Source organism: Staphylococcus felis (assembly GCF_003012915.1).
Taxonomy (GTDB): domain Bacteria; phylum Bacillota; class Bacilli; order Staphylococcales; family Staphylococcaceae; genus Staphylococcus; species Staphylococcus felis.
Map to the genome: position 1 here is coordinate 2,191,514 of NZ_CP027770.1, position 57,671 is coordinate 2,249,184.

The 57,671-nt window shown below is 33.7% G+C and carries 56 protein-coding genes, 8 tRNA genes, 2 pseudogenes and 2 riboswitches (2 of these 68 running past the window's edge); of the genes and pseudogenes, 14 read left to right on the forward strand and 52 right to left on the reverse strand.

The features are described 5' to 3' along the window. The 6 genes from murC to C7J90_RS10260 all read right to left on the reverse strand — a co-directional run. A protein-coding gene (gene murC / locus C7J90_RS10235; RefSeq protein WP_103208286.1) for a UDP-N-acetylmuramate--L-alanine ligase crosses the window boundary here: on the reverse strand, positions 1–281 show its start. 1,033 nt of this gene lie to the left of the window's left edge; only the first 281 of its 1,314 coding nucleotides appear in the window; it begins with the start codon at positions 279–281; the stop codon falls past the left edge of the window. Positions 282–303: 22 nt separating this feature from the next. After that, entirely contained in the window at positions 304–3,495 is a 3,192-nt protein-coding gene (locus C7J90_RS10240) for a DNA translocase FtsK (RefSeq protein ID WP_103208288.1), read from the reverse strand. 17 nt (positions 3,496–3,512) lie between these two features. After that, positions 3,513–4,112, reverse strand: coding sequence for a YtpR family tRNA-binding protein (gene ytpR / locus C7J90_RS10245; protein WP_103208290.1), 600 nt, complete (start codon positions 4,110–4,112; stop codon positions 3,513–3,515). A 9-nt stretch (positions 4,113–4,121) separates the two neighbouring features. Next, entirely contained in the window at positions 4,122–4,988 is an 867-nt protein-coding gene (locus C7J90_RS10250) for a DUF1444 domain-containing protein (protein WP_103208292.1), read from the reverse strand. Positions 4,989–5,077: 89 nt separating this feature from the next. Continuing rightward, on the reverse strand, positions 5,078–5,389 hold the full coding sequence (locus C7J90_RS10255; protein ID WP_103208294.1) for a thioredoxin family protein: 312 nt from the start codon (positions 5,387–5,389) through the stop codon (positions 5,078–5,080). A 16-nt stretch (positions 5,390–5,405) separates the two neighbouring features. Then, positions 5,406–6,473, reverse strand: a complete 1,068-nt coding sequence (locus tag C7J90_RS10260) for a M42 family metallopeptidase (RefSeq protein WP_103208296.1) — start codon at positions 6,471–6,473, stop codon at positions 5,406–5,408. 93 nt (positions 6,474–6,566) lie between these two features. On the opposite strand from C7J90_RS10260, the gene C7J90_RS10265 reads away from it, so the two are divergent. Next, positions 6,567–6,884, forward strand: a complete 318-nt coding sequence (locus C7J90_RS10265) for a hypothetical protein (RefSeq protein WP_103208297.1) — start codon at positions 6,567–6,569, stop codon at positions 6,882–6,884. 291 nt (positions 6,885–7,175) lie between these two features. Here the strand turns inward: C7J90_RS10265 and C7J90_RS10270 are convergent, their stop codons facing one another. From C7J90_RS10270 to C7J90_RS10305, 8 genes are all read right to left on the reverse strand, one after another. Beyond that, positions 7,176–8,030 (reverse strand): YtnP family quorum-quenching lactonase, encoded by an 855-nt coding sequence (locus C7J90_RS10270; protein WP_103208299.1) that lies wholly within the window; start codon positions 8,028–8,030, stop codon positions 7,176–7,178. A gap of 148 nt (positions 8,031–8,178) precedes the next feature. Beyond that, positions 8,179–8,817 (reverse strand): tRNA (guanosine(46)-N7)-methyltransferase TrmB, encoded by a 639-nt coding sequence (gene trmB / locus C7J90_RS10275; protein ID WP_103208301.1) that lies wholly within the window; start codon positions 8,815–8,817, stop codon positions 8,179–8,181. A 13-nt stretch (positions 8,818–8,830) separates the two neighbouring features. Continuing rightward, positions 8,831–9,622 carry a phosphotransferase family protein gene (locus C7J90_RS10280; RefSeq protein ID WP_103208303.1) on the reverse strand — a complete coding sequence of 264 codons (792 nt, stop codon included), beginning with the start codon at positions 9,620–9,622 and terminating at the stop codon, positions 8,831–8,833. Positions 9,623–9,837: 215 nt separating this feature from the next. Further along, on the reverse strand, positions 9,838–10,689 hold the full coding sequence (gene dat, locus C7J90_RS10285; protein ID WP_103208349.1) for a D-amino-acid transaminase: 852 nt from the start codon (positions 10,687–10,689) through the stop codon (positions 9,838–9,840). Between the two features lie 3 nt (positions 10,690–10,692). Next, positions 10,693–12,102, reverse strand: a complete 1,410-nt coding sequence (gene pepV / locus C7J90_RS10290) for a dipeptidase PepV (protein ID WP_103208305.1) — start codon at positions 12,100–12,102, stop codon at positions 10,693–10,695. 284 nt (positions 12,103–12,386) lie between these two features. After that, positions 12,387–12,767 carry a YtxH domain-containing protein gene (locus tag C7J90_RS10295; RefSeq protein ID WP_103208307.1) on the reverse strand — a complete coding sequence of 127 codons (381 nt, stop codon included), beginning with the start codon at positions 12,765–12,767 and terminating at the stop codon, positions 12,387–12,389. A gap of 84 nt (positions 12,768–12,851) precedes the next feature. Beyond that, positions 12,852–13,544 carry a pseudouridine synthase gene (locus C7J90_RS10300; protein ID WP_103208308.1) on the reverse strand — a complete coding sequence of 231 codons (693 nt, stop codon included), beginning with the start codon at positions 13,542–13,544 and terminating at the stop codon, positions 12,852–12,854. Further along, entirely contained in the window at positions 13,544–15,178 is a 1,635-nt protein-coding gene (locus C7J90_RS10305; protein ID WP_103208310.1) for a putative polysaccharide biosynthesis protein, read from the reverse strand. Before C7J90_RS10305 ends, C7J90_RS10300 begins: the two co-directional genes overlap by 1 nt. A gap of 113 nt (positions 15,179–15,291) precedes the next feature. Between C7J90_RS10305 and C7J90_RS10310 the strand changes: the two genes are divergently transcribed. Next, positions 15,292–16,545, forward strand: coding sequence for a BaiN/RdsA family NAD(P)/FAD-dependent oxidoreductase (locus C7J90_RS10310; protein WP_103208312.1), 1,254 nt, complete (start codon positions 15,292–15,294; stop codon positions 16,543–16,545). A gap of 146 nt (positions 16,546–16,691) precedes the next feature. Here C7J90_RS10310 and C7J90_RS10315 read toward each other — a convergent pair whose 3' ends face one another. Further along, entirely contained in the window at positions 16,692–17,003 is a 312-nt protein-coding gene (locus tag C7J90_RS10315; RefSeq protein ID WP_103208313.1) for a rhodanese-like domain-containing protein, read from the reverse strand. 14 nt (positions 17,004–17,017) lie between these two features. After that, on the reverse strand, positions 17,018–19,432 hold the full coding sequence (leuS, locus tag C7J90_RS10320; protein ID WP_174688369.1) for a leucine--tRNA ligase: 2,415 nt from the start codon (positions 19,430–19,432) through the stop codon (positions 17,018–17,020). Between the two features lie 427 nt (positions 19,433–19,859). Here leuS and mnmL point away from each other — a divergent pair, with 427 nt between their 5' ends. Both mnmL and mnmM read left to right on the forward strand, forming a co-directional pair. Next, positions 19,860–20,813 carry a tRNA modification radical SAM protein MnmL/YtqA gene (gene mnmL / locus C7J90_RS10325; protein WP_103208316.1) on the forward strand — a complete coding sequence of 318 codons (954 nt, stop codon included), beginning with the start codon at positions 19,860–19,862 and terminating at the stop codon, positions 20,811–20,813. After that, positions 20,810–21,370, forward strand: a complete 561-nt coding sequence (gene mnmM, locus C7J90_RS10330; RefSeq protein ID WP_103208318.1) for a tRNA 5-(aminomethyl)-2-thiouridylate-methyltransferase MnmM — start codon at positions 20,810–20,812, stop codon at positions 21,368–21,370. The genes mnmL and mnmM overlap by 4 nt, the downstream gene beginning before the upstream one ends. A 98-nt stretch (positions 21,371–21,468) precedes the next feature. Here mnmM and C7J90_RS10335 read toward each other — a convergent pair whose 3' ends face one another. The 4 genes from C7J90_RS10335 to C7J90_RS10350 form a co-directional block, all read right to left on the reverse strand. Further along, the gene (locus tag C7J90_RS10335) at positions 21,469–21,879 is read right to left on the reverse strand and encodes a transcriptional regulator, SarA/Rot family (RefSeq protein WP_103208320.1); all 411 of its coding nucleotides are present in this window, start codon (positions 21,877–21,879) and stop codon (positions 21,469–21,471) included. A 111-nt stretch (positions 21,880–21,990) separates the two neighbouring features. Beyond that, positions 21,991–22,941, reverse strand: a complete 951-nt coding sequence (locus C7J90_RS10340) for an L-lactate dehydrogenase (RefSeq protein ID WP_103208321.1) — start codon at positions 22,939–22,941, stop codon at positions 21,991–21,993. A 578-nt stretch (positions 22,942–23,519) separates the two neighbouring features. Then, positions 23,520–24,338 carry an alpha/beta hydrolase gene (locus C7J90_RS10345; RefSeq protein WP_103208323.1) on the reverse strand — a complete coding sequence of 273 codons (819 nt, stop codon included), beginning with the start codon at positions 24,336–24,338 and terminating at the stop codon, positions 23,520–23,522. A 209-nt stretch (positions 24,339–24,547) separates the two neighbouring features. Beyond that, positions 24,548–24,880: a hypothetical protein gene (locus C7J90_RS10350; RefSeq protein ID WP_103208325.1), complete on the reverse strand. Its 333-nt coding sequence runs from the start codon at positions 24,878–24,880 to the stop codon at positions 24,548–24,550. Between the two features lie 447 nt (positions 24,881–25,327). Between C7J90_RS10350 and C7J90_RS10355 the strand changes: the two genes are divergently transcribed. Further along, complete coding sequence (locus C7J90_RS10355; RefSeq protein WP_103208327.1) at positions 25,328–26,311, forward strand: proline dehydrogenase family protein; 984 nt, start codon at positions 25,328–25,330, stop codon at positions 26,309–26,311. Between the two features lie 105 nt (positions 26,312–26,416). On the opposite strand, the gene ribH is transcribed toward C7J90_RS10355, so the two are convergent. The 7 genes from ribH to C7J90_RS10390 all read right to left on the reverse strand — a co-directional run bounded on the left by ribH (position 26,417) and on the right by C7J90_RS10390 (position 33,471). Next, positions 26,417–26,878 (reverse strand): 6,7-dimethyl-8-ribityllumazine synthase, encoded by a 462-nt coding sequence (gene ribH, locus C7J90_RS10360; RefSeq protein ID WP_103208328.1) that lies wholly within the window; start codon positions 26,876–26,878, stop codon positions 26,417–26,419. Between the two features lie 28 nt (positions 26,879–26,906). Continuing rightward, the gene (ribB, locus tag C7J90_RS10365; RefSeq protein WP_103208330.1) at positions 26,907–28,088 is read right to left on the reverse strand and encodes a 3,4-dihydroxy-2-butanone-4-phosphate synthase; all 1,182 of its coding nucleotides are present in this window, start codon (positions 28,086–28,088) and stop codon (positions 26,907–26,909) included. A gap of 13 nt (positions 28,089–28,101) precedes the next feature. After that, positions 28,102–28,731 carry a riboflavin synthase gene (locus C7J90_RS10370; protein ID WP_103208332.1) on the reverse strand — a complete coding sequence of 210 codons (630 nt, stop codon included), beginning with the start codon at positions 28,729–28,731 and terminating at the stop codon, positions 28,102–28,104. 4 nt (positions 28,732–28,735) lie between these two features. Next, the gene (gene ribD, locus C7J90_RS10375; RefSeq protein ID WP_103208334.1) at positions 28,736–29,779 is read right to left on the reverse strand and encodes a bifunctional diaminohydroxyphosphoribosylaminopyrimidine deaminase/5-amino-6-(5-phosphoribosylamino)uracil reductase RibD; all 1,044 of its coding nucleotides are present in this window, start codon (positions 29,777–29,779) and stop codon (positions 28,736–28,738) included. Positions 29,780–29,930: 151 nt separating this feature from the next. Beyond that, positions 29,931–30,064, reverse strand: a riboswitch (FMN riboswitch). Positions 30,065–30,225: 161 nt separating this feature from the next. Continuing rightward, entirely contained in the window at positions 30,226–31,788 is a 1,563-nt protein-coding gene (locus C7J90_RS10380) for an FAD/NAD(P)-binding protein (RefSeq protein WP_103208335.1), read from the reverse strand. Between the two features lie 443 nt (positions 31,789–32,231). Next, positions 32,232–33,095: a peptidoglycan release complex glucosaminidase SagB gene (gene sagB, locus C7J90_RS10385; protein ID WP_103208337.1), complete on the reverse strand. Its 864-nt coding sequence runs from the start codon at positions 33,093–33,095 to the stop codon at positions 32,232–32,234. Between the two features lie 151 nt (positions 33,096–33,246). Next, a complete protein-coding gene (locus C7J90_RS10390) occupies positions 33,247–33,471 on the reverse strand; it encodes a hypothetical protein (protein WP_103208339.1) in 225 nt (74 codons plus the stop codon). A gap of 193 nt (positions 33,472–33,664) precedes the next feature. Here C7J90_RS10390 and C7J90_RS10395 point away from each other — a divergent pair, with 193 nt between their 5' ends. Together C7J90_RS10395 and C7J90_RS10400 are read left to right on the forward strand one after the other, a co-directional pair. Continuing rightward, entirely contained in the window at positions 33,665–34,132 is a 468-nt protein-coding gene (locus C7J90_RS10395) for a sigma-70 RNA polymerase sigma factor region 4 domain-containing protein (protein ID WP_106465142.1), read from the forward strand. Positions 34,133–34,148: 16 nt separating this feature from the next. Continuing rightward, complete coding sequence (locus C7J90_RS10400) at positions 34,149–34,589, forward strand: competence protein ComK (RefSeq protein WP_103208342.1); 441 nt, start codon at positions 34,149–34,151, stop codon at positions 34,587–34,589. Here C7J90_RS10400 and C7J90_RS10405 read toward each other — a convergent pair. The 3 genes from C7J90_RS10405 to C7J90_RS10415 form a co-directional block, all read right to left on the reverse strand. Continuing rightward, a complete protein-coding gene (locus tag C7J90_RS10405; protein WP_103208343.1) occupies positions 34,586–35,035 on the reverse strand; it encodes a hypothetical protein in 450 nt (149 codons plus the stop codon). The two genes, C7J90_RS10400 and C7J90_RS10405, sit on opposite strands and share 4 nt — an antisense overlap. 180 nt (positions 35,036–35,215) lie before the next feature. Continuing rightward, positions 35,216–38,137: a fibronectin-binding protein FnbA gene (locus tag C7J90_RS10410; RefSeq protein WP_158701923.1), complete on the reverse strand. Its 2,922-nt coding sequence runs from the start codon at positions 38,135–38,137 to the stop codon at positions 35,216–35,218. Positions 38,138–38,448: 311 nt separating this feature from the next. After that, positions 38,449–39,159: a transaldolase gene (locus C7J90_RS10415; protein WP_103208352.1), complete on the reverse strand. Its 711-nt coding sequence runs from the start codon at positions 39,157–39,159 to the stop codon at positions 38,449–38,451. Positions 39,160–39,493: 334 nt separating this feature from the next. Here C7J90_RS10415 and C7J90_RS10420 point away from each other — a divergent pair, with 334 nt between their 5' ends. The 3 genes from C7J90_RS10420 to crcB (C7J90_RS10430) all read left to right on the forward strand — a co-directional run bounded on the left by C7J90_RS10420 (position 39,494) and on the right by crcB (C7J90_RS10430) (position 40,598). Beyond that, on the forward strand, positions 39,494–39,796 hold the full coding sequence (locus C7J90_RS10420) for a hypothetical protein (protein WP_106465143.1): 303 nt from the start codon (positions 39,494–39,496) through the stop codon (positions 39,794–39,796). Between the two features lie 87 nt (positions 39,797–39,883). Continuing rightward, the gene (crcB, locus tag C7J90_RS10425; protein WP_103209750.1) at positions 39,884–40,243 is read left to right on the forward strand and encodes a fluoride efflux transporter CrcB; all 360 of its coding nucleotides are present in this window, start codon (positions 39,884–39,886) and stop codon (positions 40,241–40,243) included. 1 nt (position 40,244) lies between these two features. After that, on the forward strand, positions 40,245–40,598 hold the full coding sequence (crcB, locus tag C7J90_RS10430) for a fluoride efflux transporter CrcB (RefSeq protein ID WP_232618837.1): 354 nt from the start codon (positions 40,245–40,247) through the stop codon (positions 40,596–40,598). A gap of 60 nt (positions 40,599–40,658) precedes the next feature. Here crcB (C7J90_RS10430) and C7J90_RS10435 read toward each other — a convergent pair whose 3' ends face one another. The 3 genes from C7J90_RS10435 to metK form a co-directional block, all read right to left on the reverse strand. After that, complete coding sequence (locus C7J90_RS10435; RefSeq protein ID WP_103209754.1) at positions 40,659–41,492, reverse strand: aldo/keto reductase; 834 nt, start codon at positions 41,490–41,492, stop codon at positions 40,659–40,661. Between the two features lie 436 nt (positions 41,493–41,928). After that, complete coding sequence (locus tag C7J90_RS10440; RefSeq protein ID WP_103209756.1) at positions 41,929–42,840, reverse strand: nuclease-related domain-containing protein; 912 nt, start codon at positions 42,838–42,840, stop codon at positions 41,929–41,931. Between the two features lie 91 nt (positions 42,841–42,931). Beyond that, positions 42,932–44,131 (reverse strand): methionine adenosyltransferase, encoded by a 1,200-nt coding sequence (gene metK / locus C7J90_RS10445; protein ID WP_103209757.1) that lies wholly within the window; start codon positions 44,129–44,131, stop codon positions 42,932–42,934. 107 nt (positions 44,132–44,238) lie between these two features. Continuing rightward, positions 44,239–44,348, reverse strand: a riboswitch (SAM riboswitch). 223 nt (positions 44,349–44,571) lie between these two features. Between metK and pckA the strand changes: the two genes are divergently transcribed. Then, positions 44,572–46,152, forward strand: a complete 1,581-nt coding sequence (gene pckA, locus C7J90_RS10450; protein WP_103209759.1) for a phosphoenolpyruvate carboxykinase (ATP) — start codon at positions 44,572–44,574, stop codon at positions 46,150–46,152. Between the two features lie 201 nt (positions 46,153–46,353). Here the strand turns inward: pckA and C7J90_RS10455 are convergent, their stop codons facing one another. Beyond that, entirely contained in the window at positions 46,354–47,136 is a 783-nt protein-coding gene (locus C7J90_RS10455) for an alpha/beta hydrolase family protein (protein WP_232618835.1), read from the reverse strand. Beyond that, positions 47,120–47,587 (reverse strand): RNA deprotection pyrophosphohydrolase, encoded by a 468-nt coding sequence (gene ytkD / locus C7J90_RS10460; protein WP_103209761.1) that lies wholly within the window; start codon positions 47,585–47,587, stop codon positions 47,120–47,122. Before ytkD ends, C7J90_RS10455 begins: the two co-directional genes overlap by 17 nt. 60 nt (positions 47,588–47,647) lie before the next feature. On the opposite strand from ytkD, the gene yidD reads away from it, so the two are divergent. Then, positions 47,648–47,881: a membrane protein insertion efficiency factor YidD gene (yidD, locus tag C7J90_RS10465; RefSeq protein WP_103209763.1), complete on the forward strand. Its 234-nt coding sequence runs from the start codon at positions 47,648–47,650 to the stop codon at positions 47,879–47,881. 170 nt (positions 47,882–48,051) lie between these two features. Here yidD and menC read toward each other — a convergent pair whose 3' ends face one another. The 4 genes and pseudogenes from menC to C7J90_RS10480 form a co-directional block, all read right to left on the reverse strand. Then, positions 48,052–49,056, reverse strand: coding sequence for an o-succinylbenzoate synthase (menC, locus tag C7J90_RS10470; protein ID WP_103209765.1), 1,005 nt, complete (start codon positions 49,054–49,056; stop codon positions 48,052–48,054). Beyond that, on the reverse strand, positions 49,053–50,450 hold the full coding sequence (menE, locus tag C7J90_RS10475) for an o-succinylbenzoate--CoA ligase (protein ID WP_103209766.1): 1,398 nt from the start codon (positions 50,448–50,450) through the stop codon (positions 49,053–49,055). Before menE ends, menC begins: the two co-directional genes overlap by 4 nt. Before the next feature lie 230 nt (positions 50,451–50,680). Beyond that, a pseudogene (locus C7J90_RS12200) lies at positions 50,681–51,248 on the reverse strand (transposase); the annotation flags it as partial. Positions 51,249–51,311: 63 nt separating this feature from the next. Continuing rightward, entirely contained in the window at positions 51,312–51,608 is a 297-nt protein-coding gene (locus tag C7J90_RS10480; protein WP_103209768.1) for a hypothetical protein, read from the reverse strand. A 341-nt stretch (positions 51,609–51,949) separates the two neighbouring features. Here C7J90_RS10480 and C7J90_RS12205 point away from each other — a divergent pair, with 341 nt between their 5' ends. Both C7J90_RS12205 and C7J90_RS10490 read left to right on the forward strand, forming a co-directional pair. Beyond that, positions 51,950–52,135, forward strand: a complete 186-nt coding sequence (locus C7J90_RS12205) for an Arm DNA-binding domain-containing protein (protein ID WP_232618833.1) — start codon at positions 51,950–51,952, stop codon at positions 52,133–52,135. Between the two features lie 234 nt (positions 52,136–52,369). Further along, positions 52,370–52,618 (forward strand): hypothetical protein, encoded by a 249-nt coding sequence (locus C7J90_RS10490; RefSeq protein WP_103209769.1) that lies wholly within the window; start codon positions 52,370–52,372, stop codon positions 52,616–52,618. 24 nt (positions 52,619–52,642) lie between these two features. Here the strand turns inward: C7J90_RS10490 and C7J90_RS10495 are convergent, their stop codons facing one another. The 13 genes and pseudogenes from C7J90_RS10495 to hemH form a co-directional block, all read right to left on the reverse strand. Beyond that, positions 52,643–53,182 carry a hypothetical protein gene (locus C7J90_RS10495; RefSeq protein WP_232618831.1) on the reverse strand — a complete coding sequence of 180 codons (540 nt, stop codon included), beginning with the start codon at positions 53,180–53,182 and terminating at the stop codon, positions 52,643–52,645. A gap of 218 nt (positions 53,183–53,400) precedes the next feature. Next, positions 53,401–53,685, reverse strand: a pseudogene (locus C7J90_RS12275) (SH3 domain-containing protein). 284 nt (positions 53,686–53,969) lie between these two features. Continuing rightward, a tRNA-Ser gene (locus tag C7J90_RS10510) sits at positions 53,970–54,058 on the reverse strand. Positions 54,059–54,103: 45 nt separating this feature from the next. Then, a tRNA-Glu gene (locus tag C7J90_RS10515) sits at positions 54,104–54,175 on the reverse strand. Between the two features lies 1 nt (position 54,176). Further along, positions 54,177–54,251 (reverse strand) — tRNA-Asn (locus C7J90_RS10520). Positions 54,252–54,263: 12 nt separating this feature from the next. Then, positions 54,264–54,337, reverse strand: a tRNA-Gly gene (locus C7J90_RS10525). Positions 54,338–54,353: 16 nt separating this feature from the next. Continuing rightward, a tRNA-His gene (locus C7J90_RS10530) sits at positions 54,354–54,426 on the reverse strand. A 13-nt stretch (positions 54,427–54,439) separates the two neighbouring features. Beyond that, positions 54,440–54,512 (reverse strand) — tRNA-Phe (locus C7J90_RS10535). A 9-nt stretch (positions 54,513–54,521) separates the two neighbouring features. Then, positions 54,522–54,598: transfer RNA gene (locus C7J90_RS10540), tRNA-Asp, on the reverse strand. Between the two features lie 8 nt (positions 54,599–54,606). Further along, positions 54,607–54,680, reverse strand: a tRNA-Met gene (locus C7J90_RS10545). Positions 54,681–55,312: 632 nt separating this feature from the next. Further along, positions 55,313–55,867 (reverse strand): RBBP9/YdeN family alpha/beta hydrolase, encoded by a 555-nt coding sequence (locus C7J90_RS10550; protein WP_103209482.1) that lies wholly within the window; start codon positions 55,865–55,867, stop codon positions 55,313–55,315. Between the two features lie 138 nt (positions 55,868–56,005). Then, a complete protein-coding gene (gene hemY / locus C7J90_RS12100) occupies positions 56,006–57,409 on the reverse strand; it encodes a protoporphyrinogen oxidase (RefSeq protein WP_103209480.1) in 1,404 nt (467 codons plus the stop codon). Between the two features lie 6 nt (positions 57,410–57,415). Further along, positions 57,416–57,671, reverse strand: partial view of a ferrochelatase gene (gene hemH / locus C7J90_RS12105; protein ID WP_103209484.1) — the end only. 677 nt of this gene lie beyond the right edge of the window; 256 of the gene's 933 nt are visible here — the last part of the coding sequence; its start codon lies beyond the right edge, outside the window; it ends in the stop codon at positions 57,416–57,418.

The window sequence follows — 57,671 nt, forward strand, 5'->3', positions numbered from 1 at the left end:
AAAAAGTCATGATAACGTATTACCTTTAAGCCCATCTCATGTGCTCTAGCAATCTCTTCATGAGTGTCTTTAAATGCATTACCTTGAATCACTGTTAATCCCTCTTTAATGTTTTCAGCATCAAAAGGAAGGATGGAAATCCCTTTATTTCTAAGTGCAATTTCAGTAAAAATATGTTGATCGATATCTGAACCTTGCACATCATATCCTAAATCATAAATAATCTGAGCTAAAGAACTCATCCCCGACCCTTTAATGCCGACAAAATGGTATTTAGTCATGACTGTATCGCCCTTTCATCAATTATATTTCTTTCAAATCAGATTCAGTTAAATAGACATCTCTCGGTTTTGAGCCATTTGCACCAGAAATGTATCCTAATTGCTCTAATTGATCGATAATCCTAGCCGCTCTATTATAGCCAATTTGGAAATGTCTTTGAATCAATGATGTAGATACGCTCTTTTCTCTGACCATAAAGGCACATACTTCATCAAACAATTCATCTTTAACTGGCTCTTCAGTTTTCTTTAATAATTCGCTCTCATGAAACAGATATTCAGGTTCTCGTTGGGATTTGATAAATTCTACCACTTTATCAATCTCATCATCAGACACAAAAGTCCCCTGTACACGAATAGGTTTATTCATGCCATTACCAAGATATAACATGTCACCATAACCTAATAATCTTTCTGCTCCACCACTATCAAGTATTGTTCTTGAATCCACACTTGATGATACCATAAATGCAATCCGTGTAGGAATGTTTGCTTTAATTAAACCTGTTATGACATTAACAGATGGTCTTTGAGTTGCTACAAGCATATGAATACCACATGCTCGTGCTTTTTGAGCAATTCGTGATATCGACTGTTCGACTTCTTGTGGAGCCATCATCATTAAATCAGCAAGTTCGTCAATGACAATCACTATCTTTGGAATGCGTTCATCGTAATTGACTTTTTTATTATATGCTGTAATGTTTCTAACATGCTTTTGTGCAAATAATTTATAACGTTTTTCCATTTCATCTACAGCCCACTTTAAACTTTGTGTGGCAGCTTTTACATCTGTAATAACAGGTGCAACTAAGTGTGGGAGACCGTTATAAGGTGCAAGTTCAACCATTTTAGGATCAATTAATAACAATTTAAGTTCCTCTGGATGATTACGGTATAATAATGAGATTAAAATACTATTAATTGAAACTGATTTACCAGAACCAGTGGCTCCTGCAATTAGAGCATGCGGTGTTTTGGCAATATCCATTAATAGAGGTTCGTTGTTAATCCGACTTCCCATAGCGACAGTTAATTTAGAATCCGCATTCTTAAATAAACGATTTTCAATAATTGACCTTAAATTCACTTTAGTTGATGATTGATTAGGCACTTCAATACCTACTAAACTCGTTCCAGGTATAGGCGCTTCTATTCGAATATCCTTAGCTGCTAAAGCCATTTTAATATCATCTTGCAATGCCGTTATTCTAGATACTTTAACGCCCTTTTCAACTGATAACTCAAAACGGGTTACACTTGGCCCTTCAATTACATTTACTACCTCTGCTGGGACGTTAAAGTAATAAAACGATTCGTTTAATTCGTCTTTTTTGGACTGAATCCAAGCCTCGTCTGTCTCTTGAATGACAGTTTCATCCAGTAATTCAATACTAGGCAATTTAATGTTTGGACCTCGACGGATTAAAGTAGATTTTTCCTTCAAGTGCTCAGTTCTATCTGATTCCATCAGTTCAGGGTTACTTACTATTTCAGAAGACTTTTGCATGCTGCTTTGAGATTCAATTGAGCTATCACTAGGCTTTAAATCTGGCTCATTAATCTGTTGCACATCCACAATGTCACTCTGTTCGTTTGATACGTTGTCCCTTTTAGACTGTAACCGCTTATTCTGTCCATCTCGCCACCTTTTCTTATCAGAAGGTGTCATGACAACATTAAAAGGTTTACTTCCCTTTCGAATCGGTGTGTGCTTCAAATCACCTTGCAAACCTTTTTTCTGATTCAAAGTCGTTGTTTCACTTTGAATCGTTTCCTCTTGATCACTTTCGTTTTGTTCAGATACTTCTGGTTTGAGTTCTGGTTCATGTGTAGACGCTTTATTTTCGGATTGCTTTAAATTGTCATTTGAGCTTAATGGTTGATGGCTTGTTTCAGGCCGTAACTGTGGTTCAGAAATATCCTCTTTTTTATCCTTTTCTTGCTGATCAAGCTCAACAGTACTTTCTTCTAATTGTATATGCTTTGGCATTTCATCTGACTGTTGAGGTTGAATTGCATTTGAGTCTGATGATACTTCCTCTAATTTTGCTACACCATCATTTTTTGTCACATCGTCATGATTGAATGCTTGTTGGTGCTCACTTACACTATGGTTGGCCACCACATTCCTTTCATCATCAGAATCCGTACGGTCTTTTAAGTCTGCTGTAGACGCCTCAAATTGAGATAAATCTAACTCCTCGTATTCAAAAGCTTCTTTTACATCCGAAACAGCAGTAGCACCATCATGATTTAAGACTTCACTTTTTTCATGCTGATCAAATTGACTGACCGTGTGATCATCTTGACCTTTATGGTCTTTGCCTAAAAGTGATTGAGCTTGTGCTGCATGCATTTCACTGATTGCTTTTTCGATATCAGAATGTGCACTCTTTTGTTTCAGGGCTCTTTCTTTTTCAAGCGCTTCTTTAAATCGCTTTTTTTGTAAAACCTTTTTTTCACGCTCTCTTCTAATCTCTTCTACAATTTGCGAGGCGTACACATTTTCAATATTAATCGTGTTGTCCCGTTTTGAATAATTTGGAGTTTTATGTCTAAATGTAGAATGTTTGTTCTCTTTTTTTAAACTTGAATACTCGTTATCCCCTGGCTTATTTTCACCATTAATAGCATTTGTTTGATGACGTGTATCTGGCGATTGATTTAATCCACTATTTTTAAATGCTTTAGGTGTCTTTGTGCCAAAAATAGCTGATGGCACATCACTTGCTCTGAATTCTTTCTGATGATATGTAGGCTTCGTATCAAACCGTTCTTGTCTTGAACTATTATTAATGTGGTGCTGACTACTACTTTTAGGATATTTAACCTGCTGATTCGCGTTCATATTTTCTTTGTGTTGTTCATGATTATTTTTATTGGCTTGTGTATTTTCGAATCTCCTAGCGCCCCGATGACGTCTTTCACCTCGTTCTAATGTAAACGAAGGCTTATTAGACTTAGCAAATAAATATGCATTTTGACTCTCTTCATTTTCTCTTACTTTACTTTTATGCTTTTGATTAAGATCTTTTTCATCATACATATTAACTGGGAAACGAAACTTCCCCCTTGGTCTGTGATACACATCATTAAACTGGGGGATAAGCGTTTCCTTTTCATCTGTCATTTGTGATGAATGGCGGCGTAATGAACGCTTTGTTTGATCTCTATGATTATTTTCACCAAATAAGTTATCAAACCAACTCATTTAAACACAACCTTCCCTTACTCATCAAAAAATGGTTGACCAACTTGATACGAATCGTTCAATACCATAATACCTTTTTCTTTAGGGGCATTTGGTAAGTTTAACTCTTTCATAGAGCAGACCATTCCACTTGAAGGTATGCCTCTTAATTCAGCGTCTTTAATAATCATTCCGCTTGGCATGACTGCTCCTACTTTTGCTACGACAACTTTTTGTCCTTGCTCAATGTTCGGTGCACCACATACAATTTGAAGGGTTTCAGAACCGACATCTATTTGACAAATGCTTAGTTTATCAGCATTAGGATGCTTTTCTTTACTTTCTACATATCCCACAACAAATTTTGGAGCAAAATCGACCTCCAGTTGATAATTAACATTAGCGTTATTTAACATAGTTTGAATATCAGCTACGAGTTGTTGATCTAACTTAATTAGCCCTTTACCAAGAATGTTTAAATGTTTTGATGCGTTAAATAAGTTAAATCCTACAACTTCATTATTTGATTTAATGATCATAACCTCATTCATTTTTTCATAAGAATAAGGCCCTTCTACTGTTTTAACTTGTAAAAACGCAACGTCTCCTACACCGTTTAAGTTATAAAATAAATTCATGCTTTTTCTCTACTCCTTACTACCATTATCAATATCTTTTGTAGCACGTAAATGATGTACTACATTAGGTGCCTCTTTGTCTTTTCGTTTATTATTTTTTCCTAAAATGAAAATAGGTTCAAAATGATTATCAGAATAACCAAATGACAGCGACGTAATAGGTACTAAACCATTAGTAAAAAACTCCATAGTAATATGTGCCATTACATCATAGCCCGTCTTATTTCTAATATCAGCAATTAATAAAACATCTTGATGTGGTACTGCTACTAGCATTTCACCTTCACACTTTTGCTCAAATTCGCGCATGAGTGTTCGGTTTAATATTCGACTTGCATCATACCCATCATTTGTGTTTATAAAATAAAAGATGTTGCCTTTCACTTCATCTGTTGAAAATGAATTGTCAAGCTTTCGTAAATTAAACATCGCCATCTCTCGAATTTGTTGATGCGTTAACTTGAGTTCATTTAAAAGTTGCTCATCTATCAATCGATAAGACTTATTTAAGTCTAATGCATAATAGATGCGTGTTTCAGCTGTATGTTCATCTGTTATAAAATCATGGCCCTCTTTAGTCTTTTGATGAAAACTTGTTGCCCTTACGACAGGATAAATATTAACTTGATCTAACAGTTTATGAGCTTCATCTTGCATTTGATGAATAGACTCATTAATATAGTACACAATTTCATCTGTAATTTGAGTTTGGCCATTATTATATTTAGCGACGATGGGTGAAAGCTTAACTGTCACACCTTTTTGATTATCTTTTCTGTATATACGTAAAGATTCCTCATCACGATTAAATTGATATTTTACGTCCAAATGTTCTAATCGTGATTGAATTAAGTCTCTCATTTTAAAGATATTCATCTTTTCACTCCTATATTCGTGCCTTATATTAGTTTACAATAAATATGCCCTTAGGACTAGAGAAAAACCATGTCCTAAGGGCTAAAAAATTATACAAACTGACTCATAAATTGATCAATTTGATCAATTGTCTTTCTTTCCTTGCCAATGTAATCACCGATACGGTTTCCATCCTGGTATACAATGAAACTTGGAATACCCATCACACCTTCTTCAATGGCTAAATCTATAAATGCATCACGATCAACGCGTACAAATTCAAATTGTGAAAACTTCTCTTCTATTTTGGGTAAATCAGGTTCAATAACGCGACAATCCGGGCACCAGTTCGCTGAAAACAGAAAAACTGTCTTTGATTGTTTTAAACTTTGATATTGCTGTTCTGATTCTAATTTTTTCATCTTAAAAACACCTTCTTTATTCGTATTGTAACTTTTTAATTGTTCTCTCATCAAGTGCTTTGATTGCAGCATACAACCACTGCTTTGCTTGTTCATAATCACGAATATCAAATACTGCATCAGAGCTATGGATGTAGCGTGCACATACTCCAATCACTGCTGTCGGTACACCAATATTTGATTTATGAATAACGCCGCCATCAGTTCCACCAGGTGATATATAGTGCTGATAGAGAATGTCATTATCACACGCTACTTGTTTCAAAAACGCTTTGAAGGAGCGTTTCAGAAGCATCGTACCATCTTTAATTCGTAATAAGGCTCCTTCACCCAGAACACCAGACAATCCTTGTCTCCCTTTCATATCATTAGCTGGAGAACAATCCACTACAAAAGCCACATCCGGATTAATAAGACGACTTGAAACTTCAGCACCTCTAAGCCCCACTTCTTCTTGCACATTTGCTCCAACGTATAAATCAAAATCAAGTTCGACATTTTCCAATTGCTCTAAGATTTCTAATGCAATGACACACCCATAACGGTTATCCCAAGCTTTAGATGCAAATCTATTTTGTGATAATTGTAAAAGTTCGGTATGTGGGACAATTGGATCACCAATTTGAATAGATCGATTTAATACTTCTTCCCTACTCTCTACTCCAATATCAAGAAGTAATTCTTCAATTTTAGGAGCGCTTTCTTTTCCCGAACGAAAATGTTTAGGTATATTTGCAACTACTCCAACCACTTCTTCATTATTGGAAGTGAGTATTTTAAGTCTTTGTCCCTGCCAAATATCGTTAGCAACGCCACCAAGTGCTGTGAATTTAATAAAACCATTCTCTGTCACTTCTGTAATCATAAAACCTATTTCATCCATATGTGCAGATATCATTACCCGTTTCGCATTTTTGTTTTTGCTTCGTTTGATACCATAAAACCCGCCCATACGATCATCTATAAATTCATCTACAAAAGGTTTCATCTCATTTTTCATATAATCCCGAATTTGATGTTCAAAATTTGGAGCTCCGTGAAGTTCTGTTAATATTTTAATTTTTTCAATTGTATTTTGAGACATAGTGACACTCCTATCAAAATTAATCTATATTATTTAGTATATCATTTAGTATATGGTAAACTATTAATAAGCTTTCAACGGAGGCGATATCATATGTTATCAAAAAGAAATTGGCCATTACTTCTACCGATTGCAGTAGGTCTTGCACTAGCAGGAAGTTATTTTTATGTGTTGAATATGAATAAAACACATTATTACCCAGCAGAAAAAATTATTAAATCAGTCAGAAGTTATTTTAAAGACGTTTCGGGATCTTATATTTTATACGAACCTACGACTTATCGAAAATTTGGAATTGAGTATGAAGTTTATAAAGGCGGCATTAGTGCTGAAAGAAATGGGAAAGTTTATAACTATGAGTTTATAGCAGACGCTTATAATGGACAAGTTATGGATATTTTCGAAATCTAAAATACCATATAATAGTTCCCTGTAATATCACTAATGTAAAACAAGAGTGTTTTGAAAGCAGTTAAAGTTTGAACAAAACTCGAACAATTCAAAACATGGATTCACGTTGTTAAAGAATTGTAAGGTTCTATCAAAAACGCTGCTTTCGAAACACCATCTAACGCTTTCCAACAGAAAACATCCTTATGTTTTTCCATTTTAATCTTGTCACTCATTATATCATTAACAGGTTATCACTGACTCACTTTTACCAAAGCTCCCCTAAAAATTGTAAATAGTCCTTTTTCATTCTTACTTTTCTTTTGATGAATCATTATCAAATACTGGTCTTTCAATAGTTGAAGTGATACTTTTTAAGTCCTGAGAAAATTTGACAGCTAAGTAATGCACATCATGATAAAATAAAAACCAATAGTCATTCATAGCATAATAGCTTGTTCTTCGTTCCTTTTCGCGTATAGACTGCATTGGATAATCGTCATAAGCTGTCACCCACAACGGGTTAACGTGAGCTGTCGTCGATAAAATATCGGCCATGTGCACTGCACTTTCATTCTCACTTTTAATTTCTATTATTGAATGTCCGTAACTATGACCTCCTGTATGCGTCATTGTGATTCCAGGATAAGGCTCTACCTCATTTTCAAATAAAACTAACCGATTTTCATATGTGCCTTGGTTTTGTGTCCAATACGTAGCTCGGCTTCGAATATTTGGTGCTAAAAATTCATGATATTCATCTTGTTGAATAAAATGTAAGGCATTTTGAAATATCGCATTACCATTTCTATCAGTTAATCCTGTAGCATGATCAAAATGTAAATGCGTCATTAACACTAAATCAATATCATCTGGTGTTAAGTTATACATTTTTAAAGAATCTACAATACTTGACTCTTCTTTAACACCATAGTTTCTGAGTTGTTTATCCGTCAATTTACCATTCCCTATACCTGCATCAATCAATATGTTTTTTTCTCCCGTACGAATCAGAATAGGATGTGTTACCAGTGGCACTTGGTTGTTTGAATTAACAGGGTATCTTTTTTCCCATAGCGGTTTTGGGACAACACCAAATATTGCCCCACCATCCATTTGCGTGAAACCACCATTTAAAGCGTCAATTTGAAAATGCCCTATTTTCATTGTCATCACCCCTAATATTTATTTTAAAAGGCTTTATTAGCATTAATCAAATGTTAAATCGATATTATTTACATAAAAAAACGACATCACCTTTTAAAAGTCATGTCGCAATAGAGATTAATTTTTAAAGCCATTCTATAAAATATCATTACTGATGAAATTTTGCTTCCATTCTATAAATTCTCGACCCTTTTTCTGAGAATTTATATTCATATTCAGTTGGAATATTATCACCAGTGTCTTCTTCATGAAGGTTAAGATTAATTTTTGTAAAATACATCCCAAATTCAGACATACTTTCAAGACTATACGCAAATAATCCTCTATTGTCAGTTTTAAAATGAATTTCACCATCAGTTGACAATATGTGCTGGTAGATTTCTAAAAAAGTATGATATGTCAACCTTCTTTTAGCATGTCTCTTTTTAGGCCAAGGATCTGAAAAGTTAAGGTAAATGCGTTCAATCTCGTGAGGCTTAAAATATTCAGTGAGCTGAACAGCATCATTACACAGCAGCTTAATGTTTGTTAAATTTTGATCAATCACTTTATCTAAAACCCGAATCATCACATTTTTATCGCGCTCAATAGATATGTAATTGATGTGAGGATTTTGTGATGCTAGTGTTGTAATAAATTTCCCCATACCTGAACCAACTTCAATGTGAATAGGGTTGTCATTATTGAACCATTCACGAATAGATTGAGCATGATCTCCATCTAAATCGACACAATCTAAATGTTCCCTCAAATAATCTTCAGCCCATGGTTTGTTTCTCATTCTCATAAATTTTGGCTCCTTATATGAATATATTGCGGTTCATAACCTCATTTAAAAACTCTAACCACGTATTCATATCTTTGTATCGCTTATGTTCCTCATTCCACTGAACCATACCGATTGATTGTATCACAGCATACCACTTCATACGGCGCTTTAAATTCATAGATTCATTTACACCATATGTATTGAACCATGGCGACCAACTATTTTCAGGAACATAGTTGTAAAGCAACATACCTATATCAATTGCTGGGTCAGCTATCATAGCCCCTTCCCAATCAACAAGGAATAATTCATCTTTATCAGATAATAACCAATTGTTATGGTTCACATCTCCGTGTACAACTGTATAAAAACGCGGATCAAATTCTGGCATATGCTCTTCTAAATAAATTAATGCTTTTCGTACAATGTGATGTGTCATGACTTCTCTAGAAAGTGACGCATTAATTTTTTTGAACATAATTTGTGGTGTAATAGGCTCCATACCCATGCGCTTTAGCATTGTTAATAAAGGCCGAGAGTCATGTATTTTCTTTAATAATAAAGCCACTCGATTTTGCTTCATTTCATATGAGCTTAATTCTCTTCCATTTTTCCAGTGTTGAGCGGTAACAACTTCACCTGTTTCAATTCGCTTAGTCCATACAAGCTTAGGAACGATGCCCTCGGCCGATAGTGCTGCAATAAAAGGATTTGAATTCCGTTTTAAAAATAATTTTTGCCCATCTTGTTCTGCCATATAAGCTTCACCTGATGCACCACCCGCTGAATCAAGAGTCCAACCTAGCTGATAAAACTGCTCCACAACTTGTTCACCTCACTTCCAAATAGAAAAGGCTCATGAAACTAATTCAAGAGCCATATTTACATCATCTTTTTACTTCATATTTCACGTACATACAATTAGCACTTATTAAAGATTTTATAATTAAAACATGATTTTTTCAACCAATAATGAAACACAAATTGTGTCTTTTTACCTTCTAAAAGAAATTAAACCGTCACAAATTTTTTAAATTTTTATGATACTGAATGTGAATCGATATATCTTTCAAATCCTTTTTGTAATTGGCGCGTGATAGCCCCTACGTTACCATCATTAACGTCTTCACCATCAATTTTTACAACAGGCATCACTTCTGCTGATGTACTAGAGATAAACACTTCATCAGCATCTTTCAAAAAGTCTACAGTGAAAGCTTCATCCTTAAAGATAATATTTTCATCTTCACAAATCCATTTAATAACTTGTCGTGTAATGCCGTTTAAAATCAAGTGATTTGTAGGGTGTGAGTACACGATGCCATCTTTTATTGCATAGGCATTACTAGACGCACCTTCAGTCACAATGCCTTCTCGATGTTGAATCGCTTCTACAGCATTATATTTGGTTGCATATTCTTTAGCCAAAACATTTCCCAATAAGTTTAAACTTTTGATGTCACATCTTAACCAACGTATGTCCTCTGTTGTTACTACAGACACACCTTCATTTAATTCTTTGAATGGGCGTTGATAAGCAGTCGCAAATCCCGTTATTACAGGTTCTACTGGAGGAGTAGGAAATGCATGGTTACGAGGAGAAATGCCTCGAGTGGCTTGAATATAAATCCCGCCATTACTTACATGATTTATCTCTGCTAATTCACGCACAAGACTTATTAAATCATCTACAGAATCGTTTAAATCTAAACCAATTTCAGACGCACTTCTAAGCATTCTTTCAAAATGTTCGCGTGCTGTAAATAATTTCCCATCATAAATACGAATATACTCATAAATGCCATCACCAAAATTATAACCTCGATCGTTATAAGCTACAGTAGCTTCGTGCTCGTCGACAAACTTACCATTGATCAGTATTTTATTCATCATCTATCCCTCCACACAAACTGCATATATAGCTTCTAAATAAATGCTCGTTGCATTAAATAATTGTTTTTTAGTAATATATTCATTCTTTTGATGCATTAAATCAACAGAATCTTCAAACATAGCTCCAAAAGCAACACCTTTATCGAGATTACGCGCGTATGTTCCGCCTCCAATCGTAAATGATGGGCGCATGTCTCCAGTTTGATTACGGTATGCTGTCAATAATTTCTCAATAAAAGGATCTTCTGGGTTAACAAAATGTGGTTGTTGAATTTTTCCCATATCAATTTTGAACCCGTCTTTGTTAATTTCTTTTTCAAACGCTTGAATAGACTGCTCAAAATGAAAGCCTTCTGGAAATCTTAAATTCACACCATATTTGCCACCTTGTTTATTATCATATTGAATAACGCCTATATTCGTTGTGACATCACCCATATGATCTGTATGAAATTTCATGCCCATTTTTTCACCAAAATGAGAATCGAATAAATACATATCACCGAACTCAGTCCATTTTTTAGCACTTTGGTTTAAGTTTAAAGTATTTAAAAAGTGGACTAAATACATACCTGCATTTACACCAATAGAAGGGTCCATTCCGTGAACAGCCACTCCGTTTACACTTAGTATTAATTTGCCACTATCCACCTCATAATGACCTTTAAGTTGATGCTCTTCTAAAAATGCTTCAAAATGCTGGATTGTATTAGTCATATTCTCTTTCACTAATACACTTGTAGTTGCAAGGTCAGGGACCATGTTGTATCGTTCACCAGATGAAAAATGCAATAATTCAATTTCGGGCTCATCGTCATCTTGTGATAATGATGTTTGAACAAAATCAAACGTTGTAATTCCTTTTTCACCATGAATAAGAGGAAACTCTGCATCAGGTGCTATCCCAATTGTTGGCATTTCTTCTGTTTTAAAATAACGTTCTGTACATTTCCAATCAGACTCTTCATCTGTACCTATGATAATATGAATTCTTTTTTTCCAATCAACATTCATTTCGTTTAAAATTTTGACAGCGTAATATGCTGCAATAGTAGGTCCTTTGTCATCTAATGTACCACGTGCAATGATTTTATCTTCTGTAACGACTGGATCGAACGGATCAGAGTCCCAATCATTGCCAGCTGGTACGACATCAACATGGCCTAAGATACCAAACAATTCGTCACCTTTCCCTACCTCAATACGCCCTGCTAAGTGATCCGTGTCATATGTATTAAATCCATCTCTTTTTGCAAGTTGATACATATATTCTAAAGCTGCTTTAGGTCCAGGACCAACTGGAGCATCTTCTGTTGCTTCGCTGTCGTCTCTTACAGACTTAATCTTTAATAATCCATTCAAATCCTCAATCATTTGAGTTTCATATTCTTTTACTTTTTCTCTCCACATACTAATCAACTTCCTTTATTATTTATGGTATTACAAACCATTTTACATGAATTATAAATTAAAAAACAGTGTAAACATGCCTTATTTATCTCATTTTTCAAAAAATTTATAATACCTTTTTACGTATCTCTTGAGATATTTATTTTACTTTAGCAATATTAAAGTGTAGATTAAAGAAAAACTGCCGACAAATTCAAAGTTCTTGTCGACAGTAAAAAGGCGTTCAAATATTACTTCAGATAATCTTTTTATTAATTCTTTTTGTTATCTTGATTTAACTTTTCTTATGTTGAAGGGTGTAGATTGTTAGAAGGATCACCACCGCCTTCAGCATCAAATGTAGATTCCCTTTCTCCAGTTTGATGTGATTCATTAGCATTTAAAATCGCTTCTTTTTTATTTGTTATAAACGTTTTCGGATCTTGCTTGACCTCATTAACATAAGCTTTCGGATCTTTTTTTACTTTATTAATCTCTTCATTAGCGACATCCGTAATTTGAGATGCCTTTTCTTGAGCTCGTTGTTTATATGATTCTGGATCTTCTTTGTATTTATGATATTCTTCTTTTAACTTGTCTCTATTTTGCTTTTTTGAAAGGACTACCGCTGCAACTGCAGTTCCAATCCCGATTACAGCTCTTAAAAAATTGTTTGATTTTGCCATTTTTATCACCTCTATGCATTTTAATAAAAAAATACCCTTTAGTAACAGCTTTAAACATTTACTTTAAATTTTAAATAGATACAATTATAAAAATAGTTGTAACTCTTCTGGCGTTAGTTTTCGATACGTGCCTGGTTTTAAGTTATCATCTAATTGAAGCGATCCAATCGCAATTCGTTTTAGAAAAAGGACTTCATTGTCAATCTTATGAAACATTCGCTTGATTTGATGGTATTTTCCTTCTTCTATTTTAACCAACGCTTCTTTTGGATTTGTTAAAATTTCAAGAGAAGCCGGTTTACATATACTATCTTTTAATTGCACACCTTCTTGAAAATAAGCACGATTTTGTTCAACTAAATCGTGTTTTGCTTGTACGTAATATGTTTTAGGCACTTTTTGATTTGGATTCATAATGCGATGATTAAACTGTCCATCGTTAGTAATTAACAACAATCCTTCAGTATCTTTATCAAGTCGCCCAACAGGAAATAAATGAAGGTGACGATATTCGGTGATAAGATCTATTACAGTCTGATGAACATCATCCTCAGTTGCAGAGATAACCCCTTGAGGTTTATTCATCATAATATATACATACGGTTCATACTGCACACGTTCATTCATAAAGTACACCATATCCTGATTAGGGTCGATATGGGATTTTGCACTTTTTATTTTGTTGCCATTAATAGATACATGCCCCTTTTTGATACTATTTTTAATCTCATTTCGAGAACCATAACCCATCTGAGCTAAAAATTTATCAATACGCATTATAAAAACCCAACCTTATTTCGTATCTTATTCGGTATAGCACCTAAGTATTTATCTGCTAATTGCGTTTTCATGACTATAACACCATAAACAACCGCTCCAATAAACGCACAAACGATTGTCATCATTAAAGCTCCCCACTGGCTTGTAGGAGAAACGAACAATCTCATCAATAACACAGTGCATTCTACAACGATCATCATCACAAAGCTATAGATTAATATTTTACTAATGTCATAAAACGTTTCTCTAAAGTGAAAATGTGCGTACTTTTTCAGAATTATCATATTACATAAGATTGCGATACATAAAGCAATCGCTGTACTTACAATTGCACCTGCTGTTTGAAAAGCAATAATAAGCGGAAAGTTTAAAATTAATTTTACTATTATGGAACCAAGCACAATAAATACAGTGAGTTTCTGTTTATTAATACCTTGTAACATTGAAGCAGTTACGCTAAATAATGAGATAAGCACTGCAACTGGTGCATAAATAAATAGCAAACGACTACCTTCAAAACTATATTCATAAAAAACGGTATACAATGGTACAGCCAATGCCATAATCCCTAAGCTTGCTGGTACTGTAATAAACATAAGAACACCTAATGCGGTTCTTATTTGGCGATGCATTTCCTTAAAATTACCTTTTTCATACGTCTTAGTGATAAATGGAATTAAACTAATCGCAAACCCTGCAGCTAATGATGTAGGAATCATAACAATTTTATTAGTTGTCATATTTAACATGGTAAATAAACTATCTTGTAACCTTACTGCTACGCCAGCCATTCCAAGTGCATTATTGTGCGTTAATTGGTCAATAATCATGATTAACGGAAAATGCAAACTGACAATTACAAATGGAATACTATATGAAATAATTTCTTTATACATTGTTTGATAAGAGACATCAATGCCTGTATGGTCAGATTCTACCATTTTGTTAATCCCTTTACGGCGTTTAATCCAATACCACCATAACGTTAAAATCCCTGTAATAGCCCCAATAGCAGCACCAAATGTAGCAATACCATTCGCAAATAATATACTGCCATCAAATACATTCAGGACTAAATAACTACCTATTAATATAAATAATATACGTGCAATTTGTTCTGTCACTTCTGATAATGCTGTTGGTCCCATTGACTGATAGCCTTGAAAAACACCTCTCCAAGTAGCTAAAACGGGTATAAAAATAACAACAAAACTAATTGTACGTATAATTGACGTAATTTGCTCAACAGTCCAACCTGCATCTTGATCAGTGTTATTTGCAATCGTTACAGAAGCAATTGAAGGTGAAAGGATATACAAAACTATAAATCCTAAAACACCTGTAATACTCATCACTATGAAGCTAGAGCGGTATAACTTTTGACTAACTCGATATGCCCCCATCGCATTGTACCTCGCAACATATTTAGATGCTGCTAGTGGCACACCAGCTGTAGCAACAGCAATCGCAATATTATACGGGCCATACGCGTAGTTAAATGGTGCTAAATGATCAGCACCACCTATAATTCGGTAAAAAGGAATAATATAAATAATTCCTAAAATCTTAGTAATTAGAATACTAAATGTTAATAAAAAGGTCCCTCTTACTAATTCCTTATTATCACTCATCACACAAACCTACCTACCTATTAATTTAAATTACTATTATAACACAATACGTTTATTATACACTCTATCATCCTATGTTAAAATTAAAACATCAATAATAAGGGAGTTTTTATATGCTATTTCAAACCATAGTCATCGGTGGTGGACCTAGCGGCATAATGGCAGCTATTTCTGCAAGTCAGCAAGGACAACAGGTTTTATTGTTAGAAAAGAAAAAGGGATTAGGTCGAAAACTTAAAATTTCAGGAGGTGGACGTTGTAATGTGACCAATCGTTTACCTCATTCTGAAATTATCAAAAACATTCCAGGTAATGGAAAATTTATGTATAGTCCCTTTTCTTTGTTTGACAATGAATCCATTATTGCATTTTTTCAAAATCGTGGATTACAACTTAAAGAAGAAGATCATGGTCGAATGTTCCCTATTACAGACCAATCTCAAGATGTTCTTGATGTCTTAATAAAAGAATTAAAAAAGAATCATGTCATTATTCATGAAGAAACAAAAGTAACTAAAGTTCAAAGCAGTGATTCTAATTTTACTGTTACTTTAGAATCTGGTAAGCAATTTCATGCTAAATCCGTCATCATTGCGACTGGAGGCACTAGCGTCCCACAAACTGGTTCAACAGGTGATGGATATCATTTTGCAAAATCATTAGGTCATCAAATAACTGAATTGTTCCCAACTGAAGTACCTATCAAATCAAGTGAACCTTTTATAAAACAACAAATACTAAAGGGGTTAAGTTTAAAAAATGTCAGTTTATCTGTTCTTAAAAAGAATGGTAAAAAGAGAATCACTCATACAATGGACATGATATTCACCCATTTCGGTATAAGTGGGCCCGCCGCATTGAGATGTAGCCAATTTATATACAAGGAACAACAAAGCCAAAAGAAACAAACTATAACTATGCAACTAGATGTTTTCCCAGATTTGACTGAAGATATGCTAAAACAGCACATTGTAAAACGTTTAAAAGAAGACCCCGATAAAATTATTAAAAATAGCTTAAAAGGGCTAATTGAAGAGCGTTACTTACATTTTATGATTCAGGAGAGTCAAATCAATTTAGACACAACTTATCATCATTTGAGCACACAAAATATTTCTGATTTAGTTAGAATGCTTAAAGGGTTTACTTTTACTGTGAATGGCACTTTATCATTAGAAAAAGCATTTGTCACTGGCGGTGGTGTATCCATCAAAGAAGTCGTGCCAACAACCATGGAGTCAAAAATCACGCCTGGCTTATTCTTATGCGGAGAAGTTTTAGATATACATGGTTATACAGGTGGCTATAACATTACCTGTGCGCTAGTTACTGGTTATGTGGCAGGTTATTACGCCGGATTAACTTAAAAGTGTGATAACTTAAGTCCTTTCTGGCACTACAATAAATAAAAAGACTTGAGATGTAGTTCATATTCCTCCATAAAACAACTAGGATTAATACACTAACATCTCAAGTCCTATAGAATTAATCATTCAGAGCGGCTATTCCAGGTTTAAACACCTTTGTACTCTAATCCCTCATCACCAAACGCTTTCATACCGCCTTCTACATTTACTGCATCAATATCATGATGATTAAGGAAATTTACAACGTTGGCACTTCTAACGCCGCCTGCACAAACAATGTAATACGTTTGATTAGAACTAAAATCTTTCAAATGATTTGGGATATCATTCATCGGAATATGCTTAGCATCAGGAATCATACCCATTGCAACTTCTTCATCTTCACGCACATCAATGATATTTACAGGTTCCGTACTCAGAATCATAGATTTTAATTCATCTGTTGTTATTGATTTCATATTCATCCTCCTTTTTATTTAGCAACAATATTTACTAATTTTTGAGGGATTGCAATAACTTTATGAATGGATTTCCCTTCAATCGCTGTTTTCACATTGTCATTAGATAGTGCCATTTCTTCCATTTCTTCCTTAGTAGCATCTTTAGGAATTTCTAATTTAGCACGTACTTTGCCATTGAGTTGCACCACAATTTCAACAACGTCATCTATTAACAATGTCTCATCATAACTTGGCCAAGGTTGATATGTGATTGTACCTTCATGCCCTAAAATGCTCCAAAGCTCTTCTCCAATATGTGGGGCAATTGGAGATAACATTTTAACAAATCCTTCTATATAGGATTTATTCAACTTCTCTGCCTTATAACAATCATTTATAAATACCATAAGTTGACTGATTGCTGTATTAAAGTTAAGGCTCTCAAAATCATCAGTCACCTTTTTAACAGTTTGATGGTAAACCTTTTGAAGTATTGGCGTTTCCTCTTCAGTCACTTTATCAACAAGATTACCCTCTTCGGTCACGAGTAATCGCCAGATACGATCTAAAAAGCGTCTCGATCCATCTAATCCTTTTTCGCTCCATGCAATTGCAGCATCTAAAGGTCCCATAAACATTTCGTATAATCTCAATGTATCTGCACCATGAGAGCGTATAATATCATCTGGATTAACAACATTCCCTTTTGATTTACTCATTTTTTCATTACCTTCACCTAAAATCATCCCTTGGTTGAATAATTTTTGGAAAGGTTCTTTTGTCGGTACTACACCTATATCATAAAGGACTTTATGCCAAAATCTTGCATATAGTAAGTGTAAAACTGCATGCTCTACACCACCAATATATAAATCCACAGGTAACCAGTGCTTTAACTTTTCGGGATCTGCTAACATTTGGTCGTTTTTAGGATCGATGTAACGTAAATAGTACCAACAACTTCCGGCCCATTGCGGCATTGTATTGGTCTCGCGTCTGCCTTTCATTCCTGTTTCAGGATCAACAACATTAATAAACTCATCAATATTAGCTAATGGCGACTCTCCTGAACCTGAAGGCTTGATGTGATCTGTTTTCGGCAATAGTACTGGTAGTTCACTTTCCGGCACTGTAGTCATACTGCCATCTTCCCAATGTATAATTGGAATCGGTTCACCCCAATAACGTTGGCGACTAAATAACCAGTCTCTTAGTTTATAATTGACCTTCTTCTCTCCAATTTGTTTCTCTTCTAATACTTCGATCGCCTTAGCAATAGCCTCTTGATTAGATAAACCGTTCAATTCATTTGAATGAATGTGTGGACCATCTCCAGTAAAGTAACCAGTATCCTCATCATGATCAATAACCGTTTTAATAGGCAATTCAAACGTTTTTGCAAATTCAAAATCACGTTCATCATGACCTGGTACTGCCATAACAGCTCCTGTTCCATATGAGGCAAGTACATAATCGGCAATCCAAATTGGCATCTTTTCACCAGAAAGTGGATGAATTGCATAAGCACCAGTGAATACACCTGATTTCTCTTTAGCTAAATCCGTTCGCTCTAAATCTGATTTTTTAGCCGCTTCGCCTTGATATGCTTTAACTACTTCATATTGTTCAGTCGATGTAATTTGATTCACAAGCTGATGCTCTGGGCTTAACACTAAAAATGTTGCACCATAAATCGTGTCAGGTCTTGTCGTAAAGACTTCGATAGGTTCATGCGTATTAGCAACGTTATATACGACTTTTGCTCCTTCTGAACGTCCAATCCAATTACGCTGCATATCTTTAATAGACTCTGGCCAATCAAGCTCTTCTAAATCTTCTAGTAAACGGTCTGCATACTCCGTTATTTTTAGTACCCATTGTTTCATAGGGCGTCGTACTACAGGGTGTCCTCCGCGCTCTGAGACACCGTCAACGACTTCTTCATTTGATAAAACTGTTCCTAAAGCTTCACACCAATTGACTGGAATTTCATCAATATACGCCAAGCCCTTTTTATATAATTGAATAAAAATCCACTGTGTCCATTTATAATAGCTTGGATCAGTCGTACTTACTTCACGATCCCAATCATAGCTAAAACCGAGCTCTTGAATTTGACGTTTGAACGTTTGGATATTACGTTTTGTAAATTCTGCTGGATCATTACCCGTATCAAGCGCATATTGTTCAGCAGGTAATCCAAAAGCATCCCAGCCCATAGGATGTAATACATTATAGCCTTGCATTCTTTTATAACGGGATAAAATGTCTGTCGCTGTATACCCTTCCGGATGACCAACATGAAGTCCAGCACCAGATGGATAAGGAAACATATCTAAAGCATAAAATTTCTTTTGGCCAAAGTGATCTTCAGCTTTAAAAGTTTTGTTGTCTAACCAGTATTGTTGCCATTTTTTTTCAATTTGTTGATGATTATAATTCACAATCACAAATCCTCCTCAATTAAAAAAGCACCCCAAACTATCATTATTGAAGGGACGACATTAGCCGCGGTACCACCCTTTTTCACAAACGTGCACTTAATTAAATAGTTAGAGATGCTTTTATGATATTAATATTGGTAAGTTCACTCAAAGTAATTCATTAGTTCGCACCACCACTAACTCTCTTCAGAAAACATTATGAGCTACTACTCCATTTAAATTCAACGTAAAATATGACTTAAATATTGATTCTATTCTATATTAAGAAATTTATACCTTTGATGCAAGCTTTAATATTCAAATGTTAAGTGTCTATCGTAAATATACCTGATTTTGCGTCACATTTTCAAAATTAAGTTGTACATAGAATTTGAATTAAAAAATATGTTAAAATTTGGAAATACATTGTTTTTGAAAGGACGTTGAAAATATGGGTACAGTTTTCCCCTATGCATTTGAAGATAAGCGATACCACACACTTAACTATCATTTAAAAAATAAATTTGGAGAGAAAATATTTAAAGTAGCTCTCGATGGCGGATTTGATTGTCCAAATAGGGATGGTACTGTCGCACATGGCGGTTGTACATTTTGTTCAGCAGCTGGTAGTGGTGATTTTGCAGGCAATCGTGCTGACCCAATAGAAGTTCAATTTGAAGAAATTAAAAATCGTATGCATGAAAAATGGCATGAAGGTAAGTATATCGCATACTTTCAAGCATTTACAAATACACATGCACCAGTTGAGGTCTTACGTGAAAAATTTGAATCTGCACTTAAACAAGAAAATGTTGTCGGACTTTCGATAGGTACTCGTCCAGACTGTTTGCCTGATGATGTTGTAGAATATCTTGCAGAATTAAATCAAAGAACATACTTATGGGTCGAATTAGGCCTTCAAACCGTTCATGACCGAACATCAAATTTAATCAATCGCGCACATGATATGGAGTGTTATAATCAAGGCGTCGCCAAGTTACGTAAACATCATATTAATGTTTGTTCACATATTATTAATGGACTTCCTGGAGAAGATTATGACATGATGATGGAAACTGCTCAAACAGTAGCTCAAATGGATGTTCAAGGTATCAAAATTCATCTCCTGCACTTATTAAAAGGGACGCCTATGATTAAACAATATGAAAAAGGTCTACTTGAGTTCATGTCCAAGGAAGAGTACATTCACTTAGTCTGCGATCAACTCGAAATCATTCCCCCTGAAATGATTGTTCACAGAATTACAGGTGATGGCCCAATTGACTTAATGGTGGGGCCAATGTGGAGTGTTAATAAATGGGAAATTTTAAATGAAATTGATGCAGAATTAAAAAGAAGAGGTACAGTACAAGGGACTCAGTATAAGGATGCGGTCCACCTATGATTATTCAACGTATTTTACCTTTCGCTAAGCAACTTATAGAAACACATGTCAATGCATCTAGTGTTGTAATAGATGCCACATGTGGCAATGGATGGGATACACAGTTTTTAGCGCAATTGGTTCCTGATGGTTATGTCTATGCTTGTGATATTCAAGCAGCAGCAGTAGAAAAGACTTCTGAACGCGTTCGATCTTTTAAAAATGTAAAAGTCATACACACAGGTCATGAGCATATTATAGATTATATCCCTACTCAACATCGTCAATCACTCGATGCAGCCATTTTTAATTTAGGTTATTTGCCTAAAGGTGATAAATCGATTGTCACTCATCCTGATACAACTATATGTGCCATTGAAAATATATTCAAACAACTATCATCTGAAGGTATTATTGTGGTTGTGGTATATCCTGGTCATCCTGAAGGTCAAATCGAAAGTAATGCAGTTCATCAATTTTTGAGCCACTTCGATCAAAACATGGCACACGTTTTAAAATATGAATTTATAAATCAACAAAATAATCCTCCCTATATTGTCGCCATAGAAAAAAGATAATCGACACACAATCATAATAAAGAACCACTTACTCAAAGTTTAACGCCGCCTAAAATACAAATAGGCTTGGCATTCAATGGGAAAGTGATTCTTTATTTTTATTCATTACATTCGTCAATAAGCGAATTAAAAAGAGATTTTAATCTGTTTTGTCTATCCTTTATTTTAGCGCATACAAATTGTATTAACTCTTGCTTTTCATTTAATTTATTTTCATTAAAATAAATCAGTACTGTTCGCTCATCATTTTGTGGTCTTTTCTTTGTAATCCATTGTTTTTCAACTAAGTTATTATAAACACGTGTTCTTTTGTACGATTTAATATGAACGTATTGATCCATTTCTTTTAATGACATCGACCCTTTGTCCCAAAGCATGAGTAAAATTAGGAACTCTTCTTTAGATAATTTATATTTTTGCTCAATTGAATCAAAGACATCTTCAACCTCTTTTTGCAAATCCTCTAAGTGCAATAACTGGCTCACTTCAAAATCTTTTTCTCTAATCATGATTAAGTCTCCTTTCATAAGAGTCCTTATAACCTTTTTACCCTAACGTTAAAAGACTTAATCACTTATCATCAATGTCATATCGTTAAAAACTTAATATTCATTATTCATTTAGAATAAATAATCAATAGAATCTTGCATTTGCTTTAAAACATTAACTGATTTCTCAAATTTTTCTTTTTCATCTTCATTAAGAGGTGTCTCAATAATACGTGTTGCCCCTTCGCCATTAATTAATGTTGGAACACCTGTATAGACGCCAGTATGTCCATATTCACCTTCTAAGTAACTAGAAACTGTTAAAACAACATTTTGATTTTTTAGAATAGCTTTAGAAATATGCATTAAGCCCATTGCAACACCATAATAAGTCGCTCCTTTGGCTTGAATAATTTCGTAAGCAGCATCACGTGTTTTCACATATATTTCATCAATTAAATGAGCCTTTTCTGGATTATTTTTGAGCTCTTCGTATAAAGGAACACCTGCAATTGTAGCCGAAGACCATACAGGCACCTCTGAATCACCATGTTCACCAATAATGTTAGCGTGCACGCTAGCCGGAGCCACTTCAAATGCTTCACTTAATAAATGTCTGAATCTCGCAGTATCTAAAATTGTACCTGAACCAATTACTTTATGTTTTGGAAGTCCAGAATATTTTAATGTGACATATGTTAAGATATCCACTGGATTTGCAGCAATTAAGAATATACCATCAAAACCACTATCCATAATAGAAGTAATAATGTTTTTATATATCTTGGCATTTTTTTCAACTAAATCTAATCGTGTTTCTCCTACTTTTTGTGGCGCGCCTGCACAAATGACTACTAAATCTGCGTCACTACAGTCTTCATATTTCCCGGCTTTTACTTTTACAGGCGACATTGCGTATGGTGCACCGTGATTTAAATCAAGTACATCACCTAATACTTTATCTTCATTGATATCTATAATAAATAGTTCGTCAGCAACACCTTGACTAACCATTGTAAATGCATAACTTGCTCCAACCGCACCGTTACCTACTAATACAACTTTATTACCTTTTTTAGACATCATGACTCTCTCCAATCTATTCCTTCAGTATTAATCACTAATTGTGATTTTTTTCACATATATAATTTACCATGTTTTTATTAGAAATGCAAGTATGATTTTTTTGGCTCTCAGTTAAATTGGACTGGTCGCATTAAATTAAGGCGTTATGCAATAATAGATTGCTTAACTCCTTTTTCGTTGCGTGATCATAAAGTCTTGAACATTAATGCCTCTTTTAATACAACATAAATCAGTAAAATTGAGTTGGTAAAACATATTTTATAACTTAGGGGTGTGAATAAATATAGCACATTTGATTGTTTCCTAAGCCGAGACTTCTGAGGCATCTTGCCGTAACCGAAAATCCATTTTAAGATTGGGTAAGTTCAATCTTAAAATGAGTTGAGGTGAAGCGCCTAGAAAAGCGAGGCTTTATGGAACAATCAAATAAATAAAATTATTTATACAGCAGTCCGGTTTACTATAGAACCTTCTTTTTTCAAAACTTATTTAAAATGATTGGCATCCTATTATTAAAAATGTCAAGAAGTGAATTGAGTAAAAAGTTCTCTTCCTGACATCCAAAATGATTATAATTAAAAAGTTTCCTGCTCGTATATAAACCCTGAAGTATAGACTCGATTATTCAAGAAAGTAAGGATATATTGCATTACTGCATCTCTTTCTGGTTCATTATGAATTTCATGATTCAAACCTTTCCAAACTTTAAAATATAACTCGTCAAACATTTTATATTTTATCAATTCCATCGTCGCATTTGTATCACTTATTTTGTCTTGATCACCAAACATTATACAAGTCGGAACATTCTTTAATTGATTTAAATAATCATTTGTCTCCTTCATTGTTTGAACTACCTCTTTATACCAATGATAGCTCACCTTTTTTAGCATTAAAGCATCACTATATGTATCTTCAAGCACTTCAGGATGACGCGTTAAATGTTCATAAGTGATACCTAATTCAAATTTAGCACTTTTTGATATATCACCTACATTTGAAAAAAGTGTTTTTTGTCGAGTTTGCCTATTGTTTTGAAATGCTAGTAATGGTGACAACAGCACAATTCCCTCAAGGTTTAAGTCTACTTTTTCTAATAAATTAATCGTAATTAAGCCACCTAAACCTACACCAATCATAAAAGTTGGTAAGTGATACTCTTCAGCTATAGCTAACCACTCTAAAACACGTTCATGATATATATCAAATGAGTCGATTTGACCTTTGTTCATTCGAGACGTTTGCCCTTGCCCTGGTAAATCACCCATAATGACGTGAAAACCATTTCGTCTTAGTTGCGTTATGACATACGCATATCGCCCAGTATGTTCTAACATATTATGGACAATGACAACGACACCTTTTGCCTCAACTTCTGTTTCCCATTTCCACATATTGTATTTTCCTTCCTTACAACATAATATGTTCTATTATAACGTTTAATTGTAATCTATGACTAGCGATATCAAATTGGATAATTAATATGGCTAGTGGTATCAAAAAAGAGATTGGATCCAAAGCCATCCCCTGATAGAATCACTTCACATCTCAATCTCATATCAATTTAGATTTGTAATAACCTCAAAGTCATTGTGACAAATCATTAACTTAATTTAAACGTTTTTCTCACTAATGGTACATTTAAGAGTAACACAGTTAATAGTACTTCATAAAAAGTAGGAAATAATTTAGCAAGTAACATTAAGAAAAATTGACCTATTAAAGTACCATTCCCTTGACTCGCATTAAAATTGGCTAGAATCGCAATATCAATTACATTTAAGCCTATAACTACAACTAAAACAATCCATAATTTTTTTGTTAGAATGCCAACAATTGTTCCAATTAAGACCATCAAAATTAACTCAAATACAAAATATTGAATAAACGTATCGAGTTGCGTCCCAAAAATATAAAAAGCCATATCTCTAAACATAACATTACTCCCTTATGCATTAATAATTTCATGTTAACATGAAATAGGCTTCGTAAATTTAAAGTTATCGTTAAGATTATCCATTTGAATTTACACTCAATTAACATTCTTTTTTCCATCAACTTTTACGATGTATTTACACAAGGTTTAAAATGGTTTAAACCTGCTGTGGTACGTTTTAAGTAAATACATAGGAAAGGAAATTGAGATGAAAATAATCGTTAAAAGCTTGTTTTGCTCATGTTTATTGTTATTTATACATTTCTATTCCTCAGTTGTTTTTGAACCCATTTTTCTTTAAAAGTTAATTATTATAATGAATGGTTATCAATTGGCTAAAAAGATTGAATCACACAGATTATAGTTTTAACTTGAAAACGTTTTCTTCATTGTTCCTTTCATGCTAAACTATTGGTATATAGTTAAGTTGGTATGGGAGGAATTTTCATGAGTCTAGTTAAAAACTTTTTTATTGCATTATCAAATAATGCATTTTTAAATAATACTGCTAAAAAAGTAGGTCCTTCATTAGGAGCAAATAAAGTCGTTGCTGGAAGTACTATCGATGAAGTTGTCGAAACAATCAAAGCTTTAAATCGCAAAAACATTTCAGTAACCGTTGATAATCTTGGTGAATTTGTCAATAATAGACAAGATGCCATTGCTGCTAAAGAAGCAATTTTAGATGTTATGAAAGCGATTAACGATCACCAATTGGATGCACATATGTCAGTCAAATTAAGTCAACTTGGCGCTGAATTTGATAAAGTATTAGCATACGAAAATATTTATGATATTGTAGCCAAAGCTAAGTCCTATCATCATATGCATATTAATATCGACACAGAAAAATACGATAGCTTATTTGATATTACCCAAACTTTAGATCGGTTAAAATCTGAATTTTCAAATGTTGGTACTGTTATTCAAGCTTATTTATTTAAAGCAGATGTTCTCATTGATAAGTATCCAGATTTGCGTTTGCGTTTAGTTAAAGGCGCATATAAAGAATCTCCTTACATCGCCTATCAAGATAAAGGTGAAATAGATCAAAATTATATTCGTCTTATTGAAAAACGCTTATTAACCGCAAAAAATATGACATCGATTGCAACACATGACCACCGTATTATCAATCACGTCAAACAGTTTATCGATGATCATCATATTGATAAGTCAAAAGTTGAATTTCAAATGTTATATGGATTCCGTAGCGACTTAGCTGAATCTATTGCGAATGAAGGCTATCAATTTACGATTTACGTCCCATTTGGTGATGATTGGTTTGGTTATTTTATGCGTCGACTTGCTGAACGCCCTCAAAACCTGACATTAGCATTAAAAGAATTTGTTAAACCTAAAACAATTGCAATATTAGGTTGTGTCGGCCTGTCTACGTTATTATTTTCTCTATTATATCGCAAAAAATAAAATAAAATAACATACTTTATTTTTTATGATATATCACTAACTCAAATTCAAGGCGATGAAATAATATACTCATTTCATTATTTCATCGCCTACACAATTTAAAGTTTATTTAAATGAATTTAATAAATTAGCCATCTCAATGGCACCAACAGCAGCTTCCGCCCCTTTATTTCCTGCTTTTGTGCCTGCTCTTTCTATTGCTTGTTCGATATTTTCAGTTGTTAATACACCGAATATAACAGGTACGCCTGTATCATCACTAGCCTTAGCAATTCCTTTCGCCGCTTCATTACAGACATAATCATAATGTGTCGTTGCACCTCTAATCACACATCCTAATGTTACAATTGCATCATACTTTTTTGTCAAAGCCATTTTTTTAGCCACAATTGGTAATTCAAATGCTCCGGGCACATATGCTACATCGATATCATTTTCATCAACTTGATGTCTTTGTAAGGCATCTAATGCCCCATCTACTAAACGACTCGTAATGAGATCGTTAAATCGACTTACAACGATTCCAATTTTTAATCCTTTTCCTACTAATTGACCTTCAAATTTCATATTTTATATCCTCCTGAATTTATTTCAATTAGAGCATATGCCCCATTTGTGTTTTTTTAACATTCATATAGTCATGATTATGAGTGTTGTTGTCTACTATAATAGGTATCCTATCAAGTATTTCGATGCCATAATCTCGAAGTCCCGAAAATTTTTCAGGATTGTTACTTAATAAATTAATTTTTTTCACACCTAAATGTTTTAACATCTGAGCAGCGATGTCATACTCGCGCAAATCTGGTTCAAATCCTAATGCTTCATTAGCAGTAACCGTATTATAACCCTGTTCTATCAATTCATATGCCTTCAGTTTATTAATTAAACCTATACCGCGTCCTTCTTGTGGCAAATATAAAATAATACCGTCATTTTCTTGAATATATGACATCGCTACTTCTAATTGTTCTCCGCAATCACAACGTTGACTATGAAAAATATCACCTGTTGCACACGCAGAATGGATGCGTACATTCATTTCTTCACTTAACTGTCCTTTTACAATTGCAAGGTTCTCAGATCCATCCACCTTTGAAGTAAACCCGTACATATCAAATTCACCAAATCGTGTTGGAAGTTTAATTTTAGCATCTTGTGTAATTAAAAAAGTATGTGCTTTTATATATTTTACAAGTGCTTCAATTGTAATCATTTTTAAATGATGCTCTTCCTTAAATGCTTGTAATGACTCGCCTTTCGCCATTGTGCCATCATCATTCATAATTTCACAAATAACACCTGCAGGTTGTGCGCCTGTTAACTTAGCCAAATCCAATGTCGCCTCTGTATGACCTCTTCTCTCTAAAACGCCCTTTTCTTTGCCAATAAGTGGAAAAATATGACCTGGTTGATTAAAAGTATGTGCATTTAAATGCGGTTCAATAAGTGCACGTACAGTTTGCGTTCTTTCAAATGCGCTGATACCTGTTGTACTCTCAACATGATCAATGCTAACTGTAAATGCTGTGCCATGTGGATCTGTATTATTTTGTACCATTACTGAGATGCCTGCTTGATTTGCAATATCTTGTGAAATCGGAGTACATATTAATCCACGTCCATATTTAGTCATAAAATTAATCGTATCATCATTCATCCATTCTGTAATAGCGACAAGATCACCTTCATTTTCTCGATTTTCATCATCAAGTACAATGATCATTTCACCATTTTTCAATGCCTTTAGCGCTTCATCAATTGAATCAAATTGCATGATAATCCCTCCGTTAAAATCCAGCTTTCAATAAGTCATTCATTGATAACTCTTTTTTATTTTGTATGGATGCTGTGACATATTTAAATAGCATATCAGCTTCTAAATGAACGACATCACCTTGCGTCTTATGAGATAAAGTAGTCGCTCGTCTTGTTTCAGGTATTAAATGTATTTCAAATGAAGTCGTATTTTTAGAAAAAACGGTTAGACTTATACCATCAACTGCAATTGAGCCTTGAGCAATCATTTGATTCAGTATTGAAGAAGGCGCTTCAATAGTGTATATCCATTCATTTTGGGATTGTTTAACATGAAGGATTTTTCCTATATCGTCAACATGACCTTGCACAAAATGTCCACCTAAACGGCCGGTTGCTAATAATGCTCGCTCTAAGTTTACTTGATCTCCTGATTTAAGCTGATTTAAATAGGTTTTATTTTCTGTTCCTAAAATCACATCCACTTTAAACGACGTATCATCAAATTCAATTACTGTTAAACATGTACCGTTGACACTGATTGAGTCGCCTATTTTCATATCGTCTAAAATTTTGGATGCTTTTATTGTGAGTTGAGTTGTGGGATGGTGCTTTTGAATAGATTGAATTGTGCCTAATTCCTCAATGATACCTGTAAACACATGGTCACTTCCTTTTCAAATGTAGTTTCAGGTCAGTATCTAACATTTCAGAATGTACAATTTCAAATTGTGGGATTTGGTCAAGTTCTTGAACCCATGCTGTTTGATAAAATTGGTATAAACCTTGACCACCTATGATTTTCGGGGCTAAATATAGGATGAAGTGAGTAACAAAAGGTGATGCTAAAAACTGAGATGTTATGTTTGGACCCGCTTCGACAAGTACGCGACCAAACCCTCTTTCATATAAATCTTTTAAAATATAGTCAATACGACAGTCTTTCAGTTTAACAATGCATACATTTTCTAAGTCTGTTGTTAATTGTGTATTTTCAGTATAAATGTAAATAGGTGCTTTGAGATCATGGAACATCTTTGATTCCCATTGCAATTGTCCGGATTTAGACAAGATCACTCGAGTAGGATGGTGACCTTCCTCTTTACGAACAGTTAAGCTCGGGTTATCTTTACTCAATGTCTCATTTCCAGTTATTATCGCATCATGCGTATGTCTTAATTTAAAGACATCAGATTTCACAGCTTTTGATGTGATCCACTGACTTTCTGAGCTATCAGTTGCTTGTTTGCCATCTAGACTTGCACTTACTTTCACTGTTACTATCGGCAAAGCATTCATCTTACTGCTAAAAAAGGATTGATAGCTTCTTTCCATTTGCACATTTTTTCGATATTCTACTTCAATACCAGCGCGTTCCATCATTGCATGGCCCGTTGAAGGTAAAGTCACATCACGTGCAGCATAAATAACCTTAGAAATCCCTAATTCAATAATGCGCTCAGCACAGGGAGGCGTTTCACCGTAATGTGAACAAGGCTCTAATGAGACATACATCGTTGAACCTGCCACATGTTCTGCACCCGCCATATCAATTGCTTGTATTTCTGCGTGCTTTTGTCCTTTTTTTAAATGTGCACCTATTCCAATAATTCGACCATTTTTCACAATGACCGCACCTACTGGAGGATTGGTTCCCGTTTGGCCTTCAACCATTTCTGCAAGTTGAATTGCATAATTTAAATAGTTCAATTCTCTTTTCACCTCAATAAAAAACCACTCGATTGTCGAATTCGAGTGGTGGGATTGTATGATTAAATGCCAATTAAATAATTTGCATTATAATACGATTAAGCATCAACAAATAAACATTTCCATAATAGTATTAAGAAATGCGTCGATGATATTCTTCCTCCCATCCAGACTCTAACTGTCGGCTCTAGATTCTCACTAGATCAGCCATATTTGTATCAAATATGGGTCGCAGGCTTATGATTTACTGCCGGTTGGGAATTTCACCCTGCCCCGAAAGAATATTAATGAAATTGTCATTGAGATTAAAAGATACTATGTTAAGGGTATGGGACACGCCATATTTTTCAGCTAACAGCTAAAAAGGTTTGTCCCAACCTCATGCTAATATCTTATATGAATTGTCGAATTTTGACAAATTATAAACACTAAACCTTTTATAATCATTATTTTTTGTTCTTTTTCTTACTTTTATTACCTTTTTTCTTCTTATTCTTCTTTTTTTCCTTCTTCTCTTGTTTTTCCAATGCCTTTTGAGCTTTGTATACTTCATATAGGTTGTCAACTGATCGTACGGCTTGCTGCAAAATCATCGTAACACCATTTCTTTCAAAATTAACTCCATTTGTAATTTGTCCAATTGCACGTAAATTATTAACCGTTCCATATAACGGGCTGACAACTTCATTTGTAGAAGGTACAATTTGAATACCGCCCATCGGATGTGACTGTACGATTTGTCTATTGGAGATATCGATTAATAGACCATCATCTTCATCTAATTCATCTAAATTTTTCTTTGGACCTGTTGCATTGATGACTGCATCTACTTTTGTTTCATTTGGTTGATTTTTGAATTTGAGTCGAAATTTACCGTAATAATGACGCACATGTTCTAAGCCTGAATATATTTCTAATGTTTCATTTTGTAACGCTTCAATAATAAGATGTGCTGTTTCTCTCGGCATTGGATTGGTATTTTCACGTAAATAACGATAATACTTACGCATAAATCGCATTTGATCTTGGCGACTCAAACTATTCCAAATCCAGTCCATATTTTCTTTTATGACTTCCAATACACTTTGTAGTGCGCCTACTTCTTCCTTATGGTTCAAATCATATTTCAAGTCACGAATTGCATCATATTTACGACGATTCAATAATTTTTGGAGCGGAATTCCTAAATAATCGCACTCTTTTTTGAAGAGTCGAATCGCCTCCTCTAATGGCACGACACCCATATTATCTGATTTTAATGCATCAAAATTGTTCATTGTAATAAATCGAAGCTTGATATCTTGCATATCACCACGAACACTAGGCAATTTGCCACTACGACTCGCTAATAAAATCGGCCTTTTCTGATGATGAGTCATTGCATAACGTATAACATCTAAACTTGCCAATCCTGTACCCACAATAGCAATACGATCATTTTGAGACACATCTTCAAGCGTTCGAAATGTCGGATAAGGTGAATGAATGTATTTCTCTGTGCCTTTTAATTGATATGGATCTTGATATGATAGCGTCCCAATTGTAAAGAATACATAGTCATATTTACGACACGACTCAATATCGTCACCAGTACATACGACAATCCTTTTAGGAATGATGGCATTAGCTTGTTCTTCTATGTACATGTGAGTCACCGCTTCATATATTGGATTGATATTATCAAATTCGTCACAATATTTCTCTAGGTGCGCTTTCATATAGTGACCAAATACATATCTTGGGAGGTACTCAGCATTACCATAGTTAAAATCATCTTGTGCGTTATACCATTCACGAAACTCTAACAGGTTATCTTTATTAAGTGACAACATATCAACGGGTACATTAATAAGTAAATCCTCGCTATCATTTTGGAAAGGTTGGCCTTGCCCCATATTTTCAGCTGTATCATATAAATCAACTGTTAGCTTTTTAAATTTTTTATATTTGACGAGTTGTCTTAAAACACTCACTCCTGCTGTTCCTGTTCCAATAATCGCAACTTTCATAGTCATCATCCTTATTCACAAATATTTATTAATACCCTTACCCTATTTTGACAGCTTTAATGGATTAATACCGTTATAGTAGCTAAAATATGATTGGGAGCATCTTTTAATTTCAAAAAAGCATTAGCTTTATAGACTTACATCTAAACTAACTCGTTCATCTAAAAACTATAAATTCACATCAGTTTGATATTCTACTGTCAATGCAGTATGCTATTTGAAAAGCAGTTCACACACTTAAAATTCTTCCAGCGTAGTTTATGGATATTAATAAGGAGACTGTACAAATGAAATTTTTATTTAAAGTTATGATTGCAACTGTTATTTTATTTTTCACATTAGGGCGTCATAATAAAGCGCAATAATACATTTTCACTTTAAAATGATATACGATTTTAGTTAAAAAACCCACTGCTCATTATTCATTTGCAGTGGGTTTTGACTTAGTAATTATCGCCATCGATATGCTTTTGATCTCCTTTATAAACATACCAATTAAAATATTTACCTTCAGTTTTCATATCTTTATAAAAACTAGCAATGATTGAAGCGTTACTCTTTGCCCAATTAATATCAGTTGCATACTGATGTTCTCCTGGGTTTTTAGGGTTCCATCTCATACTATACAACGTGTTCTGGTTAGGGTTTGATAAATAATGGTCATGAATAAATTCTGCTCCGCCCTCTATGGCTTTTTCTGGAGTATCCCAGCCTTTTTTCTTGGCATACTCTGCTCCAGTTTGAATCGGATCTCTATCAAGTGCACCTACACCGTAAAAATTGTAATATTTTTTCCCATCAATTTCTACACCGTTTGATAACTCTGACATTACTGATCCTGTTTCAAGTAATGCATGTGAAATGAGATAAACTTCATTGACTTGTTTATCTTTTGCTGCATTCACAAAATCATCTGTGTGAGATAGCAAAGTAGGATGGTCATATAACATACGTTTAATACGATTCTTATCAATTCCTTGATACTTTGATAAATCTAAAAATTGATATTTTTGTCCTTGATTATCCATAAACTTCGAGCTATCCATAGCCTCTTTAATTTCGCTATCTGAAGCATCACGCCAATTTGTGTTATCCTTATTAGAAACTTGCTGACTTGTATAATTATCAATTTGCTTTCGAGATGCTTCATCAAGTGTAACATCTAACTTTTCAACTGTTTCAACTTGTTCGACGGACTCAAAAATAATTTGATCTTTTATCATATTAAAAAACAAAAAGCCAACAACTGCCGCAAAAATGAGTGAAAGAATAACGGCAATAATGGAACCTTTTTTGTGCTTTCTCATAAACACACCTCTTAAATAATGTTAGTTAAAATCTTACTATTATTGATACTCTTGAATACAAATTTTACCACCTTCAACAAGCATTAACAATTCGAACACTATATTGTTACACATTCATAAAAAAAAAGTAATGAATATGTAAACTCATTCATTACTTTTCATCGCGACAATAATCCATCATTATAAAGCTAATGGCTTGAGAACGATTTTTATAATAGTATTTTGCCAAATCAATTTTACCTTCGATGTCACCATCTCGATACATCATTTCTTTAGTCGTATTATTAATCATTACAAATTCAGCATTATCGCGTATGATTTCCAAATCATCATTACGTGCAAAAAAGTGTTCAATATTCAAGTGTTCGTAATCCATTATAGCCTCCTTAACGATTTATATCTTTTTACTTTTTCAATTCATTCACTTCAAATTAATGGTTTATTTTAAATAAATATGCTTCAAACAATCGTAATAAACTAAAAGTATCATAAATTGCACAATGCCTCAATCTTTTCGTTGTGCTATAAAAATAATGACCGGTCCAAAAACAAAAAACGAGGTAATCTATTTGTCATTTAACAAAGTTTATCAAAAATACAACAAGTATATACATTATCTTTTAAACCAATATCATATCAGGTATAATTATGATGATTATTATCAACAATTACTCATACGCTTATGGACGCTTACAAAAACTTATCATTCAATTAAATCTCAGAATAAAGATGCATATTTCAAATATCGTCTTAAATACCATTTAATTGATTTACTCCGAAACGCTTCGAAACAACCACTACATGTTGATTTAATTACCATTGAAAATCATGCATCATACACCGCATTAACCGATGATGATTTATTATTGCATCAGTTATTAACACGTCTCCCCTCATCACACCGATTATGGCTTAATTTGTATTTAGCAGGTTATCGTCAATATGAAATTCAAAATCAAATGAATAAATCTGCCACTACAATCAAAAAATACAAAAAAGAAACTTTATATTTTTTGAGACAAATAATCCAAAAATAACTTACGGAGGGCTCTAATGAAATCAAACTCTAATAATATATATGAGAACTTACTATATATTAAAACTTCTGAATCTCATACACATCGCAATACGCTACAGTTTTATCATTATCATATGCACTCTAACCTAACTATTAAAGATTTACTGAAGCAAATTTTACTCACTTATCAAAAAGATCTCCTTACCCAACAACGTATAGCTAGCGAATTAGTGCAAACACATCATCTCATACCTATTTTTGCATCCAAATCGATTATTCTTTGTCCCCTGCAGTCTAATCGAGCACCCGTTCAATATTTTATCAATATGAATCACGTCATTTCTATTACTTCTTTAAAAGATAAAACGAAATTTCACTTCAAAATGAATCATACCCTCATCGTTCCTATTCCATTTACGCTATGTTTAAATAAATGGAAAGCTGCTCATGCACTATCAATACTTGTACAAAATTAAGACGCTCGATTTAACTTATACATTACTAATCGTTTGGTAAAATAGCGATTCGAAATTTTTAAAAGAATGAGCGTACACACAATGAGAACTATTGAACCTACCATTAATCCAATTAACTTAACCAATGACATTTCTATATCTGACTGAATCAAATAATGGATGACACTTAAGCTGATTAATAATCCCGTCAAAAACAAACCGAGCAAAATCACATTAACGACAAACAAACCTATTAAAGTTCCTAATAAGGCGTTTGACTTACGCTTATTTTCATTAAGAAGAACGCTTTTTAAATAATCTGTTACAAATGCACCTGGTGTTTTATATTTTAATTGCAATGCCTCAATCGTATGCGAGTTTATATATTGATGTAATGCCTTTTTCTCTTTTTTATTTAAGAACCAAGTTTGCTTTTCTATTTTTTGTTGAAACATATTTGTATTCATATAACGCTCCTCTGCAATATTTTTCAATCCTTATCATAAGTGAATATCCACAATGTAACAAGTCTCTCCTTAATAAGTATTTCTATTTTTTCATAAGAAAGCAAAACGCATTCTCAAGTGTTTAAAACATTTGAGAATGCGCCTATTACTAAAACGAAATTAAAGCGTTAAATATACTTATTAATCATTCATTTTCTTTCTTCTTCCAAATATCACTAGACCTATCAAAATCATTAATCCGCCGAAGAGAGCTGGACTTTTAACTGATTCACTTCCTGTATTTGGCAGTTCTTTATATTCTTTTTTCTGGTTTGCCTGAGTCTTTTTAATAGCCATATTTTTGTTATGAGATTCAGTGTGCCAATCTTTTAACGTTGATTTAATGCTAATATTGTTTAGTGATGCTTCTTTAATTTTATGATGATTTATGATTTTAGGTGCAAAATCATGGTTATTATGACTCACTATATTATGCTTACGCTCAGATTTTAATTTTATACTCTCTTGCTCATTTATTTTTTGAATAGCTTCTGATTTCTTTTTCGTTTCGGGGTCATCTAATTGCGCTATAACATGAGGTGTACTATCTTCTATTATCGTTTGATTAGCTTCATTATGCCCTTCAATCGTATTGACGGTATTTTCGTCAAAATCTATTACTTCGTCAAAATCTATTACTTCGTGAGCGTCTTGTTGAGTTAATGGCTGATATAGCTCACTATCTATGCTGACTATTGTATTAAAATGAAATCCACGGTTATGATTTAGTTCAAACCCAAGATCAATCATATCATATTCTTCAACATCTTCTATAAAACTATCAACTTCTTCTAAATTTTGACTGTTGTTCGTTTCCTCTTCAGGTTGTATCAAATCATTTTCTGTTATATCTAAAACAACATTTTCTATACTTCCTTGAATGTTTTCCGGTTTTGTAGACTCTATATAATCTACGTCATGATTCTCTTCAATTTCTTCAATAGTCCCTTGTATTTGACCACTATCTCCGTTCATCAAGTTGTACTCTAGCATATCTATCATGCTATTTTCATCCATTTCCTCTATCACACCATGGACATGACCATGCACATAAACAGGCTCTGTCATATGAATCATATCTACATTATGATTCTCTTCTATCTCTTCCAAAACACCTTCAGCATAATATGTCGCACTCGGTGAAACAGTGTGATATTCATAATCAACCAAATTGTCTTCTATCATATATTCCATTGTGTCCTCAACACTTGTGTGATCACTCACTGCACCAGCGACCACGCCTGTTGTCGTATTCTCCTCGAATTCAATGATATCGGTATTATGATTAATGCGTCCTCCATCAATATTAGACTCTTCTTCAAATTCAACAACATCTGAGTAATGATTTACATCTATATATGAATTCTCTTTCGTATCGATATGAAGTGTATCTTCAACTTCTTCTACCACGCTATAATGACTATCTCCAGTATCTACGCCTGATTGGGCTTCGATCAAAATAGGTGTAGTATCTTCAACTTCTTCTGTAAAAACATATCTACTATCCCCAAAATCTCTACCTGATTCAGAAATGATAACAGCTGGATAGCTATCATAGGCTTCCTCATACGGGTTATCTGTTTGATAAGATGTGTGCGTAACTGTATCAAACGTTACCTCATAAGGTTCACTCTTTCCAAAAATGGGTTGGACTTCTTTATTTTTACTACTACCACTGGCATTATTCGCGTATAATTGTACACCATTGTACCAAGTTAACTGATAAGGATAGTAATAATTATTATTATGATAACCATACAGTTGTGTTTGATGTTGTAACTCCTTTGCATCCTTATTGTAGGTATTTACATATTTGATTACATAAGCTAATCCATCTATGTTCTCAAAATCTGCTGTATAACTACCGTTGTTATAAATGCTTAAGCGTATTTGCTGAGTGACATCTTCAAATAAGTCTTTATTTTCTACATCTGCATAAACACTTTCTGGCAATCGCTCTTTACCTTTATATTTGTAAACCTTAACATCAGGCTGGTGAGTATTTGATCCGTTTCCGCTAGTAATATTCCCAGTTACCGAGACAGTACGCATATTCTTTTTATCTGGATTAATATAAGCATAGTGAGTCAGTAAATTTTTCTCTTTATCTAAAATATCAATTCTTCCATTAATCTTGACGCCTTGATTCGTTGTCACACCGTTCAAGTACTTTATATTAAATTTATTACGAGTCTCATGTTGACCTAATCGAACAATCACTTCTTGTTCTCCCGCATTCAAAACTTTTTCAGGTCTAAAGAAAAGGTTTAATGATAGCCTCGATGTTAATTTCTCTTTTTGATTAACATAGTCAGTAAATGTATAACGAATTAATCCTTGTGGTAACACTTCACCATAGGCAATCGTATTGTCATTTTCTTTGATTTCTGGTACTTTCAAATGTGCAGAAATCCCTTTAGTATCAACATTATCGCTGTACTTGAAGTCAAAATAATCACCTTGTTTGATGTCTCCATTAAAATTCCATTCATATTCTAAAGTGATGCGCTCAGCTTGATGAGGGTTGATATCCGTTTGATTATTTTGACCTTTGATCGAACTACTAACTACATTAACCTTATCAGTAACGTCTTTCCCACTATAGTTACGTTTCACTTCATCTAATTGATTACCCGTCGTTTCACTTACTTCCGATGGTGACACTTCATCAACAGGCTGTGTTGATGCCAGTGTAGCGTTAGGTTGAGATTCTGTTTTTATTTCATCTTGATTATCATGCGTTACTGCATCCTGTGTTTCTTCAACAGTCGGTATCGTTTCAATGCTATCGCTTGTAATGTGTTGACTTGCATCATTCTCTAATTGATTTGCGCTTGTTACATTATTCTGATCTTCCGTACCATTTATATTTATTTCTTTAGCATTTGTGATTATTTTTCTTTGTTCAATTCCTATCGTTTCTGTTGCTAGCTCTGACGCTTTTGCTTCGTTATTCTCCCCCATAACGATAGTAAACATTGCACCTGCTGTACATAATAATGGTGCCGCACCTAGTTTATACTTACTGATGCTAAACTTTTGATTGTTATCCACTTTTCTCACCCTCAAATATATAATAAAAAATCCTCTTATTTCTTTAGTAAATCTTTTTGTAAAATTACTATTTTTTTTGCGCACCAGACCATTATATTGTTTTGTTCGCTTTATTGCAAATACTTAATTATTAAATATTTCTTAAATCAGATAAATTTAATACTAAAACCCAATTATTTACATTCATTTTCTTATTATTTTTAGATGATATGCTTTAGTCAAAGTGGTGTTGAATCAATTATAAAAGCGAGATACTTCATCATAAAATGAAATACCTCGCTTAGCATATATATTAACTCTAAAACATTAGGCAATTACTACTAGAGTATACTTAAACCTGAAGATTGGATATCTTTTGCAAAACCTTGCACAGTATCAACAGAGAGTTCATTAATATCTCTTCCGATATTAGCGACTTTTTTAACGACATCTGCTGGACATGTAATAATATCTGCACCGATTTCATCAGCTTGAATCACATTGAACAGTTCACGACAACTTGCCCATAGTAATTGAACACCTTTCTTACGGTGTGTAACCTCAACCGATTCTTTCATTAAAGGTAATGGGTCTACGCCTGTATCAGCAATACGACCTGCAAATACAGAAACATACGTTTCAACGCCTTCTGTAACCGCTTCTGTAATTTCTTTTACTTGTTCGATTGTATACACCGCTGTAACATTAAGTTTTACCTTTTTAGCAGATAAAGATTTAATAAGTGGAATCATTGATTCACCTTTTGTATTTACTATTGGAATTTTAACAAAAATATTTTCGCCGAATTGCTGAATAATTTCAGCTTCTTTTTCCATTGTTTCCATATCATCACCAAAAACTTCAAATGATATAGAAGCATCGGGAATCGCTTCAACAACTTCCTTTGCAAATTGCTTATAATCTTGTACTCCTGCTTTAGCCATTAGACTAGGATTAGTTGTAAAACCATCGACTTCTTTATTTTGATACGCTTTTTTCATTTGTTCAATATCTGCACCATCAGCAAATACTTTTACATTTAAATTTGACATTCTTTTGGGCCTCCTCGAGGTTCATTTATTTCTATTACTGTTATACCATTTCCACTTGAATTTTTGCCATTGATTAGCTTATATTTCTCAAAATCCCCTATACTATATCCTTATCGTGCTATTTAAGCATTAAGTATCACGATTATAATCGCATTATGTAGTGCTTTTCGAATGACATAAGGATTAAGGAAATATTTCATTTCAACAAACTGATAAACATGGTTTCGAAAAAAATTAGTTTTTTGATTAAATCATTATTGCTTTTGATTTATTTTATTACAGTTCCCTTTAAAATATGGTATGATAACAAACGATATCATGAAGGAGGATTATTATGTCTAAGTCAAAAAAGTATTTTTACATATCCTTATTATTAATCATCATTAGTTTTTGTTTTAATACGCATAATCCTTTACTTAATCAACTCTTTGCATCAATTGTTAAATTAATTTTAGTATGTAGTATTGTAAACGCGATTATACTTATTTTAGCAACACATTTTGCTGATAAGTCTATCAAAAACTTGCCCGAACGACGTGATTGGATTCATAAAGCCTCACATATCCTTCCAATTATTTTATTATTCGTTATCATAGCCCATATTATTTCAGCATTGTTTACATTCGGTATTGTGTGAGAATGACTCTCGACATAATGCCGATTCATTTTAGTGTGTATTCAGTTGTATATCGAAACATTTTGATTAGACATTTGAGGTGACATTTTGAAGTATTTCTATGTTTTTATAGGTGGCGCTTTAGGCACATTATTCAGATACATTTTTAGTTACTTGCCCCATTGGCATCATTTTCCTATCGGGACATTCATGAGTAACCTGCTAGGTGCATTTTTGATGGGATTTCTGACTTCAAAGTTACAACATATGCAATTGTTCAATGCTCATGTCAAAAAAGGATTAACTACGGGCATGCTCGGCGCACTCACTACATTTTCTACATTTCAGTTTGAACTTTTAGGATTAATGGAGTCGCATACATTCAATGTTTTATTCTTTTATTTTTTATGTAGTTCTATATTCGGACTACTTAGCTGTTACATTGGATTTCGATTAGGAGAGAATTAATATGACTATTCTTTTATTAATGATAGGTGGTGGCACAGGCGCAATCATCAGACTCCTGATTTCGGACCTTTTAAACCAAATAGAAATTAAAGGACTCTCTTTGCCATTCGGTACTTTACTAGTGAATAGTATAGGTTCTTTTGCTATTGGATTACTGAGTGGGCTATTACTTCAACATCAGTTGCTGAATGTTTTTCTGGTGATAGGTGTTCTTGGAGGATTAACTACTTTTTCAACATTACAACTCGAATTATTACAACAAATTAAAGAAAACCGGTATTTCATCTTCATTTTGTATGGATTCTGCCAATATATAGGTTGTTTTCTTTTTTGTTGGGTTGGCTACCACATATAAAAGCTGAGAAAGATTGGCTCGTTTATTTTAGAATTCCAGTCTTTCTCAGCTATTCTTACTTTATTGTCCGTTAAATTCTAGTGGGTTTGGTCCAATACGCTTATCTTTATTCAGTTGATCCAAGCGTTCCATTTGATCTTGCGTCAGCTCAAAGTCAAATACATTTATATTTTCATTAATCCTAGACGGTGTTACTGATTTAGGAATCGTCACAACACCATTTTGTATATTCCATCTAATAATGACTTGAGCAGGCGAATGATTTACTTCACGCGCAATCTCATTGACTACAGTATCTGTTAATATTTGGGCATTCATGAGAGGTGACCAAGATTCCATTTGAATATGTTGTGCTTCAAGATAATCCTTCAAACGACTTTGCGTTAAATAAGGATGGTATTCAACTTGATTGATAACAGGTTTTATTTTAGCTTCACTGAGCAAATGATCTAAATGCTCTACATTGAAGTTACTTACTCCAATATTATCAACAAGACCTTTTTCGTATAACATTTCCATGCCTTTCCATGTCTCGACCATCAATGACTCATCCAATCCAGGCCAGTGCATAAGGTATAAATCCAATCTATCTAAACCTAGACGATTGAGTGAAGCTTTATAAGCCGCTTCAACATTTTCATAGCCATAATCAGTCAACCAAAGCTTAGAAGTGATAAATAAATCATCACGCTGAAGGTTGGTCTCTTCTAAAGCCTCATGTATACCTTGGCCAACCATTTCTTCGTTTTGATAGATCATCGCTGTATCAATACTTCTATATCCATTTTTGATTGCGTGTTTCACTGCACTTTTAGCATCTTCATCATTTTTAACTCGGAATGTCCCAATTCCAACTTTAGGCATTTGATTTCCATTGTAAAAAGTAATATTCATATTTTGACCCCCTATTATTCATCTTTAAACTTCAATTCAAATGGTAAATCAAAACTTATCATATGAAAAATATTTAAACTTAATACTTAAAAAAATACAATTATTACCTGATGCGTACCTATTTCGATTAAAATGATATAGATAAACAGGCTGGGATATATATCGAAGTTTTCTTATCATGAGATGATTCATTCAATATTACGAAAGTGTCCTTTTTTAAAAGTGTTTTAATGTAAAATTACATGTATATCACGTCGTATTGTTGGCGAGACGCCTGAGGGAATAAGATGAGCGTCGAGACCGCGGCTCGATCCATCCCCTAAGAAATGTGAGCCAAACAATACGAATGATTGATAAAAGAAGAGCGTAGAGGTGATTCAATCATGATTCATCTCTACGCTATCATTTTGGGATTGATGTTCCAAACGCTTTTCATTTAGTTAAATGATTCAATTTCGTCCATAATTTGTTGTAATGCATCAACATCGTATTGAATACGACCATGAAAAACAAACTTATTGAAGTACTCATTTAATTGTTCAGGTCCCACAAGCACTTTTGTACTACTATGATTTGCATAATTCGAAATAGTGACATCGCCATCATTTTTAGGATTAAAATACAAAATGGTTGCTGGTGTATATTTTAAGTTTAATTCTCTTTGCAATTTAGTAGCTAAATTTTCAATATATGACAATCGTTCTGTATAATCTTTAATCGATAAACGATGCTGATCTGTGTCATCTTCATCAAGCACTATTGTTTGTGGCACAGTTTTATCAAGGTTTAAAGTTGCAAAAACCTGAGCCATCATTGGATTATCAGAGAATTGTTGTTGACTCACCCCTTGATATACGTGTCCTTTTAATACTTCTGAGTCTATAATATATAGACCTGTACGCGTTAATACTAGATGACTAATACGTGTAATATCTTCTAAATTATTCGCTGGTAAAAATATATTTGCCAAAATATGCATATCCTCTGGACGAATACGCTTTTCGTCCACTAAGCGCTCACGAATGCCTAACAAACGCATATCAGTAACATATTCACTGTGATTTTTAGAGAATAGCTTTAAAGCATCAATTTCTCTATTTTTAGAGGATAACATCGATTCATATTCTTGCTTATGCTTTGTATCAGCTTTTTTCTTTTCGATACGTACTTTTTCCATCGCTTCATGATGCTCAGAATTAAGTTTTTCTTGCTTTGTTTCTAGCTGGTTTGCAAAGTTTTTTTCAGCTTTTTTCTTACTATTCAAAGCAAAAATGAATAATAACAAGAACAACGCTGCAATTACTATTGCTGCAATTAAGCCAACTTCCATTGGACCAAATTGTATCATTTGTCTATTCCCTTCCTTTTAACTACTTATTCTATAATATACTATTATATTAGATAAACGCTGAATAAGCGATAGTTATCCTCACTAAAATTTAAGATTTTATGTTGAGTGCTTCTCTTATCATATCCACTTTGTCAGTACGCTCCCAAGGTACATCAATGTCATTTCGTCCAAAATGTCCATATGCTGCCGTTTGTTTATAAATAGGACGTTGCAAATCAAGCATTTGTATAATACCGGCAGGACGTAGGTCAAAATGTTGACGAACAACTTCAATTAAGTTATCTTCACTCACCGAACTTGTACCAAATGTATCGATAGCTATTGATACTGGCTGAGCAACACCGATTGCATATGCTAATTGAACTTCACATTTATCAGCTACACCTGCAGCGACAATATTTTTAGCTACGTATCTCGCAGCATAAGCACCTGATCGGTCAACTTTAGTAGGATCTTTCCCAGAAAACGCTCCGCCTCCATGACGTGCATAGCCTCCATATGTATCAACAATAATTTTACGTCCAGTTAATCCAGCATCTCCTTGAGGGCCACCGATAACAAAACGTCCTGTTGGATTAATAAAAAATTTAGTTTCATCATCCAATAAACTGTCATCAATAATTGGATAAATAACGTGTTCTTTAATGTCTTTTTGAATATCTTCAAGTTCAATTTCTTCGTGATGTTGGGAAGAGACGACAATTGTATCTATTCGTTTTGGCGCATCTTGTTCATCATATTCGATAGTGACTTGAACTTTGCCATCTGGGCGTAAATAATCTAAAGTGCCATTTTTACGCACTTCTGATAATCGCTTTGCAAGTTTATGTGATAAATCAATTGGTAAAGGCATGAATGTTTCAGTTTCATTCGTTGCGTATCCAAACATTAATCCTTGGTCTCCCGCCCCGATATTCAAAACTTCTTCACTATTTTCATCACGGTACTCTAATGCTCGATCAACACCTTGTGCAATATCAGGAGATTGCTCATCTATCGCAGTTAAGACGGACATCGTCTTAAAGTCATAACCATACTTTGCACGAGTATATCCAATTTCTTTTACAGTCTCACGTACAACTTTGGGTATATCAACATATGTTGAAGTAGAAATCTCACCTGAAATTAATGCCATCCCTGTTGTAACTGTTGTTTCACAAGCTACACGTGCATTTTGATCTCCCTTTAAAATTTCATCTAAAATTGCGTCAGATATTTGGTCTGCAATTTTATCTGGATGACCTTCTGTTACTGATTCTGATGTAAATAAACGTCTGTTATATGTCATAGTATGCTCCTTTTAATTTTATTACGAACATTCTCTGTATCTGAGCTAAATAAAAAAAGCCTTTCACAACTACAATAGATAGAGTGAAGGCTCAAAACGTCCATTCGCTCTTATCGTTCAGACTCTATATGTCTGCAAACGGTTTGGCACCTTTCTTTGTTAAAAGAGGTTGCTGGGTTTCATTGGGTCCATGTCCCTCCACCACTCAGGATAAGAGAATCCGCTTATCTCATATTACAATAAGATGATGAAAGATGTCAATTTGTATATATTTATTTCTCATTAAATTAAATAGTTTTTTATCTGAAAGTCTGCTTTGAAAACAAATATGAATGTACGATAAATTTTTCTATAAACAGTGGGTATTATTAAGTGAATGTGTTATACTCTTAAATTGTAAAGGCTTACATTTAGCGAATATTTTTATGGAGGGATACATCATGTCATTTGATACGAAACAGATGGATGAATTAATCAAAAAGCCTACTTCACATTTTCAACTTACTACTACTGAACTTTATAACAAAATTTTAAAAAGAGAAGAAGCAGAATTAACAGAATTTGGGGCAATTAACGCTAAAACTGGAGAATATACGGGGCGTTCTCCTAAAGACAAATTCATTGTAGATAATCCACAAGTAAAAGATGATATTGAGTGGGGACCAATCAATCAACCTATTTCTGAAGAAAAATTTTTGAATTTGTATGACCAAGCCCTTGATTATTTAAATCAAAAAGATGAACTATTTGTGTTTAATGGTTATGCTGGTAGTGATCAAGATTCTCGTTTGAAACTTACCGTCATTAATGAATTCGCTTGGCATAATCTCTTTGCTCAAAATATGTTTATTCGACCTCATTCAAAAGAAGAAGCATCAAAAATCCGTGCTGACTTTACTATTGTATCTGCACCTACCTTTAAGGCAAATCCAGAAAAAGATGGAACAAGATCTGAAACATTTGTCATTATCTCCTTTAAGCATAAAATTGTTTTAATTGGGGGTACTGAGTATGCGGGCGAAATGAAAAAATCCATTTTCTCAGTTATGAATTATTTATTACCACAACAGGATATTATGAGTATGCATTGTTCTGCAAATGTAGGAAATAAAGGCGACGTCGCTTTGTTTTTCGGCTTATCTGGTACAGGAAAAACAACGCTATCTGCTGATCCGGAGCGTAGATTAATAGGTGATGATGAGCATGGTTGGAATGAAAATGGGGTTTTCAATATTGAAGGTGGTTGTTATGCAAAAGCCATTAACTTGTCTGCGGAAAAAGAACCTCAAATATTTCAAGCCATCCGCTACGGTACTGTTCTTGAAAACTTAGTAGTTGATGAGCATGGTTATGTCGATTTTGACGATAATCACTTTACTGAAAATACGCGTGCAGCTTATCCTATCCATCATATTGATAATGTTGTATTACCATCAAAAGCATCTCATCCAAATACAATTATTTTCTTAACAGCTGACGCATTTGGTGTGTTACCTCCTATTTCAAAATTGACGAAAGATCAAGCTATGTATCACTTTTTAAGTGGATTCACATCGAAACTTGCTGGAACTGAACGCGGTATTACTGAACCTCTACCATCGTTTTCAACGTGCTTTGGTGCTCCTTTCCTTCCATTGAGTGCTAAAGTCTATGCTGATTTATTAGGTAAACTTATAGATGAACATGAAGTTGACGTATACCTTGTCAACACAGGATGGACTGGTGGTAAATACGGAGAAGGTAACCGTATACAATTAAAATATACACGCAAAATGGTAAATGATGCTATTAAAGGCAATCTTAAAGACGTTCCATTCGAGCAAGACGACATATTCGGCCTAAGCATCCCTAAATCTGTTGAAGGTGTGCCAACTACAATCTTGCAACCTATAAATGCTTGGACTGATAAAGAGGCCTATCGCAAACAAGCACTTGATTTAGTCGAGAGATTCCGAGACAACTTCAAAAAGTTCGGTGAAGAAACAGAACACCTCGAAAAAAACGGTGGATTTAAAGGCTAAAAAAGTTCAAATATCATCAAGATATTAAGCTATCCACTGTTATTATGACTATAAAATAAATAGTTAGTAAAAATATAGAATGAGTGTGAGACTTAGCAACTTTTTCTTATTGGAAATTGATAAACTGCTTTTGTTTCACATTCATTCTTTTTTAAATCCGTCGTTTTAAATCCAAGAAAAAACAATCATCTCACTTGTCAATCATGCTAATCTATCTTGTTCAATGTCATTCATCCATTGATGTACTGTATTCAACACCTGCTTCATTGCTTCAGGTCTAGGGACGTGCCCTTCCTCACACTGATACATTGTTTTAAAATAAGCACCGACTTGCTTTAAATGCGCTTCTAAATAGGCAGCTTGTCTAATACTCACTTGCATATCTTTTGCACCATGAATAATCAGTATTGGTGGCGATTGATGATCAATAGATTTTATAGCATTTCGTAATTCATAAGCTTCCTTATCCTTTTTAGGATGGCCGACCATTCGTCTCAACATGCCACGTAAATCCACACGTTCTTCATACATTAAGTGTAAGTCCATAACACCGCCCCAAATCATATAGCTATCTGCCTTTACTTTTTGAAAAGTAAGCAAACCTTGTATCCCTCCACGCGAAAAACCTATTAAATGTAAATATGCAGTTGGGTAAAATGACTTTAAAATCGATACAGCCTCTTCCACATCTTTCAAATCGTCACCTGCAAAAGCATCTCGTCCTTCACTACCATTACTTCCTCTATAATAGGGTGCAAAAACCAATGTGTGTGGTGATATAAATTGCAATAAACGTGCCAATCGTACACGTCCGACATGTCCTTTACCACCTCTCAAATAAACCACAATTCTCGTTATCTTACGACGCTCTTTGGGAATCACAGACAAACCTCTTACTTTGAGTTGATCCACTTGATAAATCCATTCTTCAACGTCATGCATAAGCAATTCAGCAGGCATAGGCTTACTACTGATAAAAGCCAAGCTCAATCATCCTTTCAACACATTTTAAAATCGCCTTGTCATTGAGTAAGTAACTTTTTTGATGATGGGGTATATCATCAATTGAATTAAATAAAATAGGCCCTTTTGTCTCTAAATAGTCTGTTTTACTATCGATCTTATCTACCATTACAACATACACATCTTTAGTAAAAGCACCTTTTTGTGAAAACACTTTATATTGAGCAATATAATAGGCATGATGAAAACGCGCTCCTGTTTCTTCATATAGTTCTCTTTTTAAGGCAGTCTCACTTTTTTCTCCCAACTCACGCTTACCACCCGGAAATTCTATTCCGCGTATTAAATGCTGTGTAAAAAGCAACTGATTTTTGTAAATCGGCAATGCTAATACATGATCTCCATCACGTTCGTCACTGTCATATTTAAAATCTAATGCTACATGTTGTTGATTCACATCTCTAAACTCCACAAACTTTTCCCCCTTCACATCTATGTTACAATAAAACTATTCATTTCAAGGAGGTACATTTTGAAAACAGTCTTAATTGGTCTCATCAGAATATATCAACGCTTCATTTCACCTTTGACCCCGCCTTCGTGTCGATTTTATCCAACTTGCTCAAACTATACATTAGAAGCAATACGTGTACATGGTGCAATCAAAGGCACTTGGTTAGGGGTCAAAAGAATTCTTAAATGTCACCCATTTCATAAAGGTGGGTTTGATCCCGTTCCAATCAAAAAAGAAAACAAAGATTCTTAATCTATTCAACTCTTAATAACCATCGTCACATGAAAATGATTATTACAAGGTTATTGAAGATGCAGTTAACGTTTGAGCATAACACCACAATTCAAAAAAGGTTTTCTATTTTTGATGAATTGTGAAGTTATGCTAAAAACGTTGTATCCAAAACATCAATTATCGCCTTTTCATAACTTTAAGGTGGTCATCAGCTTTAATCGGCTTTTTTGAACGATTGGCGGATGAAAAAGAATGTCCCCCTCTTTCGATAAGTCCGATTCATCTACAACATCCTCTGTAAAATAGTATCCACTTGGAGTAACATCCCCGGAAAAATCACCAAATTGACTTAAATACGCTGTAAAATAACGACTTAATCCCAGTTCGTACATTCCGCCGATAACAATACGAACCTTTTTTTGCTGTAAATATTCAATTAATTGCAATGCTTTGTCAATACCACCTACACGAAATGGTTTAATGACGACCACACCAATATTATAGCGGTGAACTAATTTTAAAATATTTTGATAAGTGGTTGCTTTTTCATCAATAGCAATGGTAGGCAGTTCATTGGATTCTTCAATAATATTTAAATCTAAAAAAGGTTCTTCAATAAATGCCAAATGATATTTTTTTAACCTTTTTAATTGATTGATATCATCTTGATCCAAGCTTTGATTCGCATCAGTCGATATAGGTATATTAGGATACATGCTACTTATCCATTTAACTTGATCAACTATATGTGCATTCCACTTTATCTTAATACGTCCTGCATGTTCTAAATTCAAAATCCTTCTAGATAAATCGCCATTAATCGTTGAAGTCATTTTAACTTGAAATGAACCTAAATTATGAAATGCTTGATACAAAGCCATCACTAGAGTCGCACGTGCAGCAGGTCTAGAATTGAGTGAATCAATGTAATATTGTGCTTCTTCAAATGTATGAAGTTCAACACCTTTATACTTTTCAAACCACTCACAAAGCGTTTGATATACGGTTTTTATTGTTTCATCATGATACCAATCTGTTTCAAAAGCATTGCACTCACCAAACCATTCATTGTTAAATTCATCAATCAAGCCAATAAATAGTGTCTGACGCGACTCTAATTCAATTTTACGAGTTATCATTGGATGTTTAAATTTAGCAGAAAATTGATAAAAACGTAACTCCTTTAATATCATAGCTCATCACCTGATAAAATTTTACGTTTTAATTTACCTGTACTTGTATAAGGGAGCGCTTTGACAAATTTTATCTTAGTCGGCAGTTTATATTTTGCTAAAAATCGGGATAGATAGCCCTCAATATTAAAGTCAGTTTGATTGGCAACTAAATACAACATTGGTCTTTGTCCCCATGTTTCATCATTGATACCTACACACATCGCATCAATAACTTGTGGATGCATTTTGGCTACATTTTCAACCTCATTGGGATATATATTTTCACCACCACTAATAATTAAATCTTTTCGACGATCGTAAATTTTAACATAACCCCATTCATTGATACTTGCGATATCACCCGTATGAAAATAACCCTCTTGATCAAAAACAGATGAATTGGCATCATTTGGATATATATAACCATTCATAATATTTTTGCCTTTAACACACAATTCTCCATGTCCTTTATCATTAACGTTGATTATTTTTAACGATATGTTTTCAGTGGCTTTACCCACAGTATCATGATGTGCCTTTAACATTTCTGGTGTTGCTGTTAAAAACTGAGAGCAGGTTTCAGTCATTCCAAATGAATTGTATATCGGTAGATGATAACTCAAGCCTAACTGAATAAATTCACTACTCAACTTAGCACCACCTAATAGAATTTTTTCAAGATGATACGGTTGATGTAAACCACTTTCAATGAGTTTTTTCAAAGTAATAGGAACCAATGAAACATGACTTATTTTTTGAGTTTGGATCACATCTAAAACTAATGTCGAGTCAAATTTAGGCATGAGATAAATGGTAAAACCAGCTAGAAGACTTCTTAATACAATACTTAAACCTGAGATATGATATAAAGGCAACACGAGTAACCACTTTGTACGGTCGTTAAATCCTAAACTATTTTGACATTCTCTCGCACTTGCTCGATGATTTTCAAATGTTTGAGGAACTGCTTTTTGAATACCTGTCGTCCCAGATGTAAACATAATCGAGGCAACTTGTTGCTCTGAGTGCATCATTTCTATCGGCGCTAGTTCATTTGATTGCAAGCAGTCATAATGAATAACATCAAAAGTATCACTAATTTTTAAATTTTGAGTTGTCACAATCGTATTTACTTGAATTGATTTCATTTGCGTCATTATTTCATTTTGAGTCAATCGATTATTAATAAGTGCAATTTCAATATTATAGAGCCATGCTGCATGAATTAAAATAAGTGACTCAACTGAATTATCAATATATAGACCAAGACGCTTTTGCTTTAATGCTTTTAATGCCGTACCTTTTTGTTGTGCCAATTTCATTAATGCTTTAAAGGTTAAGGATTGCTGCTCTGATTCAATCGCAATCTGATTCGGATTGAGTCGCGCTTTTGTTACGAGCCAGTGTTCCATGTTAGTCCTCCTAAATAGTATCATTACTACTATTATAGTCATTATTTAATATTCTTGCATTTTTTAAATTTACTTCATCAAAATACATAAAAAGAAGATACCTTGGATGTCGTTTATCAATAATCCAAAATACCTTCTTCCTACATTGTCATTTCAAATGAACTTTAAAGCATCTTTACCAATTGTATAGACACTCTTGACACTCTTATTTGATCCATCTGATAAATCCATTACTTTCTCTCTTTCTGCTCTGTCACTGTACCTTTAATTTTTTTATCTTCTGTTTCAAAAACTTTACCTGTAATTATATGCTTAATAGCACAACTTACTACTAGTTTCCTTATATTTAATAGCATAAGGACAAAATCAACTTCTCGTTTTACTTTATTCAGCCCTCGAAACAACATATTCAATTGAACCCCAAAATAGCCCTCATAAATCCAAAAACTGGTTCTACATCAATTTTTCTTTGTTTGTAGATTTTTTGGGTTTCTGGTTTAGAAGACTTTTAATTCATTTAAGCTTTAAAATACGCCCAATTATAATTTTTTATTTGTTTTTGAATTAAATTTCATACACTGAATTCAAAGTGACCAACCAGAACAGTCATCACACTTATATAATATAAAAAGCGTATTAAACAGCAATATCACATTACTTAATGCGTTATCACCTCACCCAACCGACGTTGACAAAGAACCGAATAAATTTATCGTTGATTTCATAATATGGACAGTTTTGTATATTGAAGATGTCACCTTTAAATTTTTTGGTTTTATCTTTAAGGAAAATGCCATATTTTCTTGTTTGATTTCAGATTTAAACTGATCACTAACTAAAGTTAAGATGAAAGGGGTTGTATTATTTTTGAACTTTGTGGTAATAGTAATAAAAAGGTAACAGAGCTACTATCCCAAAGGCAAAGAATAATAGAGCAACTAATAAATTCTTTTCTGTTAGATAAATACCAATAGCTATAAAGAGCGTTGAAATCATTAGACTGGCTGAAAAGTACGTTGCAATTTTATTTATTAACTTTTTTGGCACTCTTTCTGATTCTATTGAGGCAATAACTTTAATATTCTTAGAACTTAACACATAAATTGCCATTATAGCTGACATAATTAGTAATAAAATCGGAATAATTACACTCAACATCTAACACCTCACATTCTTTGAGCTATTAAATCGATATATTATTCTAAATTAATAGTAGTGTAGCATAAACAGACTCTATAATAAATCGGACTAGTGGAATGAAAGAATTCATTTTACTAGTCCGATTTTCTTTAGAAATGTAAAAGAGCGCAATAATCTCTATTATTAAAAGTGACCAAACCATTAATAAAGGAGAGATTATGCGCCTGCACATCATCTTACATCAAACACACTAAATTTTAAAGATAAAATATTCATTTTGAGGAGAGGATTGATAAAAAGCGTTTAAAGGAAGGTACTGAACCCTTATTATTTTTTTACTTTTTTGAGGAGAAATATAAATGAGTGTTAGAAAATACGGAGGTAAATGGGGTTATCACTTTGGTTGTGAGGGAGCGAGATATAGAAAACAAGGTTTCAAAACAAAAAGAGAAGCTGTTGAAGCAGAGACAAAAGCTAAAAACAAAATTATGAAAGGCATTGTTATTAATAACAAATCGTCATTTCTCGATTACTATAACCAATGAATTGAAGTTAATAAAAAAGATGTCATTACAGACAAAGCTTATGCCACTTTTGTAAACTCGATTAATCAGTTTAAAAGATTTTTGCAATCAGAAAATATATCAGATGTAACAATGGATAATCTATCCACTACATTGTATAGAAAGTTTATCAAGTAGTATGGATCTAACCACACTACCGAAATGAAGTGTACCCCTAAAGTTGAGTTTTAAGGTTCAACTTTAGGGGTGTTTATTTTGAATAAAAACCATGAACTAGATTTTAAATTAAAACTTATCAATGAATACAAGGAAGAAAAACTTGCTTCTGAAAATCAAATTTATTTCTTTTTAGGTTTTCCTACTAAAAATAAGGCTACTAAGACAACTAATATAGCTATTAGTATAGAAAAAATAATTTTGCCTAATAAGTCACTCGGCATAGACCAAAAAAAGCTAACAGTAGAGAAAACTAATATAGCTATTAATCCTAATTTTAATGCATAAATTACTCTATCCATAAAATCATCCTTACTGGTATCCCCATTTTTGAGCCACAAGAACATATTGTCCTGTTGCATCTTGTTGTGCTTTAAAATTAATATAAATACCTTTATCAGTATTTATATTAGAACTAGCGATAGAGCCTAAGAAAGCACCAACTCCACCACCTAAAACACCACCTATTAGCCCCCCTATAACTGTTGATGCAGCAGAACCTAAAGCGGCTATCGTTTTAGTATAAGCTGATGATAAATATAAAGTAGATGTATTATCACTCGTTTCAACATATTGAGTTTTGCCTGCTCTTAGTTGATCCTCTGCTTTATATTTTTTTATTTCTTGTTTGGTAAAAATATCGCTTATATTATAGCCATGTTTTTTAAGTTCATCAAACAAATCTTGATTGCTAAAATACTTAACCTTACTAACTGTTGAATTAGTACTAGCATTTACTATCGAACCTGCTGAAACAGTAATTGGAAGAAAAAGTAAAATACTTAAAAGTAATAAAATTGTAGATTTCTTTAAACAAATATTAATATTAAAACTACTCTTTAATATAAACATTCCTTTAATATATATCCCTATTAGTTATTATACCACATTTAAATAACTTTATTATCTTTGAACCCGAAATTCATATTTAGTGGCGTTTAAATTGCCTAATTAAATTCCTACATATTATGTTTATCACAAAAAAGAGCAGTCGTAATGACCGCCATTAATAATGTAGTGAGTATGTTACTTTACTTAATAACGCTCCATAACTTGCCTACTTTACCATCTTAAGTTCTAATAGGTAAATAATAACGTTTACCTTTGTACGTATATCCAATCCAAACACGATTATCTTATAACATCAACTCATCATAACCGATATAACCACCCTTTTTAAATGTATATCCAACTGGACAATTTCTAAAAGGGTCGTCTAAATGAGCGATAATATCGGAATTTGCAGTAAACCTAAATTTTTTTATATAAAGTTCCGTATTGATTACGTTTCCATTCTCCAGTTTTTGATGTTTTAGATTTCGCTTTAGGTTTAGATGGTGTTTTCCTGATTTAATTTGGTTTAAGTCATGTTGAACTTTATTTTCAAACTCTGCTCAATTCACATTAACACACATTTTGTGTGGACAATCCTTAGTTAGCAATATAGAAGAATATCTTTACAATAAAGATACCACCATCTGTACTTATGATTTGATCAATCGCTTTTGTTCTACTCTCACCTACTCGACGAACATAAAAAAGAGCAAGGTCAACGTGTCAGAGAAATATTTTCTTGACACATATTTGACACTTACTCTTTAAAAAGCCCATCAAATCAATGATTATACACTATATTTTACGGAGAGTGAGGGATTCGAACCCTCGAGACGCTTGTGGCGTCTACACACTTTCCAGGCGTGCTCCTTCGGCCAACTCGGACAACCCTCCACTATAAAATAAAAAATCAGAAGCGATATTTCACTTCTGATTATATGACTCCTACGGGACTCGAACCCGTGTTACCGCCGTGAAAGGGCGGTGTCTTAACCGCTTGACCAAGGAGCCGTGGCTCCACAGGTAGGACTCGAACCTACGACCGATCGGTTAACAGCCGATAGCTCTACCACTGAGCTACTGTGGATTAATAAAATAATGGAGCGGGTGATGGGAATCGAACCCACAACATCAGCTTGGAAGGCTGAGGTTTTGCCATTAAACTACACCCGCAAATGATATCGATATGGGCGGTTGATGGGAATCGAACCCACGAATGTCGGAACCACAATCCGATGCGTTAACCACTTCGCCACAACCGCCGTGATAAAGAAGTGGTTCAGGACGGAATCGAACCGCCGACACAAGGATTTTCAGTCCTTTGCTCTACCGACTGAGCTACTGAACCATAAAATAATGGCGGTCCCGACGGGAATCGAACCCGCGATCTCCTGCGTGACAGGCAGGCGTGTTAAACCGCTCCACTACGGGACCTACTAAAATTGCGGGAGGCGGATTTGAACCACCGACCTCCGGGTTATGAGCCCGACGAGCTACCGAACTGCTCTATCCCGCGCTAATATTATTTTCGAATCACTTACTTAACTAGTATATCAAATTGTAAATATAATGTCAACGCTTTTTTAAATTTATTTTAAGATTAATAAATTTTGTTAAATGATAAAGCGCCTCTTGTCTTTTCATTCATGATAAGAAAAAGCTTATCAATCAATGTTCTTTCCTTTACAAATTCTTACATTTTTAAAGGGATTTTTAAGACTTTTTTAGTATATAGCCTTATTATTAAAACGTCAACGCATTTCGAATAAAAATTAAGTGTAATTTAATTCCTTTAAAGTAATAAATTAAAATAAGTGAGTTACTGATGTCATCTAATCTGAGTGGAATGGAAATATCTACTTTCAAAAAGTTCCCCCTATTACTCAAGATCTATAAAATACAAAAAGGCTCTCAAGGTGTATGGAGGATTAATCAACCTTGAGAGCAATTTGTGGAATCTTAAACATGATTAGGAGAATACAAATACATTATGTAGATAGAAATCATCTATCTATCTAATATTATATTTAGGTTAGCCTAAAAAATCAACCGAAAACATATCTATATATGAATTTACATCTTGAAAAGGTATTGAAATTATGTCGTTAAAGCATTTTTGACGAAAGCATTTTTCTTATTATCTGATCTTCAATCAAAATTAATAATTACTTTTTTCTTTAAAAATAAAAAGGAATCAAATCCATCTTCTTTACAAAAATGACCGCCCTCTTCCAATTCATAAAATTTACCATCAAGCTTTTCACATAATACTTTTGTTAATTCAAATGGAACGATAGGATCATCTTTTGCTGCAATAGCAAAAATTTGATTGAAGCGCTCTTTTAAATGGCTATAATCTATATTTTCATCTATAAATTCATCTAGCATGGATAATGAATTTATTTTTTCATTAAAACCTGAAACGATAGCTAATTTACCTATGTTGTTTTGTGGTAATTGTTCTAGATATCTTAAAACTGTGATAGCTCCTAAACTGTGTGCAACAAATATTGTTTCTGAATTAACTTCTGCAATGTGATGTTTCATGTATGCTAACCATTCGGACAATATAGGCTGGTCAGAATGTGGTAAATCAAGAACCGTCACATCATGGCCTTCTAACTCTAATGATGATTTTAGCCATTGAAACCAATGGCTGTTACTATTAGCTTGATACCCATGGACTATATAAACATTAGTCATAATCAAAGCCTCCTACTATATTAAATCAACAATTTTATCATATCACAGTTGATTCATTTTTATGCAATGAAACCTTTTAATCATCATAATAACTATGGTGATTAAAAGGTTTAGTCATACTCGATTTATATTAATATACTATCGAATTCGGGGTATTAATTTTTCAACAGCATTTTGAGCTTGTAAAATACAATCTGGCAAACCGACCGCTTCAAATGGCGCACCTGTGATTTGAAGATGTTGATAATTATCATAGATATGCGCTTGAATCTCTTTAATTTTAGAAATATGACCTACGTGATATTGGGGACTCGCTTGTATCATTTTATTCACAATTGTAAAATCTGGAGACCCCTGAAATTTCATCACTTTTGATAAATCTCGTTGTGCAATTTGAACTAATTCTTCTTCTGTACAATCCTCTACAATGCGTTGTCCTGGTTTACCAATATAAGCTCGAATTAATGTTTTTCCCTTTGGTGTCGTATGAGGCCATTTTTTGGACGTCCAAGTACAAGCGGTAATATCAGTTTGACTTGTTCGTGAAACGACAAACCCTGTACCGTTCTCATAATTTTCAATATTAGCGTTATCATATGCCATTGCTATCGTAGCGACTGATGATGCATTAAGTGACTTAAAATAATCAAACATAGGATCATTTTCAAACCATTTTTGAAATACTTGATGCGGAGTCGCAACAATAACACCATCATAAAAAATGGTGTTATCATTTTCAAAAATGAGGTTATAACCTTGTTGCGTTGATGATAAATCTTTTACGGTTGTTTGATATTCTATTGTTACCTCTCGTGCTTTCAACCATGCCTCTAATTTTAAAATAAAATCATAAAGCCCTTGCTTGAATTGTTTAAACTGACCTTGTGCACCAACACGATTGTTATTTTCATTCTTTTGTCGCGCCCGACGAACTTGCTTCATCCCTTTAATAATACTTCCATGTTCTTCTTCTAATGATTTAAAATAAGGAAAAGTACTCATTAAGCTTAATTGATCAATATCTGTTCCATAAATTCCGCTTAATAAAGGCTCAATCAATTTTTCAAGCAATTCATCTCCTAATCTTGCTCGAAAAAAATGCCCGACAGATATATCATCTTCCGTAATTGATATAGGCTTCATCGTTAAATCTTTAAGTGCACGTATTTTACCTTTTAGAGTAATTAATTTTGTTGATATGAATGGTTTAATATCGGTAGGAACTCCAAGAATTGAACCTCCCGGAATGGGATACAGCTGGTTTTGTGCATAAATATAAGATTGTCCTGTCTGATTTGTTACTATGTCGTCCTCATTCATCCCAATTTCACGTGCAACATCAGTCATGATTTTTTTACGCCCTAAGTATGATTCAGGTCCTAATTCGATGACATAACCATCTCTTTTTTCTGTTTTAATTTTTCCGCCTGGTCGATTCGTTGCTTCGTATATCGTCACATCGACCTCAGGGTAATTTTTCTTTATAAAAAATGCACTAGATAAACCTGTTATTCCTGCTCCTATAACCGCAACTCTAGTCATTTGAACTCACGCCTCTTTCAAAATATTAGAAATTTCATCAACTATTGCTCCTATAAATAATGGATGTACATCTGGCATTGGAGGACGATGATAATTAACACCTAGCTCTTCACATATCACTTTACATTCATAATCATTGTCGTATAAGACTTCTAAGTGTTCGGCTACAAATCCTACAGGCGCGTATATGAAGTGTTTATAGTTATATTGTTTATACAGGTCTCTCGTTAAATCTTGCACGTCTGGACCGAGCCAAGGTGTA

What these genes read in the sequence shown, in the direction of transcription:
- C7J90_RS10240 (WP_103208288.1), bottom strand. Translation starts at nt 3,495, where the DNA reads ATGAGTTGGTTTGATAACTTATTTGGTGAAAATAATCATAGAGATCAA.
- ytpR (WP_103208290.1), bottom strand. Translation starts at nt 4,112, where the DNA reads ATGAATTTATTTTATAACTTAAACGGTGTAGGAGACGTTGCGTTTTTA.
- C7J90_RS10250 (WP_103208292.1), bottom strand. Translation starts at nt 4,988, where the DNA reads ATGAATATCTTTAAAATGAGAGACTTAATTCAATCACGATTAGAACAT.
- C7J90_RS10255 (WP_103208294.1), bottom strand. Translation starts at nt 5,389, where the DNA reads ATGAAAAAATTAGAATCAGAACAGCAATATCAAAGTTTAAAACAATCA.
- C7J90_RS10260 (WP_103208296.1), bottom strand. Translation starts at nt 6,473, where the DNA reads ATGTCTCAAAATACAATTGAAAAAATTAAAATATTAACAGAACTTCAC.
- C7J90_RS10265 (WP_103208297.1), top strand. Translation starts at nt 6,567, where the DNA reads ATGTTATCAAAAAGAAATTGGCCATTACTTCTACCGATTGCAGTAGGT.
- C7J90_RS10270 (WP_103208299.1), bottom strand. Translation starts at nt 8,030, where the DNA reads ATGAAAATAGGGCATTTTCAAATTGACGCTTTAAATGGTGGTTTCACG.
- trmB (WP_103208301.1), bottom strand. Translation starts at nt 8,817, where the DNA reads ATGAGAATGAGAAACAAACCATGGGCTGAAGATTATTTGAGGGAACAT.
- dat (WP_103208349.1), bottom strand. Translation starts at nt 10,689, where the DNA reads ATGAATAAAATACTGATCAATGGTAAGTTTGTCGACGAGCACGAAGCT.
- pepV (WP_103208305.1), bottom strand. Translation starts at nt 12,102, where the DNA reads ATGTGGAGAGAAAAAGTAAAAGAATATGAAACTCAAATGATTGAGGAT.
- C7J90_RS10295 (WP_103208307.1), bottom strand. Translation starts at nt 12,767, where the DNA reads ATGGCAAAATCAAACAATTTTTTAAGAGCTGTAATCGGGATTGGAACT.
- C7J90_RS10300 (WP_103208308.1), bottom strand. Translation starts at nt 13,544, where the DNA reads ATGCGTATTGATAAATTTTTAGCTCAGATGGGTTATGGTTCTCGAAAT.
- C7J90_RS10305 (WP_103208310.1), bottom strand. Translation starts at nt 15,178, where the DNA reads ATGAGTGATAATAAGGAATTAGTAAGAGGGACCTTTTTATTAACATTT.
- C7J90_RS10310 (WP_103208312.1), top strand. Translation starts at nt 15,292, where the DNA reads ATGCTATTTCAAACCATAGTCATCGGTGGTGGACCTAGCGGCATAATG.
- C7J90_RS10315 (WP_103208313.1), bottom strand. Translation starts at nt 17,003, where the DNA reads ATGAAATCAATAACAACAGATGAATTAAAATCTATGATTCTGAGTACG.
- mnmL (WP_103208316.1), top strand. Translation starts at nt 19,860, where the DNA reads ATGGGTACAGTTTTCCCCTATGCATTTGAAGATAAGCGATACCACACA.
- mnmM (WP_103208318.1), top strand. Translation starts at nt 20,810, where the DNA reads ATGATTATTCAACGTATTTTACCTTTCGCTAAGCAACTTATAGAAACA.
- C7J90_RS10335 (WP_103208320.1), bottom strand. Translation starts at nt 21,879, where the DNA reads ATGATTAGAGAAAAAGATTTTGAAGTGAGCCAGTTATTGCACTTAGAG.
- C7J90_RS10340 (WP_103208321.1), bottom strand. Translation starts at nt 22,941, where the DNA reads ATGTCTAAAAAAGGTAATAAAGTTGTATTAGTAGGTAACGGTGCGGTT.
- C7J90_RS10345 (WP_103208323.1), bottom strand. Translation starts at nt 24,338, where the DNA reads ATGTGGAAATGGGAAACAGAAGTTGAGGCAAAAGGTGTCGTTGTCATT.
- C7J90_RS10350 (WP_103208325.1), bottom strand. Translation starts at nt 24,880, where the DNA reads ATGTTTAGAGATATGGCTTTTTATATTTTTGGGACGCAACTCGATACG.
- C7J90_RS10355 (WP_103208327.1), top strand. Translation starts at nt 25,328, where the DNA reads ATGAGTCTAGTTAAAAACTTTTTTATTGCATTATCAAATAATGCATTT.
- ribH (WP_103208328.1), bottom strand. Translation starts at nt 26,878, where the DNA reads ATGAAATTTGAAGGTCAATTAGTAGGAAAAGGATTAAAAATTGGAATC.
- ribB (WP_103208330.1), bottom strand. Translation starts at nt 28,088, where the DNA reads ATGCAATTTGATTCAATTGATGAAGCGCTAAAGGCATTGAAAAATGGT.
- C7J90_RS10380 (WP_103208335.1), bottom strand. Translation starts at nt 31,788, where the DNA reads ATGAAAGTTGCGATTATTGGAACAGGAACAGCAGGAGTGAGTGTTTTA.
- sagB (WP_103208337.1), bottom strand. Translation starts at nt 33,095, where the DNA reads ATGAGAAAGCACAAAAAAGGTTCCATTATTGCCGTTATTCTTTCACTC.
- C7J90_RS10390 (WP_103208339.1), bottom strand. Translation starts at nt 33,471, where the DNA reads ATGGATTACGAACACTTGAATATTGAACACTTTTTTGCACGTAATGAT.
- C7J90_RS10400 (WP_103208342.1), top strand. Translation starts at nt 34,149, where the DNA reads ATGAAATCAAACTCTAATAATATATATGAGAACTTACTATATATTAAA.
- C7J90_RS10405 (WP_103208343.1), bottom strand. Translation starts at nt 35,035, where the DNA reads ATGAATACAAATATGTTTCAACAAAAAATAGAAAAGCAAACTTGGTTC.
- C7J90_RS10415 (WP_103208352.1), bottom strand. Translation starts at nt 39,159, where the DNA reads ATGTCAAATTTAAATGTAAAAGTATTTGCTGATGGTGCAGATATTGAA.
- C7J90_RS10420 (WP_106465143.1), top strand. Translation starts at nt 39,494, where the DNA reads ATGTCTAAGTCAAAAAAGTATTTTTACATATCCTTATTATTAATCATC.
- crcB (WP_232618837.1), top strand. Translation starts at nt 40,245, where the DNA reads ATGACTATTCTTTTATTAATGATAGGTGGTGGCACAGGCGCAATCATC.
- C7J90_RS10435 (WP_103209754.1), bottom strand. Translation starts at nt 41,492, where the DNA reads ATGAATATTACTTTTTACAATGGAAATCAAATGCCTAAAGTTGGAATT.
- C7J90_RS10440 (WP_103209756.1), bottom strand. Translation starts at nt 42,840, where the DNA reads ATGATACAATTTGGTCCAATGGAAGTTGGCTTAATTGCAGCAATAGTA.
- metK (WP_103209757.1), bottom strand. Translation starts at nt 44,131, where the DNA reads ATGACATATAACAGACGTTTATTTACATCAGAATCAGTAACAGAAGGT.
- pckA (WP_103209759.1), top strand. Translation starts at nt 44,572, where the DNA reads ATGTCATTTGATACGAAACAGATGGATGAATTAATCAAAAAGCCTACT.
- menC (WP_103209765.1), bottom strand. Translation starts at nt 49,056, where the DNA reads ATGATATTAAAGGAGTTACGTTTTTATCAATTTTCTGCTAAATTTAAA.
- menE (WP_103209766.1), bottom strand. Translation starts at nt 50,450, where the DNA reads ATGGAACACTGGCTCGTAACAAAAGCGCGACTCAATCCGAATCAGATT.
- C7J90_RS10480 (WP_103209768.1), bottom strand. Translation starts at nt 51,608, where the DNA reads ATGTTGAGTGTAATTATTCCGATTTTATTACTAATTATGTCAGCTATA.
- C7J90_RS12205 (WP_232618833.1), top strand. Translation starts at nt 51,950, where the DNA reads ATGAGTGTTAGAAAATACGGAGGTAAATGGGGTTATCACTTTGGTTGT.
- C7J90_RS10495 (WP_232618831.1), bottom strand. Translation starts at nt 53,182, where the DNA reads ATGTTTATATTAAAGAGTAGTTTTAATATTAATATTTGTTTAAAGAAA.
- C7J90_RS10550 (WP_103209482.1), bottom strand. Translation starts at nt 55,867, where the DNA reads ATGACTAATGTTTATATAGTCCATGGGTATCAAGCTAATAGTAACAGC.
- hemY (WP_103209480.1), bottom strand. Translation starts at nt 57,409, where the DNA reads ATGACTAGAGTTGCGGTTATAGGAGCAGGAATAACAGGTTTATCTAGT.